At 59.7% G+C, this 53,925-nt stretch carries 59 protein-coding genes and 3 tRNA genes (1 of these 62 cut by a window edge); 37 read left to right on the top strand and 25 right to left on the bottom strand.

The annotated features are described in order from the left end of the window. The 4 genes from K3J57_RS10135 to K3J57_RS10120 all read right to left on the bottom strand — a co-directional run. Window positions 1-295, bottom strand: partial view of an ArsR/SmtB family transcription factor gene (locus tag K3J57_RS10135; RefSeq protein WP_259791432.1) — the 5' portion only. Its footprint begins 32 nt before the window's first position; the window shows 295 of its 327 coding nt (coding positions 1-295); it begins with the start codon at window positions 293-295; the stop codon falls past the left edge of the window. Between the two features lie 354 nt (window positions 296-649). Beyond that, on the bottom strand, window positions 650-850 hold the full coding sequence (locus K3J57_RS10130; protein WP_259795680.1) for a hypothetical protein: 201 nt from the start codon (window positions 848-850) through the stop codon (window positions 650-652). 161 nt (window positions 851-1,011) lie between these two features. Next, window positions 1,012-2,211 carry an FAD-dependent monooxygenase gene (locus K3J57_RS10125; RefSeq protein ID WP_259795678.1) on the bottom strand — a complete coding sequence of 400 codons (1,200 nt, stop codon included), beginning with the start codon at window positions 2,209-2,211 and terminating at the stop codon, window positions 1,012-1,014. A gap of 7 nt (window positions 2,212-2,218) precedes the next feature. Beyond that, entirely contained in the window at window positions 2,219-2,866 is a 648-nt protein-coding gene (locus K3J57_RS10120; protein WP_259791427.1) for a pyrimidine 5'-nucleotidase, read from the bottom strand. Window positions 2,867-3,020: 154 nt separating this feature from the next. Between K3J57_RS10120 and K3J57_RS10115 the strand changes: the two genes are divergently transcribed. Continuing rightward, window positions 3,021-3,659, top strand: coding sequence for a GntR family transcriptional regulator (locus K3J57_RS10115; RefSeq protein ID WP_375542841.1), 639 nt, complete (start codon window positions 3,021-3,023; stop codon window positions 3,657-3,659). Between the two features lie 73 nt (window positions 3,660-3,732). On the opposite strand, the gene K3J57_RS10110 is transcribed toward K3J57_RS10115, so the two are convergent. Both K3J57_RS10110 and carA read right to left on the bottom strand, forming a co-directional pair. Then, window positions 3,733-5,616, bottom strand: a complete 1,884-nt coding sequence (locus K3J57_RS10110) for a glycosyltransferase family 2 protein (RefSeq protein WP_259795674.1) — start codon at window positions 5,614-5,616, stop codon at window positions 3,733-3,735. A gap of 226 nt (window positions 5,617-5,842) precedes the next feature. Beyond that, complete coding sequence (carA, locus tag K3J57_RS10105; protein WP_259795671.1) at window positions 5,843-7,006, bottom strand: glutamine-hydrolyzing carbamoyl-phosphate synthase small subunit; 1,164 nt, start codon at window positions 7,004-7,006, stop codon at window positions 5,843-5,845. Between the two features lie 189 nt (window positions 7,007-7,195). Here carA and K3J57_RS10100 point away from each other — a divergent pair, with 189 nt between their 5' ends. Then, window positions 7,196-7,654, top strand: coding sequence for a GatB/YqeY domain-containing protein (locus K3J57_RS10100; RefSeq protein WP_173485676.1), 459 nt, complete (start codon window positions 7,196-7,198; stop codon window positions 7,652-7,654). Window positions 7,655-7,702: 48 nt separating this feature from the next. Here K3J57_RS10100 and K3J57_RS10095 read toward each other — a convergent pair whose 3' ends face one another. The 4 genes from K3J57_RS10095 to lipB form a co-directional block, all read right to left on the bottom strand. Further along, entirely contained in the window at window positions 7,703-8,206 is a 504-nt protein-coding gene (locus K3J57_RS10095; protein WP_259791407.1) for a DUF2244 domain-containing protein, read from the bottom strand. A gap of 192 nt (window positions 8,207-8,398) precedes the next feature. Beyond that, window positions 8,399-10,072, bottom strand: coding sequence for a cytochrome c oxidase subunit I (locus tag K3J57_RS10090; protein WP_173485674.1), 1,674 nt, complete (start codon window positions 10,070-10,072; stop codon window positions 8,399-8,401). 203 nt (window positions 10,073-10,275) lie between these two features. Further along, complete coding sequence (locus tag K3J57_RS10085; protein WP_259784216.1) at window positions 10,276-10,752, bottom strand: c-type cytochrome; 477 nt, start codon at window positions 10,750-10,752, stop codon at window positions 10,276-10,278. A 460-nt stretch (window positions 10,753-11,212) separates the two neighbouring features. Then, complete coding sequence (gene lipB, locus K3J57_RS10080) at window positions 11,213-11,884, bottom strand: lipoyl(octanoyl) transferase LipB (RefSeq protein ID WP_259795669.1); 672 nt, start codon at window positions 11,882-11,884, stop codon at window positions 11,213-11,215. A 171-nt stretch (window positions 11,885-12,055) separates the two neighbouring features. On the opposite strand from lipB, the gene K3J57_RS10075 reads away from it, so the two are divergent. Then, window positions 12,056-12,142 (top strand) — tRNA-Leu (locus K3J57_RS10075). Window positions 12,143-12,420: 278 nt separating this feature from the next. On the opposite strand, the gene K3J57_RS10070 is transcribed toward K3J57_RS10075, so the two are convergent. Beyond that, a complete protein-coding gene (locus K3J57_RS10070) occupies window positions 12,421-12,942 on the bottom strand; it encodes a CBS domain-containing protein (protein ID WP_259791399.1) in 522 nt (173 codons plus the stop codon). An 80-nt stretch (window positions 12,943-13,022) separates the two neighbouring features. Between K3J57_RS10070 and K3J57_RS10065 the strand changes: the two genes are divergently transcribed. Next, the gene (locus K3J57_RS10065; RefSeq protein ID WP_055189847.1) at window positions 13,023-13,217 is read left to right on the top strand and encodes a hypothetical protein; all 195 of its coding nucleotides are present in this window, start codon (window positions 13,023-13,025) and stop codon (window positions 13,215-13,217) included. A 42-nt stretch (window positions 13,218-13,259) separates the two neighbouring features. On the opposite strand, the gene nqrM is transcribed toward K3J57_RS10065, so the two are convergent. Both nqrM and K3J57_RS10055 read right to left on the bottom strand, forming a co-directional pair. Then, window positions 13,260-13,508, bottom strand: a complete 249-nt coding sequence (gene nqrM, locus K3J57_RS10060; protein WP_055189845.1) for a (Na+)-NQR maturation NqrM — start codon at window positions 13,506-13,508, stop codon at window positions 13,260-13,262. A 106-nt stretch (window positions 13,509-13,614) separates the two neighbouring features. Next, on the bottom strand, window positions 13,615-14,643 hold the full coding sequence (locus K3J57_RS10055) for an FAD:protein FMN transferase (RefSeq protein WP_259795668.1): 1,029 nt from the start codon (window positions 14,641-14,643) through the stop codon (window positions 13,615-13,617). Window positions 14,644-14,817: 174 nt separating this feature from the next. Between K3J57_RS10055 and K3J57_RS10050 the strand changes: the two genes are divergently transcribed. The 10 genes from K3J57_RS10050 (at window position 14,818) to K3J57_RS10005 (ending at window position 23,241) form a co-directional block, all read left to right on the top strand. Then, on the top strand, window positions 14,818-16,170 hold the full coding sequence (locus K3J57_RS10050) for a Na(+)-translocating NADH-quinone reductase subunit A (RefSeq protein WP_259791394.1): 1,353 nt from the start codon (window positions 14,818-14,820) through the stop codon (window positions 16,168-16,170). Window positions 16,171-16,173: 3 nt separating this feature from the next. After that, window positions 16,174-17,373, top strand: coding sequence for an NADH:ubiquinone reductase (Na(+)-transporting) subunit B (locus tag K3J57_RS10045; protein WP_259795666.1), 1,200 nt, complete (start codon window positions 16,174-16,176; stop codon window positions 17,371-17,373). Beyond that, entirely contained in the window at window positions 17,366-18,184 is an 819-nt protein-coding gene (locus tag K3J57_RS10040; protein ID WP_173485669.1) for a Na(+)-translocating NADH-quinone reductase subunit C, read from the top strand. The genes K3J57_RS10045 and K3J57_RS10040 overlap by 8 nt, the downstream gene beginning before the upstream one ends. Then, entirely contained in the window at window positions 18,184-18,837 is a 654-nt protein-coding gene (locus K3J57_RS10035) for an NADH:ubiquinone reductase (Na(+)-transporting) subunit D (protein WP_173485668.1), read from the top strand. The genes K3J57_RS10040 and K3J57_RS10035 overlap by 1 nt, the downstream gene beginning before the upstream one ends. Next, on the top strand, window positions 18,837-19,445 hold the full coding sequence (nqrE, locus tag K3J57_RS10030; RefSeq protein ID WP_259774042.1) for an NADH:ubiquinone reductase (Na(+)-transporting) subunit E: 609 nt from the start codon (window positions 18,837-18,839) through the stop codon (window positions 19,443-19,445). The genes K3J57_RS10035 and nqrE overlap by 1 nt, the downstream gene beginning before the upstream one ends. 10 nt (window positions 19,446-19,455) lie before the next feature. After that, complete coding sequence (gene nqrF, locus K3J57_RS10025) at window positions 19,456-20,679, top strand: NADH:ubiquinone reductase (Na(+)-transporting) subunit F (RefSeq protein WP_259784210.1); 1,224 nt, start codon at window positions 19,456-19,458, stop codon at window positions 20,677-20,679. Window positions 20,680-20,946: 267 nt separating this feature from the next. Then, window positions 20,947-21,702 carry a DUF1538 domain-containing protein gene (locus K3J57_RS10020; RefSeq protein WP_173485664.1) on the top strand — a complete coding sequence of 252 codons (756 nt, stop codon included), beginning with the start codon at window positions 20,947-20,949 and terminating at the stop codon, window positions 21,700-21,702. Beyond that, on the top strand, window positions 21,699-22,481 hold the full coding sequence (locus K3J57_RS10015) for a DUF1538 domain-containing protein (RefSeq protein ID WP_259774045.1): 783 nt from the start codon (window positions 21,699-21,701) through the stop codon (window positions 22,479-22,481). Before K3J57_RS10020 ends, K3J57_RS10015 begins: the two co-directional genes overlap by 4 nt. Further along, window positions 22,478-22,831, top strand: a complete 354-nt coding sequence (locus tag K3J57_RS10010; protein ID WP_259795662.1) for a P-II family nitrogen regulator — start codon at window positions 22,478-22,480, stop codon at window positions 22,829-22,831. Before K3J57_RS10015 ends, K3J57_RS10010 begins: the two co-directional genes overlap by 4 nt. Continuing rightward, complete coding sequence (locus tag K3J57_RS10005) at window positions 22,828-23,241, top strand: CBS domain-containing protein (RefSeq protein WP_259795660.1); 414 nt, start codon at window positions 22,828-22,830, stop codon at window positions 23,239-23,241. Before K3J57_RS10010 ends, K3J57_RS10005 begins: the two co-directional genes overlap by 4 nt. A gap of 44 nt (window positions 23,242-23,285) precedes the next feature. Here the strand turns inward: K3J57_RS10005 and K3J57_RS10000 are convergent, their stop codons facing one another. Both K3J57_RS10000 and K3J57_RS09995 read right to left on the bottom strand, forming a co-directional pair. Next, the gene (locus tag K3J57_RS10000; protein WP_259795656.1) at window positions 23,286-23,852 is read right to left on the bottom strand and encodes a UbiX family flavin prenyltransferase; all 567 of its coding nucleotides are present in this window, start codon (window positions 23,850-23,852) and stop codon (window positions 23,286-23,288) included. Beyond that, on the bottom strand, window positions 23,849-25,354 hold the full coding sequence (locus tag K3J57_RS09995; protein WP_259797761.1) for a UbiD family decarboxylase: 1,506 nt from the start codon (window positions 25,352-25,354) through the stop codon (window positions 23,849-23,851). Before K3J57_RS09995 ends, K3J57_RS10000 begins: the two co-directional genes overlap by 4 nt. Before the next feature lie 143 nt (window positions 25,355-25,497). On the opposite strand from K3J57_RS09995, the gene ubiT reads away from it, so the two are divergent. The 5 genes from ubiT to K3J57_RS09970 all read left to right on the top strand — a co-directional run bounded on the left by ubiT (window position 25,498) and on the right by K3J57_RS09970 (window position 29,805). Continuing rightward, complete coding sequence (ubiT, locus tag K3J57_RS09990; protein WP_259795652.1) at window positions 25,498-26,040, top strand: ubiquinone anaerobic biosynthesis accessory factor UbiT; 543 nt, start codon at window positions 25,498-25,500, stop codon at window positions 26,038-26,040. Beyond that, the gene (ubiU, locus tag K3J57_RS09985) at window positions 26,040-27,017 is read left to right on the top strand and encodes a ubiquinone anaerobic biosynthesis protein UbiU (RefSeq protein WP_173486310.1); all 978 of its coding nucleotides are present in this window, start codon (window positions 26,040-26,042) and stop codon (window positions 27,015-27,017) included. The genes ubiT and ubiU overlap by 1 nt, the downstream gene beginning before the upstream one ends. Before the next feature lie 13 nt (window positions 27,018-27,030). Next, the gene (gene ubiV, locus K3J57_RS09980) at window positions 27,031-27,936 is read left to right on the top strand and encodes a ubiquinone anaerobic biosynthesis protein UbiV (RefSeq protein WP_173485659.1); all 906 of its coding nucleotides are present in this window, start codon (window positions 27,031-27,033) and stop codon (window positions 27,934-27,936) included. Window positions 27,937-27,950: 14 nt separating this feature from the next. Next, the gene (locus tag K3J57_RS09975; RefSeq protein WP_259778030.1) at window positions 27,951-28,472 is read left to right on the top strand and encodes a DUF2478 domain-containing protein; all 522 of its coding nucleotides are present in this window, start codon (window positions 27,951-27,953) and stop codon (window positions 28,470-28,472) included. Window positions 28,473-28,581: 109 nt separating this feature from the next. Continuing rightward, entirely contained in the window at window positions 28,582-29,805 is a 1,224-nt protein-coding gene (locus K3J57_RS09970) for an NnrS family protein (RefSeq protein ID WP_259795648.1), read from the top strand. A gap of 31 nt (window positions 29,806-29,836) precedes the next feature. Here the strand turns inward: K3J57_RS09970 and K3J57_RS09965 are convergent, their stop codons facing one another. Genes K3J57_RS09965 through K3J57_RS09945 form a run of 5 tightly spaced genes read right to left on the bottom strand, consistent with a single transcriptional unit; the run spans window position 29,837 to window position 34,670 of the window. After that, window positions 29,837-31,300 carry an aldehyde dehydrogenase gene (locus tag K3J57_RS09965; protein ID WP_259795646.1) on the bottom strand — a complete coding sequence of 488 codons (1,464 nt, stop codon included), beginning with the start codon at window positions 31,298-31,300 and terminating at the stop codon, window positions 29,837-29,839. Window positions 31,301-31,318: 18 nt separating this feature from the next. Then, on the bottom strand, window positions 31,319-32,356 hold the full coding sequence (locus K3J57_RS09960) for an LLM class flavin-dependent oxidoreductase (RefSeq protein WP_259791373.1): 1,038 nt from the start codon (window positions 32,354-32,356) through the stop codon (window positions 31,319-31,321). Next, complete coding sequence (locus K3J57_RS16050) at window positions 32,353-33,279, bottom strand: flavin reductase family protein (protein ID WP_311196468.1); 927 nt, start codon at window positions 33,277-33,279, stop codon at window positions 32,353-32,355. The genes K3J57_RS09960 and K3J57_RS16050 overlap by 4 nt, the downstream gene beginning before the upstream one ends. Then, window positions 33,272-34,096, bottom strand: a complete 825-nt coding sequence (locus K3J57_RS09950; protein ID WP_259795644.1) for an alpha/beta fold hydrolase — start codon at window positions 34,094-34,096, stop codon at window positions 33,272-33,274. The genes K3J57_RS16050 and K3J57_RS09950 overlap by 8 nt, the downstream gene beginning before the upstream one ends. Then, window positions 34,068-34,670 carry an amino acid synthesis family protein gene (locus K3J57_RS09945; RefSeq protein ID WP_173485652.1) on the bottom strand — a complete coding sequence of 201 codons (603 nt, stop codon included), beginning with the start codon at window positions 34,668-34,670 and terminating at the stop codon, window positions 34,068-34,070. Before K3J57_RS09945 ends, K3J57_RS09950 begins: the two co-directional genes overlap by 29 nt. Before the next feature lie 100 nt (window positions 34,671-34,770). Between K3J57_RS09945 and K3J57_RS09940 the strand changes: the two genes are divergently transcribed. Beyond that, the gene (locus tag K3J57_RS09940) at window positions 34,771-35,469 is read left to right on the top strand and encodes a GntR family transcriptional regulator (protein WP_259791371.1); all 699 of its coding nucleotides are present in this window, start codon (window positions 34,771-34,773) and stop codon (window positions 35,467-35,469) included. 39 nt (window positions 35,470-35,508) lie between these two features. Continuing rightward, on the top strand, window positions 35,509-35,898 hold the full coding sequence (locus K3J57_RS09935; protein WP_259774057.1) for a carboxymuconolactone decarboxylase family protein: 390 nt from the start codon (window positions 35,509-35,511) through the stop codon (window positions 35,896-35,898). A gap of 12 nt (window positions 35,899-35,910) precedes the next feature. Here K3J57_RS09935 and K3J57_RS09930 read toward each other — a convergent pair whose 3' ends face one another. After that, on the bottom strand, window positions 35,911-37,065 hold the full coding sequence (locus K3J57_RS09930) for a THUMP domain-containing class I SAM-dependent RNA methyltransferase (protein ID WP_259795642.1): 1,155 nt from the start codon (window positions 37,063-37,065) through the stop codon (window positions 35,911-35,913). Between the two features lie 235 nt (window positions 37,066-37,300). On the opposite strand from K3J57_RS09930, the gene K3J57_RS09925 reads away from it, so the two are divergent. Both K3J57_RS09925 and K3J57_RS09920 read left to right on the top strand, forming a co-directional pair. Beyond that, window positions 37,301-39,100 carry an ABC transporter transmembrane domain-containing protein gene (locus K3J57_RS09925; protein ID WP_259795639.1) on the top strand — a complete coding sequence of 600 codons (1,800 nt, stop codon included), beginning with the start codon at window positions 37,301-37,303 and terminating at the stop codon, window positions 39,098-39,100. A gap of 208 nt (window positions 39,101-39,308) precedes the next feature. Next, window positions 39,309-41,201 carry an acyl-CoA synthetase gene (locus tag K3J57_RS09920; RefSeq protein ID WP_259795637.1) on the top strand — a complete coding sequence of 631 codons (1,893 nt, stop codon included), beginning with the start codon at window positions 39,309-39,311 and terminating at the stop codon, window positions 41,199-41,201. Between the two features lie 116 nt (window positions 41,202-41,317). Here the strand turns inward: K3J57_RS09920 and K3J57_RS09915 are convergent, their stop codons facing one another. The 4 genes from K3J57_RS09915 to K3J57_RS09900 all read right to left on the bottom strand — a co-directional run bounded on the left by K3J57_RS09915 (window position 41,318) and on the right by K3J57_RS09900 (window position 43,908). Then, a complete protein-coding gene (locus K3J57_RS09915) occupies window positions 41,318-41,899 on the bottom strand; it encodes an outer membrane protein (protein ID WP_259795635.1) in 582 nt (193 codons plus the stop codon). A gap of 419 nt (window positions 41,900-42,318) precedes the next feature. Then, window positions 42,319-42,906 (bottom strand): acyl-homoserine-lactone synthase, encoded by a 588-nt coding sequence (locus tag K3J57_RS09910; protein WP_173485646.1) that lies wholly within the window; start codon window positions 42,904-42,906, stop codon window positions 42,319-42,321. Between the two features lie 76 nt (window positions 42,907-42,982). After that, window positions 42,983-43,594 (bottom strand): autoinducer binding domain-containing protein, encoded by a 612-nt coding sequence (locus tag K3J57_RS09905; protein WP_259775618.1) that lies wholly within the window; start codon window positions 43,592-43,594, stop codon window positions 42,983-42,985. Between the two features lie 239 nt (window positions 43,595-43,833). Continuing rightward, window positions 43,834-43,908 (bottom strand) — tRNA-Thr (locus K3J57_RS09900). A gap of 90 nt (window positions 43,909-43,998) precedes the next feature. Here K3J57_RS09900 and K3J57_RS09895 point away from each other — a divergent pair. The 14 genes from K3J57_RS09895 to K3J57_RS09830 all read left to right on the top strand — a co-directional run bounded on the left by K3J57_RS09895 (window position 43,999) and on the right by K3J57_RS09830 (window position 52,990). Then, complete coding sequence (locus K3J57_RS09895; RefSeq protein WP_055189795.1) at window positions 43,999-44,181, top strand: hypothetical protein; 183 nt, start codon at window positions 43,999-44,001, stop codon at window positions 44,179-44,181. A gap of 15 nt (window positions 44,182-44,196) precedes the next feature. Next, on the top strand, window positions 44,197-45,462 hold the full coding sequence (gene murA / locus K3J57_RS09890; protein WP_259784164.1) for a UDP-N-acetylglucosamine 1-carboxyvinyltransferase: 1,266 nt from the start codon (window positions 44,197-44,199) through the stop codon (window positions 45,460-45,462). A 6-nt stretch (window positions 45,463-45,468) separates the two neighbouring features. Next, complete coding sequence (locus tag K3J57_RS09885; protein ID WP_259784159.1) at window positions 45,469-45,951, top strand: DUF2948 family protein; 483 nt, start codon at window positions 45,469-45,471, stop codon at window positions 45,949-45,951. Window positions 45,952-46,215: 264 nt separating this feature from the next. Further along, complete coding sequence (gene hisD, locus K3J57_RS09880) at window positions 46,216-47,517, top strand: histidinol dehydrogenase (RefSeq protein ID WP_259795632.1); 1,302 nt, start codon at window positions 46,216-46,218, stop codon at window positions 47,515-47,517. A gap of 10 nt (window positions 47,518-47,527) precedes the next feature. After that, a complete protein-coding gene (locus K3J57_RS09875) occupies window positions 47,528-48,010 on the top strand; it encodes a UPF0262 family protein (RefSeq protein ID WP_259795629.1) in 483 nt (160 codons plus the stop codon). 3 nt (window positions 48,011-48,013) lie between these two features. Continuing rightward, on the top strand, window positions 48,014-48,478 hold the full coding sequence (locus K3J57_RS09870) for an arsenate-mycothiol transferase ArsC (protein WP_259774065.1): 465 nt from the start codon (window positions 48,014-48,016) through the stop codon (window positions 48,476-48,478). A gap of 138 nt (window positions 48,479-48,616) precedes the next feature. Next, window positions 48,617-49,012: a ketosteroid isomerase-related protein gene (locus tag K3J57_RS09865; protein WP_055189786.1), complete on the top strand. Its 396-nt coding sequence runs from the start codon at window positions 48,617-48,619 to the stop codon at window positions 49,010-49,012. Further along, complete coding sequence (locus K3J57_RS09860) at window positions 49,009-49,605, top strand: GNAT family N-acetyltransferase (RefSeq protein WP_259791354.1); 597 nt, start codon at window positions 49,009-49,011, stop codon at window positions 49,603-49,605. The genes K3J57_RS09865 and K3J57_RS09860 overlap by 4 nt, the downstream gene beginning before the upstream one ends. A 168-nt stretch (window positions 49,606-49,773) precedes the next feature. Further along, window positions 49,774-50,661, top strand: a complete 888-nt coding sequence (locus K3J57_RS09855) for a carbon-nitrogen hydrolase family protein (RefSeq protein WP_259797760.1) — start codon at window positions 49,774-49,776, stop codon at window positions 50,659-50,661. Window positions 50,662-50,747: 86 nt separating this feature from the next. Next, a complete protein-coding gene (infA, locus tag K3J57_RS09850; RefSeq protein WP_008186030.1) occupies window positions 50,748-50,966 on the top strand; it encodes a translation initiation factor IF-1 in 219 nt (72 codons plus the stop codon). Between the two features lie 16 nt (window positions 50,967-50,982). Continuing rightward, window positions 50,983-51,564, top strand: coding sequence for a Maf family protein (locus K3J57_RS09845; RefSeq protein ID WP_259784155.1), 582 nt, complete (start codon window positions 50,983-50,985; stop codon window positions 51,562-51,564). Between the two features lie 12 nt (window positions 51,565-51,576). Further along, entirely contained in the window at window positions 51,577-52,611 is a 1,035-nt protein-coding gene (locus tag K3J57_RS09840) for a ribonuclease E/G (RefSeq protein WP_259791351.1), read from the top strand. After that, a complete protein-coding gene (locus tag K3J57_RS09835; protein WP_055189778.1) occupies window positions 52,608-52,802 on the top strand; it encodes a DNA gyrase inhibitor YacG in 195 nt (64 codons plus the stop codon). Before K3J57_RS09840 ends, K3J57_RS09835 begins: the two co-directional genes overlap by 4 nt. A 113-nt stretch (window positions 52,803-52,915) precedes the next feature. Beyond that, window positions 52,916-52,990, top strand: a tRNA-Phe gene (locus tag K3J57_RS09830). Window positions 52,991-53,925: the final 935 nt, after the last annotated feature.

Raw genomic sequence — 53,925 nt, 5'->3', positions numbered from 1 at the left:
GATACCTCATGTTGAGAATTTCGAACAGGCAGTCCATCGAACTCATGAGGCTTTCCGGGGTGAGTGAATAATAGGTTTCCTGCCCCTTGCGCTGGCGTGAAAGCAGCCAGGCTTTTTCCATCTCACGCAGGTGGTGCACCAGGGGTGTGGTTCGGATTTTGGTGGCGGCCTGAAGGGTCTGAAAGGACATTTCTGCTTTGGGCTGGGCGGCGAGCAGGCGGAAAATGGCCATGCGCCGCGGGTGCGAGAGAGCGGTCAGGCTGGCGGAAATATCCTCATTTGTGCTGTCGATCATGGTAGACCTTTGTCGTTCAGAGTGCGTTCTTGAAATGTTCTTTCATCATGAAGGTGAATGGTTAATGTGCGGTGAAGCATGCCCACACTGCTTGACTGGACGGAAGGGAAGCGCATTTCGAAGAAAACTAGAAAACTAGAAAACTAGAAAACTAGAAAACTAGAAAACTAGAAAACTAGAAAACTAGAAAACTAGAAAACTAGAAAACTAGAAAACTAGAAAACTAGAAAACTAGAAAACTAGTTTTCTAGTTGTTAGGCGGGCAGATAACGTGATGCTGGCCTGAGGGGGCCTTGGGCAATAAAAAAAGACGCGCCGGGTGAGCGCGCCTTTCTTAATGCCATTTCCGGTCGGTCAGCCTTTGCCACCAGCCATCATGATCAGCAGGACATAGATCACGGCAACCAACCCAAGCGCAACCAGACCCACACCGGGCAGGCCAAGGGTCAGGAAACCCCCTGCAAGCGCAACAATGATCAGGGCGCAGATACCCCAGGCCATTTTTTCTGCCTTGGCATCGGCAGCTTTTTGTTCGGGGGGCAGTTCGGCAGCCATGTGCGTTTCTCCTAGAATTTTGCTTGCCGCCTTATGCTGCAGCTGTTCACGAAAGGGAATGCTGTATTTTCAAATTGTGCCATATGGTCGCATGGCTGGTGGCCAGCCCTTCGGTGCTTCCGTGGGGACGGTTCGACAGGGGGATGTCGAAAACTGGGCTTCTATCTCGGGCCAAGCCCCGCTCTCATAACGGTTTTTCGCATCGGAGCGACATCGTGCACTGCCTTGAGGCCCATCAGGCGAACCGCCTGCATGGTCCCGTCGCCAGAACGGGTGACACGGTTGAACAGGTCAATGGCGCGGGCGCGTCTGGCAATGTCAGCGCTCCGCACCTTGGCATAGGCCGCCATCATTGCGGAATCACCCAGCCCCGTCGGGCGGGCTTGTGCCAGGTCCAGCAGGGCGATGACATCATTCAGCGAAGTATTCAGCCCCTGAGCTCCGATCGGCGGCAATGCATGTGCCGCTTCGGCGATCACCGCAACCCGCCCCGCAGTCAATTGATCAGCGGTCTGTGTAATGATTGGCCAGACAGAGCGGTTCCCCTCAAGCCGCATGCGCCCCAGCAGTCCGGTGGAGCGATGAAACATCACCTCTTCAAACTCCCGCACCGGCATCTGCATCAGTTCGACCGCACGCGGCCCCTTGTTCATCCAGACAATGGCCGAGGCATTGCGCCCGTCTATGTCGGGCAATGGCACAATCGTGAAAGGACCGCCCTCGTTGTAGATTTCGGTTGAGATATTGTCATGTGGCAGCTCATGCGTAACCGTGAAGGCGAGGGATTTCTGACCATAACGTGTGGTGCTGACAGTGATCCCGGCCGCCTCTCGTAGGGGAGAGAATTTGCCATCGGCCGCCACCGCCATCCGGGCGCGCACCCGCGCGCCATTGTCCAGCGTGACAATCGCCTCCTCCGAACGGTTCACGATTGATTTGAACCCGTGACCATAAAGCGCGGTGATATCAGGCTGATCCTGCAGATATCCCCAGATTTCGCGCCGCACGACCCAGTTCATCAGGTTCCATCCGAAAGGGTCGTTGCTCATATCCGCGGACTGAAACACACGGCGGTCCCGAATTTCCGGAGGCCACCCCACCGTGTCGATCACGGCCAGCTGGTCCAGCGGTTTGGCATGCGGCGCAAGCACGTCCCACAGGCCGATCCGGTCAAACAGTCCACGTGCCGGCTGTAAAAACGCGGTGGAGCGCAGGTCGGATTTTTCTTCATCTGCCGTGGTGACCGGCACAAAAGGATCCGCAAGCAGCACTGAAAATCCGGCTGCGGCAAAGGCGCAGGCCGTGACCTGCCCGGCGATCCCCCCGCCGGAAATGAAAAGATCCACGTTGTAATCGGTCATAAGGGCCTCAACTTGTCAGGTGGGATAGAAATCCCGCAAGATCATCGGTGTGATGGTGGATATGCTGGGCGGGGACTGCGTCGGGCGCCACATGCACGGTGCGCATTCCCAGGTCATGTGGCACTGCCAGATTGCGGGGATCATCCTCGAACATAGCCGCCTGTCGAGGTGTGATCCCATCCCGCGCAAACACCGCCTCGAATGCGGCACGGTCCGGCTTTGGATGGAAATCCGCATGCTCCACCCCATAGATTGCGTCAAACAGCCCGGACAGCCCGCGCGCCTCAAGCACCCGTTCTGCGTAAGGGGCTGAACCGTTGGTATAGACAATTCGCCGCCCGGGCAGTGACCTGATCCGGGCCGTCAGCGCCGGGTCCGGCTCCAGCGCGTCGAAGGAGATATCATGCACATCGGTCAGATAGGGGGCCGGGTCCACATCATGCTCTCTCATCAGGCCCGCAAGGGTTGTTCCGTGATCGCGCCAATAGGTCTGCCGTAGGTGGTTGGCCTTGTCCCGGGACACGCCAAGCTCTCGCATGACCCAATCCGTCATCCGCTGCTCGATCTGGTCAAACAGCCGGACCGAAGGGGGGTAGAGCGTGTTGTCGAGGTCGAACACCCACTCCGAGATATGCGCAAACTGATCAGCTACCATGGCGTAAATCTATCCTCTCGGCCCGATGGGGGAAAGGTGGGAAACGCGATCAGGACGCATCTGCGACGAGATGTGACGGCTTGGGGTTTGCTTTGTGGCGCTTCGCTGTGCATAACTTGCGCGAAGATGGATCCGGGAGGAACAGGTGGCAGACGTGAAATCAGGGCACAAAGATGCCTACGAGCTGATCCTTGAGGCAATTGATGTCGGGGTTTACAAACCCGGCGACCGGCTGGTTGAAAGCGAACTGGCCGATCGGTTCGGCGTATCCCGCACCCCCATTCGCGAAGCCTTGCAACGGCTTGAAACACAATCGCTTCTGACCCGTGATGGGCGCAGCCTGATTGTCGCGTCCCTCACGCATAACCAACTTGCCGAACTCTATGTTGTGCGGGCCGAGCTTGAGGGCCTGGCCGCATCACTTGCCGCCCAGCATGCGGCACCGGAAGAAATCCGCGTGTTGCGCGAAATGGTTGAAGAAGATCGGGCGCGTCTGGATGATCCGGCGGCTCTGGCACGCTCCAATCGCCGGTTCCACAAGCGCCTGCACCTCGCGTCCCATAATCGCTATCTCGTGCAACAGCTTGACCTCGTGCATCGCACCATGGCGCTGCTGGCCACCACGTCTCTGGCGGCAGAGGGGCGCAGCGAAGTGGCAATTGCTGAGCATGATGCGATTGTGACCGCAATAGAGGCCCGCGATCGAGAGGCCGCCCGTGCTGCGCTGAAAACCCATATTTCCAAGGCGTTTGAAACCCGACTCAAATTGGATTCCGCGCAAGACGGCGCATGACGGGAGCAGGGCTAACCTGAAGCGCAGCACCGCTTTGAACCTGGTCGTGCAGCTGGAAATGTCCCGCCACGGGTCAAACCCGAACCGGTTTTGCGGAACTTTCTGAAATGGTGGCTGTGGCCGGCGTGTCAAACTTCCCGTGCTGGGTCTTGTCCCAGTAAAACGGGTGGGTGATGATCTCGATAAAACCTTTCAATGCGGCAATGGATGCAAGCGGATAGTAGAAATGCAGGGTGGGCACCCAACCTCGCAACCATTTGTGTTTGGGGCCGCTCACGGCCTGAATGCCGATGGCGATGGTCAAGAGTTCCGCAGCCGCAAAACTGATCCCCAGCAGAGCCAGAAGGGTATCGGGCATCACGTCGCGCAAAGGGTGGGGCAGGCCCAGCGGGAAGGCCCAGAAGGTCCAGAGCAGGGGGGCCAGCAACACCCCGGACAGCGATCCGAGAAAAATCAATTGAAAGCCAATGAACTTCCAAAGCCCGAGATCAGACAGGAGCCGCGCGGGATGGCGCATATGCACCCCATAGGTCATGGCATACCCTTTGATCCAGCGTGAGCGTTGTTTGATCCAGGGCCAGGCCCGGCAATTCGCCTCTTCTTCGGTAACAGTATCAATCAGTTCCGTGCGATATCCATGACGCGCGAGGCGCACGCCCAGATCCGCGTCTTCGGTGACGTTATGGGCATCCCACCCGCCCAGTTCTTCCAGGGCGCGTCTGCGGAAAAATAACGTTGTCCCGCCCAGGGGAATGGCAAAGCCGATTTGCTCGACCCCGGGCAGGACCAATCGCCACCAGCTCGCATACTCTACAGTAAAACAACGACTTAGCCAGTTTGTGCGGGCATTGTAGAAATCCAGCTTTCCCTGCAGGCAGGCCACTTCCGGACCACGATCTGAAAACCGCTGGGCCACTTTCAGCAATTGATCTGCGGCGGGGGCATCCTCGGCGTCATAGACGCCGATGACGGACCCGCGACAGAAATCGAGCGCAAAGTTCAGGGCGCGTGGTTTGGTTTTCACCACGCCGCGCGGCACGATGACCTGACGCATCCAACGCGGCAGATCTGCCTGTGCCAGCGTGTTCTGTGTCAGGGTGTCATCTTCTTCGACAACCAGGCAGATTTCCAACAATTCGCGGGGATAGATGATCCGTTCCAGGCGTTTAACCAACCGTCCGGCGATTTCGCGTTCCTTGTAAAGCGGCACCATGATCGAAATCATCGGCAGGCGATGAGGCCCGGGCAGATCTGCCGATCTGGCAAAATCATCCACCGGGATTTTCTGTCGTCGCCAGTACAAAATGCTGGCGGTCAGTTTCAGCGCCGAATTCATCAGCAGGGTGAACACGGCCCAGCCCACCAGAACCGAAAATCCAACAAGGGTGGAATAAAAGAAAAGGCCACACAGGATGGCCAGAAGGAGGGCTGCATAGCGGATAACGGTGCGGGGGTTCCATCCCCGGCAGCTTTCATGCCCGGCCACGCGGGTTTCGGCGCGCTGGGTCAGGGCGCGATGGCGCATGGCCACAAGGCTGTCGAGGATGTCCTCTTCCGGGGCAATGGCCAGAAAGCTGCGCCCCCAATGCGCGGGAAACTCCTTTTGCAGGGCCTCAAATTCATCGGGTCGTGAACAAATGACGACGGTTCCACCACCAACATTTTTCCACGGCACCACGCGGTTTCGAATGCAGAAATCTGCGCTGAGATCGTCGATAAGTCGCACATCCGGGGGGTGCCTGTGCAGATCGGCGATACCGCACCCATACTGGCGCGCAAGTGCCGCATAGAGGTCAACCCGGCGCACGAAGCCGTGAGCCAACAGAATATCGCCCAGCCGCACATCCTGGGTGCGCTGCAAGGCGGTTGCGATCTCAAGGTTTTCTTTCGAAAGCGCGCCCATATCCAGCAGAACCTGTCCCAATTGCTTGCGCTGCGGGTGCTGAGCATCCGTCATCGCCGGGGCGGGCGGCGATGTGTCATGGTTCTGAATTAGGCGAAGCGGTGTTGCAGACATGGGAACCGGATTTGGAGTTATATCCGGTCACCATGCGTGGAAAATGATTAACGCCCGGTTAACCTTACCCATAATTGGTGAGTTGATCGGGGGTTAACCAAAAAAGCCCGCGCATTGCTGAGCGGGCTTTAGGAATTATAACGTGGCCGTTTACTTAACGGTGGGCTTATTTGCGGTCATCCATCGCCGATGCGAACCGTTCAAACAGATAATAGCTGTCCATTGGGCCGGGGCTGGCCTCGGGGTGGTGCTGCACCGAAAAGACCGGGCGGCCTTCGATCTTGATGCCGCAATTTGACCCGTCAAACAGGGAGACATGGGTTTCCACAACCCCTTCGGGCAGGGTGTCAGCGTTCACCGCAAAACCGTGGTTCATCGAGGTGATCTCTACCTTGCCAGTCTCATGTTCCTTGACCGGGTGGTTGGCACCGTGGTGGCCGTGGTTCATCTTGATGGTCTGTGCGCCCAGTGCCAGTGCAAGCATCTGGTGACCAAGGCAAATTCCGAAAACCGGCAAGTCGGTTTCCAGGATTTCGCGGATCATGGGCACCGCATATTCGCCGGTGGCAGCAGGGTCGCCGGGACCGTTCGACAGGAAGACCCCGTCGGGATTGTGGGCTAGCACCTCTTCGGCGGTTGCGGTTGCCGGCAGCACGGTCACATCGCAGCCCGCTGAGGCAAGGCAGCGCAGAATGTTGCGTTTGGCGCCAAAGTCGAGGGCCACAACCTTGTGGCGCGGGTTTTCCTGCTTGGGAAATCCGTCCGGCCAGGCCCAACGCATTTCGTCCCATTTGTAGCTTTGCGCACAGGTCACATCCTTGGCCAGGTCAAGCCCTTCAAGACCCGAAAAAGCCCGCGCTTCGGCCACAAGGGCTTCGACGTCAAACGTGCCGTTGGGGTCATGGGCGATGGCCACATGCGGTGCGCCCTGCTGACGAATGGCGCGGGTCAGGCGGCGGGTATCCACCCCACCAATGCCAATGCGGCCACGTTTCTCCAGCCACAGGGTCAGCTCTTCAGTGTTGCGCCAGTTCGAAGGATCGGTGGGATCCCACTTCACCACCATGCCAGCGGCAACCGGATCGCCCGTTTCGTCATCTTCGACATTGGTGCCCGTGTTGCCGATATGCGGGAAGGTAAAGGTGACAACCTGGCCTGCATAAGACGGGTCGGTCATGATTTCCTGATACCCGGTCATAGCGGTGTTGAAGCACAGCTCGGCGGTCGTCACGCCGGTGGCCCCGAAGCCCATCCCGTAAAAGATGGTGCCATCGGCAAGGGCAAGACAGGCGGTGGGGGTGGCGGTTTCTGGTTGGGGGGCAGCTGACATTTTCTCGACTCCGGCAGGCCAAATTGGCGCGAACCTAAGGGGAGGAGCCGGATGGGTCAAGGGGGAGATGCCGAGTCTTGAAAAACATATTTTCCCTTATTTCAAAGGCCTGACGCAATATGTTGGGTGTTGCCTGAAAATGCAGTTTTCGATACATTCAGACTTCGGACCAACAACGGACCAAAGGACATGGACATGCGTGCCCGTATCAATGACGCCCTGAAAACGGCGATGAAAGACAAAGACGCCGTGCGGCTGTCGACCCTGCGTTTGATCAATGCTGCGATCAAAGATCGTGATATTGCCCTGCGTGGGGGTGGCGAGGAGGGACAGACCTCGGACGCTGACGTGCTGGCGATTCTCGGCAAGATGGTAAAACAGCGACAGGAAAGCGCGCGCGCCTATGAAGAAGGCGGCCGGCTGGAGCTTGCTGAAAAAGAACGTGGCGAGATCGAAATCATCGAGGATTTCCTGCCAAAACAATTGGATGCAGCGGAAACCGAAGCTGCCGTTGCTGCGGCCATTGCTGCCGTGGGGGCCGAGAGCATCCGCGACATGGGCAAGGTGATGGGCGAACTCAAGGCCAAATACACCGGCCAGATGGATTTCGGTCGGGTCGGCCCCATGGTCAAAGACAAGCTGGGCTGAGCACCTGTTCGGCACCGTTTGAAAACCCCGCATGTCCTGCGGGGTTTTTTATTGCGCAGACTTCACATCCCTCAGGGTCTGAACCAGTTCCTTGTAGAGCTGTGGCCGTTCGCCCTCCGACAAAAACGCGCCAATTTCCACCTCGCGTTCATTGCCTTTCAAGGTGATGTAATTCTTTACCGGCCCCGCCTTGGGGTGCATCTCTATCGTCACCCAATAGGGGTTGGCCTCCCATTCGGCATGGGCGCCACGTGGCCCGTCGCGGGTCAGGGTGATCCGGTCGGGCCAGATCTTCAGCTCCTCCAAAATCTCTCCGTCCCGGTAAGAGCGATCAATGAAGAACCAAAGCCCACCAACCGTGCCCAGCAAAATGGGCAGGAATAACCATAGGCTGGGGTGACCCAGCAGCCCCAATAGCGGGAGCGCAAACCCGAAACAAACGGCAGAGATCACCCAGACGAACCCGCGCCGCGACAGTGACCGGTAAGGCCAGAGATGCAGCTCGGCACGCGGAGCGCCCGCTCCCTTTGGCGTTATCCACTCATATGGCATTTGTGCTCCTCGACATTCATGCCCTTGGAAGGTGTTTCGATGTTCACCGAGGACAGGAGACAGCCCGCCCCCTCCTTATTTTCTGGTGGGAAATATCCCGGGGGAGTCCGAAGGACGGGGGCAGCGCCCCCTTGTTCCCCAGCCCAAAAGAAAAGGCCCGGGACTTGCCCGGGCCTCCCCTTGTTTCTCACCTTAGTGCGAGTGGCCCTTATCCCACTCTTCCTGCTTCGGCAGGATTTCAAAGGTGTGCTCCGGCGGCGGGCTGGGCAGGGTGAATTCCAGCGTATCCGCATATTCGTTCCAGTAGTTCGGGCGCGTTTCGCGACGGCCCGCCAGCAGGGTGTAGAACACGATGCCGATGAAGAACAGGAACGACAGGAATGAGATCATGGCGCCGATCGAGCTGATCTTGTTCCAGTAGGCGAAGGCCTCCGGATAGTCGATATAGCGGCGCGGCATGCCCTGACGACCCAGAAAGTGCTGCGGGAAGAAGGTCAGGTTCACCCCGATGAAGAACAGCCAGAAATGCAGCTTGCCAGCCCATTCCGGGTACTGACGGCCCGACATCTTTGCCATCCAGTAATAGATACCGGCAAAGATACAGAAGGCCGCGCCCATCGACATGGTGTAGTGGAAGTGGGCAACCACGTAATAGGTGTCGTGATACAGACGATCCACACCTGCCTGCGACAGCACCACGCCGGTCACGCCGCCAATGGTGAACAGGAACAGGAAGCCGAAAGCAAACAGCATCGGTGTCTTGAACTCGATCGACCCACCCCACATGGTCGCAATCCACGAGAAGATCTTAACGCCGGTCGGCACAGCGATCACCATCGTGGCCAGCATGAAGTAGCTCTGCTGGGTCAGCGACATGCCGACAGTGTACATGTGGTGCGCCCAGACCACGAACCCGATCACACCAATGGCAATCAGCGCCCAGACCATCGGCAGATAGCCGAAGATCGGTTTGCGGGCGAAGGTGCCGAAGACGTGGCTGATCAGGCCGAAACCGGGCAGGATCACGATATACACTTCCGGGTGACCGAAGAACCACAGGATGTGCTGGTAAAGGATCGGGTCACCGCCGCCCGACGGGTCAAAGAAGGTGCCGCCAAAGTTGCGGTCCACGAGCAGCATGGTGATGGCACCCGCCAGAACCGGCAGCGACAGAAGGATCAGCCAGGCGGTAACAAATACCGACCATGCAAACAGCGGCACTTTGAAAAGCGTCATGCCCGGCGCGCGCATATTGAGGAAGGTGGTGATGATGTTGATTGCGCCAAGGATCGACGAAGCACCCGAGACGTGCACCGCGAAAATGGCCAGATCCATCGAATAACCGCCTTCGGTGGTCGACAGCGGCGGGTACAGAACCCAGCCCACGCCAGACCCCAGCTGGTCATTGCCACCCGGAGCGAGCAGCGAGGCCACACCAAGCGCCACACCGGTCGCGTAAAGCCAGAACGACAGGTTGTTCATCCGCGGGAACGCCATATCCGGCGCGCCGATCTGCAACGGCATGAAATAGTTGCCAAATCCGCCGAAAAGGGCAGGGATCACCACAAAGAACATCATCAGAACGCCGTGATAGGTGATCATCACGTTCCAAAGGTGCCCGTTCGGGGTACATTCGGCGGACGCATCGGCAAAGAAGCGCGCGCCTTCCATACACATGTATTGAACGCCCGGCTCCATCAGTTCCATCCGCATGTAAACGGTGAAGCTGACCGAAATCAGGCCGGTGAGACCTGCCAGAAACAGGTAAAGGATGCCGATATCCTTGTGGTTGGTGGACATGAACCACCGGGTAAAGAACCCACGATCATCGTGGTGGTCATGGCTCGAAATGGCTGCGTCCGCCATAGATACCCTCCCTACGGGTTAGATTTTGACGGGGGAGTCATCCCGTCTGTTTTTTAACGTGTTTAGTATAGGAAGGGGGCTGCGCGCAACAATGTGATGCAGGCGGCAGGGTAAAAAAAACGTCCCGACAGGGGATTAGCCTGCCGGGACGCATATTCTGTGCGGTTGGCGGCGCCAAACAGCGCCCGCCTGAGGGGCCAGCCTTAGTTGGTGGTGGTCGATTCGCCCTCGGCCGCTTCTTCAGCAGCTTCTTCAGCCGGGGCTTCCATCGCCGGGGCCACGCTTGCCAGGTAAGCAATGATGTTTTCCGGCTTTTTCCACTTGAAGGTCATTTTCGACTTGGCTTTGCCATCCCCCAACTGCTCTTTCAGGAAGCCTTTGGGGTCCATAATGTAGGCGGCCAGCAGGTCTTCGGTCCAGACCGCGCCGGTTTCCCCCAGAGCAGCGATTGAAGCGCCGTATTTGAACCCTTCAACCGAGGCGATTTGACGCCCCACGACCCCGTAAAGGTTCGGGCCGGTTTTACCACCTTTGAAGATCACGTCGCCTTCCGGGCTGACCACGGTGTGACAGGCTTTGCATTTCTTGAAGTCTTTTTCGCCTGCGGCCGCATCACCTTCGGCTTGGGCAGCACCGGCCAGAGCGAAGAGAAGGGCGGCGGATGTAAGAGCTTTTTTCATGTTTGTCCTCGTGTTTGACAGAACCACGCTACTGCACGTGACATTATTTCCGCGCAGACCTTGCCGCAAAATCGGGCGAAATGAAAGGGGCAGAGCTGTGACGGATTGTAACGGATTGCAAAAGAGAAGTGCTTAACATGGAAAGAAATTCTCCGATTTTGCGCGGGGAATGCTGCGGGGGGCGTGAGGGCAGGCGGGATGCCCTTGAAATTGCCGGAGAAAACCACTGTTTTCGGGGAAAACACCGGAATATCACCTCCTGACCGGAAAAAGAGGGCACATATAACGACGCTTTCCAGAGGTGATTTCCGCTCCTGTCGATCATCGGATTGTGATCAGATGGCGTGTCCGGGGCGGTTGGATATACGCAAAAAACCGCCGCCCGGCGTCGTGACACCAGCCCGTTTCGCGACACCAGCGTGCGATCAGGCGAATCTCTTGTGGGGAACGGCGGTTGGGGTCAGCCAAACACCTCGTCAAAGCAGCGTCGCAGCGCCACATCCACATCCTCCATCGTGACCGGCAGGCCCAGATCCACCAGGCTGGTCACCCCATGTTCAGAGATTCCGCAGGGCACGATGCCCGAGAAATGCTCCAGATCCGGCTCCACATTGATCGAAATGCCGTGAAAGCTGATCCATTTTCGAAGGCGCACACCGATCGCGGCAATCTTGTCTTCGGGCTTGGTGCCCAAGGCGGTCAGCGGTTTGTCATCGCGCACAACCCAGACGCCGACGCGCCCATCACGTTTCTCTCCGGTCACGTTGAATTCGGCCAGTGTCTTGATCACCCAATCCTCAAGGGCAGCCACAAAAGCGCGCACATCGCGGCCCCGTGCCCCCACATCCAGCATCACATAAGCCACGCGCTGCCCCGGCCCATGATAGGTATACTGCCCGCCGCGCTTTGACGGGTAGACCGGGAACCGGTCTGGCGCGACCAGATCTTTCGGATCGGCCGAGGTGCCCGCGGTATAAAGGGGCGGATGCTCCAACAGCCAGATCATCTCACCGGCCTCACCACGGGCCATTGCGTCGGCATGGGCCTCCATCCGGGCAACGGCCTGTTCATAGTCAACGAGTGTTTCGGCGGTTTCCCAGGTAACGGGCGGCATGTTTTCAGGTGCTTTCATAGGGTTTCATTTGGCAGTGAACAGACGAAATGTCAAAGGCCAGCATGTCGGACCTGACAGGGCGTTCGGAGGCAGGGCGGGGGGCGCGAAAATCTTTTTGCCGATCTGGCGCTTTTCCTCTTCACATCCCCCTCAGCCTTCGCTATATCGCCCCTCACCAAGCCTAGATGTGCGGTCGTGGCGGAATTGGTAGACGCGCAGCGTTGAGGTCGCTGTTCCTTAACAGGAGTGGAAGTTCGAGTCTTCTCGACCGCACCATTTACCCCCCCCGGAAAATACACCCCAGAAGAATTTCTTTTTGGAAGAGTAGGTAAGATCCTGAAATCTATGTGATTTGAGGCTTCACTCTTTCATGCCAAGTTTTCAGGCAGGGGCGCCGTGCAATCCGGTGCGTTTTTTCATTGGCAAGCGGATTTGCCTGATGGTGTTGATCCCAAAGGCTTCGACTATGCAATCCTGACCCGGGCCTTGCGACCCTGTTCTGGATCGCAGCGATCCGATACCGCTGTCGCAGGGCAGAGCAGGGGATCAGGGTCTTACCCGACAATCAGCTGTTTCAGTTGCAAGGCTTCGTGTTCGAGTTCCAGCAGCTTTTGATGAATGAGGTCGCCGATGGAGATCAATCCGACCAGCTGCCCCCCCTCGACCACTGGCATATGCCGGAACCGCCCCTCGGTCATGCGCGTCAGAACGGATTCGCTGCTGTCATCCGGGCTGCAGGTCTGAACATCCGTCGTCATCAGCTCCTGAACCTGTCCCGGCAGGGTGTGATCCGGGCGATCCGCAAGGGCCCGCACGATGTCACGTTCCGACAGGATGCCGGCCAGCTCTCCTTCCGGATCGATCACCACGATGGCGCCTATGCGTTTGTCACGCAGGATTGCGACCACGTCACTGATGCTGGCTGTCGGCGAGGTGGTGATCACCTCATGCCCTTTGTGGTCCAGAATTGTGTGGATGTGGGATTTTTCGACCCGCTGAATGCTGCGCGTGTCCTGACTGTGGGTGTGCGGAGTTTTGTCATCTCCGCGCATCGGTGATTGGTAAGATGTCGGCATGGCGGCCTCTCCTTCCCGAACGGATTGTCATTCTCGTATGGTTTCAGCATAACCCAAATATTGGAAAGCGGAGAAAAAACATGGAAGTTGCGACAGATAGCCTGATGCTGAGCTCGTTCTGGGCGACGATCATCTTTGTTCTGGCTTGCCTGTGCGGCTATCAGTATCGCCGGGTGTGGAAGGCAGAAGGGCCGCGTTGGCAGCTTTGGGTGTTTGGGGGGCTGGCTGCAAGTGCGCTGGCCGTGCTGGCGTTTGTGCCGCTGTCGGCGGGATAACTCAGTCGCTGGTCGCGAATGTTGTGAAGGGCAGGAGGGGTATCAGCCCTTACCGGCAGCCAGCCGTTCGGCCTTTTCGCGGGCCTCACGCTTGCGCGGGCATTCCAGCCGGTCCCGCAGGGGGCTGTCCGGGTCGATTTCCTTGTTGCAGACCAGACAATGATCCGCGCCGCTGATCGCGTTCAGCCCGCCACAGCTTCCCTTGATCGTGCGCCCCATGAGAATCACCCCAAGCGCCATGCCCAGCATCACAATCAGCAAAATGGCGAAAGTCATGAAGAAGGTGGTCATCTCGGTGCGCCTCTTTTTGTCGGGCAGTTCTTGCCGCGTGTCCCTATATCATATCGGGGCTGGCAAGGCGAAGATCAAGCCGGGTCGCGGCTTGATCTCGAAACTGTCAGGCGGTCAGCGCGGTAAAACGCGAGCTGGCCGAGGTTTTGAACCGCAGATCACTTGCCGCTTCGTCGCGGTCGATGAACAGCACGGCGAGGTTGTGGGCTTCTGCGATTTCCAGACCACGCTCGCGGCCCAGGATCAGCATCGCCGTGGCCCAGGCATCTGCCAGCATCGAGTTTTCTGCCAGCACCGTGGCCGAGGCGGTCTTGTGGGTGATCGGGTGGCCGGTTTTCGGGTCGATCACATGCGAATAACGCACACCGTCTTTTTCGTAGTAGTTGCGGTAATCGCCGGAGGATGCGAGGCCCAGACCCGAAACGCCGATCACGTCCTGCATCCCGCCCGAAAGGGCTGCGGGTTTCTCGATCCCGATCTGCCAGGGCAGGCCGGCCTCATTGCGGCCCGAGGCGTAAAGATCGCCGCCGATTTCCACCATGTAATCCGAAATGCCGAGTTTTTCCAGCGACTTGCCAACCATGTCAGCGCCATAGCCTTTGCCGATGGCCGCCAGATAAACCTGTGCGTCAGTGCGGGTTTTCTGCAGCGCATTGGTGCCAACCTGCAGCGTGTTCGCGTGACCTGAACGCGCCTGGGCCTCGGCAATCTGCGTCATGTCGGGCGTGGCCTGTGCCCCCGGAGCGCCAAAGCCCCAAAGCTCGATCAGCGGCCCGATTGTGGTGTCGAAGCGACCATCGCTGGCCACATGCACCTGTTCTGCGGCCTGCATCACATTTGACAGATCGGCAGAGACCTGGACCGGAGCGGTGCCGGTCTGCGCATTGAAGCGCGAGATTTCGGATTTCGGATCCCAGTTCGACATCTGCTGGTTCACTTTGACCAGGGCGCTGTCGATGGCGATCTGAATGTCAGCTTCGTTCACCCCGTTCCCCGGATCATGGGCAACCACGTTGTAGACCGTGCCCATGGTGAGGCCGGTCAGCTTGTAGAAGGCCTGCGATGGTTTGCAGGCTGCAAAAGCCAGAGGCATCAGAAGGAAACTGCGGCGTGAGAATTTGGTCAGGTCAGGCACGTGGAAACCCCTTTTCGGTCACGGATCGGTCGTTTTGCACTACAACAAGGCGCTTTTGTGCGACATTGCGGTTCAATTCAACCAAAAAAGTTTGGGTAAGAGGGGAAATGACCACTTTCACCCAGGGCAATCTCATTGCATAAGCTACCCAGCCAATCTGAAGAGGTGAACACTGTGCAGCGTTTCTTGCTACGCAAGGGATTGAACATCCCTATATCCGGAGCGCCAAGGGCTGACATCGAAAACGGGGCTGAACTGCGTCGTGTCGGTATCCTTGGAGATGACTATCTTGGGTGGAAGCCACGCATCCCCGTGGAGGTGGGTGATGTGGTTGGGGCCGGTGCCCCTGTGCTCGTCAACAAGGACATGCCAGATGTGCAGGTGGTTTCCCCTGTGACCGGCAGGATCTCTGCGATCAATCGGGGCGCGCGGCGCAAGTTGATCAGCATCGAGATCGAGGTGGATGAGAGCGCAGCCGAGCCTGTTGATTTTTCTGCGGTAGGGGATGTGTCCTCACCCGAGGGCGTGGTGGAACGTCTGTGCGCCGCCGGTCTGTGGACATCGTTCCGCACCCGTCCTTATTCCAAGACCCCGGCCCCGGACACGCGTCCTGCCGCGATCTATGTCAATGCGATGGACAGCGAACCGCTGGCTGCGGACCCGGCAATGATCATTGCCGAAGAGGCAGAGGCGTTCACCAGCGGGCTTGAGGCAGTGGCCTCGCTCTCTGAGGGCAAGACCTATCTGTGTCACAGCGATGGAACCTCTCTGCCGGGCGCTGATCTGGCCGGGGTGGAGGCCGCAGCTTTTGCCGGGCCGCATCCGGCGGGGCTTTCCGGCACCCATATGCATTTCCTGGAACCGCCCCGCGCGGATAAGACCGTCTGGACCATCTCCTATCAGGACGTGATCATGATTGGTCGCCTGCTCCTGACCGGTAAATATGATGCGCGTCGGGTGATTTCGCTGGCGGGTCCGGTCTGCAAGGATCCCCGCCTTCTGCGCACGGTGGCTGGTGCGTCGATGGCGGATCTGGCGGCGGGCGACCTGCCTGCGGATCTGCCGGTGCGGATGATTTCCGGGTCTGTCCTAAGCGGTCGTGCGGGCGAAGGCGAAAGCGCCTATCTGGGCCGTTATGCGCGCCAGATCACCTTGATCGAAGAGGATCACAAGCAGATCCCGATGGGCTGGATCCGTCCGATGTTTGCGAAATACGCGGTGCAGCCGGTGCTCGGATCGGCGCTGTCGCGCCTGTCGGGTCGCACCTTCCCGCTGACCTCGAACCTCAATGGCGGCCGTCGCGCAATGGTGCCGACCGGCACGTTCGAGATGCTGATGCCGCAGGATTTCCTGCCAACCCAGCTGCTCCGGGCGCTGTTGGTGATGGACACCGATCAGGCGCAGGCGCTGGGCGCGCTGGAGCTGGACGAAGAAGATCTTGGCCTGATGGGTTTTGCCTGCCCGGCCAAATATGAATACGGTCTGGCGTTGCGCGATGTGCTGACGAAGATCGAGAAGGAGGGGTAAACCTTGGGCTTGCGAAACTTTTTCGATCGGATCGAGCCGCATTTTGAGAAGGGCGGTAAATACCACAAGTATTACTCCATCTACGAGATGGTGGAATCTCTGGTCTATACGCCGAAGACCGTGACCACGGTTGCTCCTCATGCGCGGTCCTACGTGGATATGAAGCGGATCATGACCTATGTGGTCATTGCGACGATCCCCAGCATTTTGATGGCTCTTTATAATACGGGTTATCAGAGCAACCTTGCGATTGCCGAATTTGGCCCCTCGGGCTGGCGTGCGGGCATTATTGAGGCGCTGGGCATTGGCTTTAATGCCGCCAACCCGGTGGCCAATATGCTGCATGGTCTGCTTTACTTCCTGCCAATCTATATCGTCACCCTCGTGGCGGGCGGCATTTTCGAAGTGATCTTTGCCACCGTGCGCAAACACGAGGTGAACGAGGGCTTCCTTGTTTCCTCGATGCTGTATGCGCTGATCCTGCCCGCCACCACGCCGCTGTGGCAGGTGGCCTTGGGGATCATCTTTGGCGTGGTGATCGGTAAAGAGGTTTTTGGCGGCACCGGCAAGAACTTCCTCAACCCTGCGCTGACCGGCCGGGCGTTCCTTTACTTTGCCTATCCCGCCCAACTGTCGGGCGACAGTGTTTGGGTGCCGGTGGATGGGTTCACCGGGGCAACCGCGCTGGCCGTTTCTGCCGCTGATGGTTTCCAGGAACTCGCCGCGCGTGGCGTGACATGGTGGGACAGCTTCCTTGGGTTCATTCCTGGCTCGATGGGGGAAACATCGACCCTGGCGGCGCTGATAGGACTTGTTTTCCTGCTGGCTACCCGCATTGCCAACTACCGTCTGGTGCTGGGCTGCCTGATTGGGATGATCGGGTTTTCGACGCTCTTGAACTGGATCGGGTCGGACACCAACCCGATGTTTGCCATGCCGTGGTACTGGCATCTGGTTGTTGGCGGTTATGCCTTTGGCCTGGTGTTCATGGTCACCGAGCCTGTGTCGGCCTCTCAAACCAATATGGGCCGTTATTTCTATGGCGCCCTGATCGGTTTCATGGTGGTGATGATCCGCGTTGTGAACCCGGCCTTCCCGGAGGGCATGATGCTTGCCATCCTGTTCGGCAATGTCTTTGCGCCGTTGATCGACTACTTCGTTGTTCAGGCCAATATCAAACGTAGGGCGAAGCGAAATGCCTAACGATCTTCAAAACGACACCGCGCCGAAGGGCGCGATCCGCCGGTTCCTGGATCTGCCCGCAGATTCCGTTGCCAAAACCGTTTTCGTGGCTGTGACCCTCTGCCTTGTGGCCTCAATGGTCGTGTCCGCCGCGGCCGTGGCCCTGCGCCCGTTGCAGGCGGTGAATGCGCTGAAAGACAAGCAGATCAACATTCTGCAGGTTGCCGGGATTTATGACCCGAACGCCGATGTGCTGGAAAGCTTTGCCGCGTTTGAACCGCAGGTGCTGGAGCTGAAAACCGGGGCCTTCACCGACGCCTTTGATCCGGCCAGCTTTGATGACCGCAAGGCCGCCGATGACCCCGCGACCTCGGTTGCGCTGGAGGACGACCCCGCAGGGATTGGCCGTCAGGGGCAGTTCGTGACCGTTTATCTGCTGCGCGACGAGGCTGGCGCCATCGACAAGGTGATCTTGCCGCTGCACGGCTATGGCCTGTGGTCGACGCTTTACGGCTTTATCGCCCTCGAAGAGAACGGCAATGACATCTTTGGCCTGCAGTTTTACGAACATGCAGAAACGCCGGGCCTTGGGGCCGAGGTGGACAACCCGCGCTGGAAAGCGCTGTGGAAGGGCAAGAAGCTGGCGGATGCGAGCGGAGACCTGAAGATCAGCGTAACCAAAGCGATGCCGGCCGCCGGGGCGGAGTATCATGTGGATGCGCTGGCCGGGGCCACTCTGACCACGGCAGGGGTGCATAACCTTGTCAATTTCTGGATGGGTGAAGCGGGCTACAAGCCGTTTCTGGAAAATCTGAAAGCGGGGAACATCTGATGGCGCATAAACGCAAAGACATGTTGACCGACCCCCTGGTCGACAACAACCCGATCACACTTCAGGTTCTGGGGATCTGTTCGGCGCTTGCGGTGACCTCGTCCCTGCAGGTGGCTTTCGTAATGGCGATTGCCGTGACCTTTGTGACGGCGTTCTCCTCGATGTTCATCTCGATGATCCGCAACCATATTCCGGGCTCGATCCGCATTATCGTGCAGATGGTGATCATCGCGTCCCTCGTGATCCTGGTGGACCAGCTTCTGAAGGCCTACGCCTTTGAGATTTCTAAAACCCTGTCGGTTTTTGTTGGCCTGATCATCACCAACTGTATCGTGATGGGCCGGGCCGAGGCATTTGCCATGAAGAACCCGCCGATCGACAGTTTCATCGACGGGATCGGCAATGGCTTGGGCTATGGGCTGATCCTGATGCTGGTTGGTGTTGTGCGTGAGCTGTTTGGCTCGGGCAGCCTGTTTGGCGTGACCATCCTGGAAACCGTGAACAACGGTGGCTGGTATGTGCCGAACGGCCTCTTGCTGCTGCCGCCATCGGCATTCTTCATCATCGGTCTGATCATCTGGGCCTTCCGCACCTGGAAGCCTGCGCAGGTCGAGGAACGTGAATATAAAATTCAGAACGTTGGGGGGCACTGATGGAAGGGCTCATCTCACTTGCCGTCAAGGCGATCTTTGTTGAAAACCTTGCGCTCAGCTTTTTCCTTGGCATGTGTACCTTCATCGCCGTGTCGAAAAAGATCTCAACCGCAATCGGTCTGGGGGTGTCGGTGATGATCGTGCAGGCGATCACCGTGCCGGCCAACAATCTGATCCTGACCTATCTTCTCGCCCCCGGCGCGTTGGCCTGGGCGGGGTTCCCGGATGTGGACCTGACTTTCCTCGGTCTGATCTCCTACATTGGTGTCATCGCGGCGCTGGTGCAGATCCTCGAGATGGTCTTGGATAAATATTTCCCGCCGCTTTACAACGCGTTGGGTGTGTTCCTGCCGCTGATCACCGTGAACTGCGCCATCCTTGGCGGGTCGCTGTTCATGGTTGAGCGTGGCTATGACTTTGCCGAGGCTGCGACCTACGGTCTGTCGTCGGGCTTTGGCTGGGCGCTGGCGATCACGGCAATGGCCGGGGTGCGCGAAAAGCTGAAGTATTCGGACATCCCCGATGGCCTGCAAGGGCTGGGGATCACCTTCATCACCGCGGGGCTGATGGCAATGGCCTTCATGTCCTTCTCTGGCGTGAAACTCTGAGGGGGAAGACATGGAAACTTTCAGCCTAGGTATCATCCTCTTCACCCTGATCGTGCTGGCGCTGGTGGCAATCATCCTCGCCGCGCGGTCGAAACTGGTCTCGACCGGCAATGTGAACATCACCGTGAACGGCGAGAAAACCATCTCGGTCCCTGCTGGTGGCAAACTGTTGCAGACGCTGGCGGAACAGAAGCTCTTTGTCCCTTCGGCCTGTGGCGGCGGTGGCACCTGTGCCCAATGCCGGGTGAAGGTGCATTCCGGCGGCGGCTCGATCCTGCCGACCGAGGAAAGCCACATCACCAAGCGTGAAGCGGCCTGTGGCGACCGCCTGTCGTGCCAGGTGGCCGTGAAGCAGGATATGGACATCGAAGTCCCCGAAGAAGTGTTCGGCGTGAAAAAGTGGGAATGCACCGTGCGTTCCAATGAAAACGTCGCCACTTTCATCAAGGCGCTGGTGCTGGATCTGCCCGAAGGCGAGGATGTGAATTTCCGCGCCGGGGGCTATATCCAGATCGAGGCGCCCGCGCATAAGCTGAGCTATACTGAATTCGATATCGAAGACGAGTATCGCGAAGACTGGGACAAGTTCAATCTGTGGCAATATGAAAGCGTCGTGGATGAGCCGGTCGAGCGCGCCTATTCGATGGCCAACTACCCGGATGAAAAGGGCATGATCATGCTCAATGTCCGTGTTGCCTCTCCGCCCCCGGGGGCCGAGGGTATCCCGCCGGGCAAGATGTCGTCTTACATCTTCAACCTCAAACCCGGTGACAAGGTCACCATTTCCGGCCCCTATGGTGAGTTCTTCGCCCGTGAGACCGACAAGGAAATGGTGTTCATCGGTGGCGGGGCCGGTATGGCGCCGATGCGTTCGCATATCTTTGACCAATTGAAGCGCCTCAAGAACAAGGATCGCAAGATCACCTTCTGGTATGGGGCACGCTCCAAGCGCGAGATGTTCTTTGTCGAAGATTTCGACGAACTGGCCAAGGAGTTCCCGAACTTCACCTGGCATGTGGCCCTGTCGGACGCGCTGCCCGAGGATGAATGGACCGGCTATACCGGCTTCATCCACAATGTGCTGCATGATGAATACCTCAAGGACCACCCGGCGCCGGAGGATTGTGAGTTCTACATGTGTGGCCCGCCCATCATGAACTCGTCGGTGATCAACATGCTGCTGGAACTGGGGGTAGATCGCGAAGACATCATGCTGGATGATTTCGGCGGCTGACACGTGCGACCGGACCGCACTGCATTGAGCGGGTCGGAAAAGACAACAAGGGCTGTGCGCATTGTGCGGACAGCCCTTTTTTCTTCCGGCAAGTTTTTCCAGTAAGGAGGGCGCAGCTGGCGTATCAAATCCGCAACCTCGGCGCAGTTTTCGCGCACAGTTTTCTTTCCCCCCCGGCACAAATCTTTTACCTTGATCTGACACATGTTCATTAGCGGGCCTGACCGCTAGATTATTTAATAAGACGCCGAGGCTGAGCACCCGCCCATGATCGCTGAATTCAAGGCTCTTTCCCGCCTGACGCTGGACACGGCGCGCGACCTTGCGCCCATTGTCGGCGTGGTGGCGGTGTTTCAGTTTCTGGTGCTGAAGCAGCCGATTGATGACATTTCGACCAAGCTGATCGGGCTTTTATTCGTGATGATCGGACTGGCCGTGTTTATCCGCGGGCTGGAGCTTGCCCTGTTTCCACTGGGGGAAAGCCTTGCAGATGCCTTTGCCAACAAGGGAAACCTGTTCTGGCTGTTGCTTTTTTCCTTTGCGCTGGGGTTCGGCACCACCGTGGCGGAACCCGCGCTGATTGCCGTCACCGGAGAAGCCGCACGCACCATGAGCATGATCGGCGCCGTGGCGGATGCGCCTGCCGCGCAGAACGCCTATGCAGATGCGCTGCGCTATACGGTGGCGGTCGCGGTGGGGGCTTCGCTGGTGATTGGCGTGCTGCGTATCCTGTTGGGCTGGCCCATTCAGTATCTGATCATCGGCGGCTATGTGATTGTGGTGATCATGACCTGGTTTGCACCGCCTGAAATCATCGGCATTGCCTATGACAGCGGGGGCGTGACCACCTCAACCGTAACCGTGCCGCTGACCACCGCGCTGGGGGTGGGGCTGGCCTCTGTGATCAAGGGGCGCAACCCGATGATTGACGGGTTCGGGCTGGTGGCCTTTGCCTCTCTTCTGCCGATCATTTTCGTGTTGGGCTTTGGCATCGTGGCCGTTGCCGGAGGAGAGACGGGATGATTGCAGACCTCATTCGAACCATCCTGTCCACGGTGCTGGACATTCTGCCGATCGCGGTGATTTTGGCGTTTTTCCAGGTGGTGGTGCTGCGCAAACCGGTGCCGCATCTGCGGCAGGTCCTGCTTGGATCGGTTTACGTGGTGCTGGGCCTTGGATTGTTCCTGTTTGGCCTTGAACATGCGCTGTTCCCGATTGGCGAAAGCATGGCGCGGCAGCTGACGGATCCGTCTTTTATCGGCAATCCGGCTGATTGGAGCGCCCATGGCTGGACCTATCTTTTTGCCTTTGCCATCGGGTTTTCCACCACCATTGCCGAACCCTCGCTGATCGCCGTTGCGTTAAAGGCGCGCGATGTTTCGGGTGGGGCGGTCAGTGCCTGGGGGTTGCGGATCGCTGTGGCGGTTGGCGTCGCGCTGAGCCTGGCGGTCGGCACCTACCGAATTGTCACAGGGACGCCACTCTATCTTTACATGATCGTCGGCTACGTGATTGTTATTGCCCAGACCATGACAGCGCCGCGGATGATCGTGCCGCTGGCCTATGACAGCGGGGGGGTGACCACCTCTACCGTGACCGTGCCGCTGGTGGCGGCGCTTGGGCTTGGGCTGGCCTCAACCGTGCCGGGGCGCAGCCCGGTGCTGGACGGGTTCGGGTTGGTGGCGCTGGCCAGCCTCTTCCCGATGATCACGGTGATGGGCTATGCGCAGCTTGTGGAATGGAACGCGCGACGGAATGGTATAAAACAAGTCATCGAAGGCGACAGAGAGGATGCGCCATGAAATTCAAACTGATCATTGCCCTGGTTGAGGATTCCAAGACCGACACGGTGCTGGATGCAGCTCGCGCCGCCGGGGCCACCGGGGCCAGCGTGATCACCTCTGTGCGTGGTGAAGGGCTGAAACAGAAAAAGACCTTTCTGGGTCTGACCGTCGCCGGTCAGCGCGATATGACCCTGTTTTTGGTCGAAGAGCACAAGGCGGCCTCGATCATGGAGGCGGTTGCCAGTGCTGGCGCTTTTTGTGAGGAGCCGGGCAGCGGCGTGGTGTTCCAGATTGATATCGAAGATGCGATCGGGCTGGAGACCCAGGTGGCGGCCCTGCGTGATGCGCTGAAGGAGGATGAGCTATGAGCCAACCGGAAGTGACCCGTGTGCGCAATGCCATGCAGCCGGATCCGCGTGTGGTGGACGGGCTGTCTTCGACCCGCAAGGCGCTGGAAATCATGGAAGAAACCGGTGTGGACGCACTGGTGATCGGCAAGCGGGATGACGCGGATGAATATGGGTTGATCACCATCGGCATGATTGGCCGGGATGTGATCTCGCGTAATCGTAATCCAAACCGCGTCAGCATTTACGAGATCATGGAAAAACCCACCCTGGCCGTGTCCGCCGCGATGCAGGCGCGCTATGCGATCCGCCTGTTGACCCGGCTTGAGGCGACCCATGCGCTTGTGACCGAGATGGATCTGGTGGTGGGCTATGTGACCCTGCGCGACCTGACCCTGGCCGAGTTCCGCGACCAGTTTCCAAAAGAGTAACGTGCAGGGGGGCTGCGGCCACGCGCCCCGGTGCCGGACCGAAGTTACGTTTCCGACCAGGCCTGTGCCTGCGCAGACCCCAGCCGGAGCAGGTCAATCGCACGGGCGGCAATCTGCGTCACGATGTCATCCACGCTGCTTGGCTTGAGGTAAAAGGCGGGAACGGGCGGCAGGATAATGGCCCCCATCTCGGTGGCTGCGGTCATATTGCGCAGATGGGCCAGTGTCAGCGGGGCCTCGCGCGCCAGAAGCACCAGTTTGCGCCGCTCCTTGAGCTGCACCCCGGCCGCACGGGTCAGCAGGTTATCGTCCAGACCATTGGCAATCGCCGCGAGGCTGCGCATGGAGCAGGGGGCAACAATCATCCCGGCCACGGGCACGGATCCCGAGGCGATGCTGGCGCCAATATTGCGCACATCGTAATGGACCGCGGCAAGCGTGCGTAGTTCGTCAAGAGCCCCTGCGCCGCATTCCTCCGCCAGGGTGCGCTCTGCCGCCGGGCTGACCACAAGGTCGATTATCGTCTCCATTTGTGCAAGCTGTCGTGCAACCGACAGGCCGAGGGCGGCGCCCGAGGCGCCTGATAGACCCAATATCACCCGTTGTTTCATGATGTCATCTCCGGCATCACCCGTGCCAGCAGGTCGGTGGCAAAGGCGGCGTCTTCGGGGGCGGTCTGCATGACGGTGCCCCATTCGCGGCGGGTTTCTGCCCCCAGCTTATTTGTGGCATCTATCCCCATTTTCCCCGCAAGCCCCGGCTCGGGAGAGGCAAAATCCAGATAATCCATCGGTGTGTTTTCCACCATCATCACATCGCGGGACGGATCCATCCGCGTGGCCAGTGCCCAGGAGATGTCATCCCAGTTGCGCGGGTCGATATCCTCGTCCACGACGATGATCATCTTGGTGTAGCTGAACTGTGCCAGCATCCCCCAAAGCGCCATCATCACCCGGCGCGCCTGCCCGGGATAACGTTTGCGGATTGAAATCACCGCCATCCGGTAGGAACAGGCCGCTGGTGGCAGCCAGAGGTCGTGGATCTCGGGGATCTGTGCCTGAATGGTGGGCAATGCCAGTTGATTGAAAACCTCACCAATAATGGCCGGTTCATCGGGGGGACGACCGGTATAGGTGGAGAGATACAGCGGATCCTTGCGGTTGGTGATTGCGGTCACGGTCAGAACCGGGAAATCCTCGGCATTGTTGTAATAGCCGGTGTGGTCGCCAAACGGCCCTTCCGGGGCCATCTCCGTGGGGGAGACATACCCCTCGATCACGATCTCGGCTTCGGCGGGCACCATCATCGGAATGGTCCGGGCAGGCACCAGCCGGGGACGGTGGCCGTTCAATGCGCCGGAAAATGTCAGCTCGGACACGTTTTCAGGCAGGGGGAGGGCCGCTGACAAAAGCATTGCGGGATCTGCACCAAGCACAATTGCAACGGGGGTTTTCTCGCCCGCCCGGACCCAGCTTGCGTGATGATGTGCGCCGCCCCGATGGGCCAGCCAGCGCATGATGATTTTATCGCGGCCAATCACCTGCGCCCGATAGACGCCAGCGTTGTAGCGCGCCACATCCTCGGCAGAGCTGTCCTGGGGGCGGGTCAGAACAATGGGCCATGTGATCAGCGGGCCCGCATCGCCGGGCCAGTGGGTGCAGACGGGGATCGAGGCCAGATCGACCGCGTCGCCTTCGCAGACAACCTCCTGCACGGCGGCTTTGCGCACCGTTTTGGGGCGGGTTGCCAGGGCCGCTTTCAGCATCGGCCAGCGTGACAGCGCATCACGCATGCCTTCGGGTGGGGTGGGCGCGCGCAGTGCCGCCAGAAACGCGCCAAGCTCGGGCAATTGCTCCAGCCCGATGCCCAGCCCGGCGGCCACGCGGGCGGTTGTGCCGAACAGGTTTGTCACCACAGGCATGAGTGGTCCAGCCCCCTCCGCCACCGGATGATCAAACTGCAAGACCGGCCCGCCGTGTTCCAGCACCTGACGATGCACGGCGGTCAGTTGGTGGCGGATCGAAACCGGATCGGAAATGCTCTGAAACTGGCCGCTCTCGCGGCACCAGTCGAGGTAATGGCGCAGGCTGGGAAAGGACGGGTGGGCACGCACGGCTGGGATCTCCTGCATCAGGTCCTTCGGGTCCTAGCAGCAAAAATCTGCCCCTGAATTGACAATGATCAATTTGTCGCAGGGGGCAGGGGCGTAGCAATTGACCAGAACCAGGTTCAACTCGGGTGGGAAAGGAGCTCCATTTGACCCAGCCAACATTGACGATCCCGCATGTCCCGCAGCTTGCCGCGCGGGCCCTGCGGGGCTTGCCCTTGATGCCACTGTCCTTTTCGCTCACTGCATATGCCCGCAAGATTGCGGTGCAGCATCCGGGGTTGTTTCGCCGGTTGGGAGAGCATGGCCACACGCCGTTTGTGCTCGACCCGACCGATCTGCCCTTTGTGATTGAGCTGCAGCCGGGAGGGGGCAAGCCGAAGATTCGCGTGGTGCGGGGCACGGGCCGCGGCGAGGCGCGGATCGCCGGGCCGCTGGCCGCCCTTTTAGGGCTTGTGCACGGGGCTTATGATGGGGATGCGCTGTTTTTCTCACGCGATCTGGTGATCGAGGGGGACACCTCCGCCGCGCTGGCCCTGCGCAATGCGGTGGATGATGCGGAACTGGACCTGAGCGAGGAGGTGGCGCGGATCTCTGGCCCGCTTGGGGCTTATGTGCAAAAGGCGCTGGCCTTTGCCGAAGCACGCACCGGGGTTGTGCTCAGCCGGCAAGAGGAGCTGGGCGCATGGTGATGGAAATTGTCTGTCCCGCCGGCACCCCCGCCGCCCTGCGCGCTGCCGTCAAGGCGGGCGCCCACACGATCTATTGCGGCTTTGCCGACGAAACCAATGCCCGCAATTTTCCGGGGCTGAATTTTGACCGGGAGGAGATGCGCGAAGGCATCCGTTTTGCCCACCAGCATGGCTCGAAAGTGCTGATTGCAATCAATACGTTCCCCTGTGCCGGGCGAGAGGAAATCTGGCATCGGGCCGTGGCTGATGCCGAGACTTGCGGCGCGGATGCGGTGATCCTCGCGGATGTTGGTCTCCTGGATTATGCCGCACGCAACCACCCGAACCTGCGCCGTCACCTCTCGGTGCAGGCGGCGGCCGCGAATGCGGATGTGATCAACTTTTATGCCCGGGAGTTCGGCGTGAAACGCGTGGTTCTGCCGCGGGTGCTGTCGGTGCCGGAAATTGCCGCGATCAATGCGGAAACCGAGGTCGAGACCGAAGTGTTCGTGTTTGGTGGCCTGTGCGTGATGGCGGAGGGGCGCTGTTCGCTTTCCTCCTATGCCACCGGGCGCTCGCCCAATATGAACGGGGTCTGTTCGCCTGCAAGCCATGTGGAATATCACGATGAAGGTGGGGTGCTGGATGCAAAGCTGGGCGGATACACGATCCACCGTGTCGGCAAAGATGAAAACGCCCCTTATCCCACGTTGTGCAAGGGGTGTTTTACCGCTGGTGGCAAAGACGGGCACCTGTTTGAGGACCCGGTGAGCCTGAACGCCGAGAAGCTGATCCCGCAATTGCAAAAGGCCGGCGTGACCGCCCTCAAGATCGAGGGCCGGCAGCGGTCGCGGTCTTATGTGGCGCAGGTGGTGCGCAATTTCCGGGCGGCGGTGGACGCGCTTGAGGCCGGGTTGCCGATGCCGGAAGGCATGCTTGCCCGCCTGTCCGAAGGGGGCGCGATGACCACGGGTGCTTACAAGAAAACATGGCGGTGAAGGAAAGATGACCATGGAACTGACCGTTGGACCGAACCAGTTTTTCTGGACTGCCGATCGCTGGTCCGAGCTTTATTCGGACCTTGCCAAAGCGCCGGTGGACCGGGTGTCGCTGGGGGAACTTGTGTGTTCAAAACGCCTGCCCTTCTATCACGACCGCATTCCCGAGGCCGTCGCCACCTTGCAGGAGGCGGGCAAGGCTGTGGCCCTGACATCGCTTGCGCTGGTGACCCTGAAACGGGAACGCAAACTGACCGCAGAGCTGGCAGAGATGGGGGTTGAGGTCGAAATCAATGACCTGACCGCGATCAGCTATCTGCCTGAAGGAACGGCGTTTTCCGTGGGGCCGCTGGTGAATGTCTATAATGAAGGCACGCTCGACTGGCTGGCCCGCCGGGGGGCAACCCGGATCTGCCTGCCGCCTGAATTGCCGCTTGCGTCGGTGCAGGCGCTGGGCGCCAAAGGGGCAGAGCTGGGGCTGGTGATCGAGGCCTGGGGCCACGGGCGCCTGCCACTGGCCATTTCCGGGCGCTGTTATCACGCCCGTCGTCATGGGCGCACCAAGGACAATTGCCAGTTTGCCTGCGAAGAGGATCTGGATGGGCTTGACGTGCGAACGATGGAAGACAAACCCTTCCTGACCATGAACGGGGTTCAGACCCTGTCTGACAGCTATGCCTGCACGGTGCACCAGATTGACATATTGCGGGATGCGGGCGTCACCGCGCTGCGCCTGTCGCCGCAATCCAATGGCTTCCTGCGACTATGTGCGATCTATGCGCAGGTCCTGGCAGGGGAGATGATGCCGGACATGGCGGCACAGGAAATTTCTGAACTGGACGCCAATACCCGCCTGTCGGATGGCTTTCTGACCGGTGCGCGTGGGGTGGATTGGTCCGGGGATGGTGCTCTGGCGTAAAAGGAAAATGTGACATGAGAATTGCACGGATCAGTTCCACGGAACGTGGCAAGGTGGATCAACTGCTCAGCGAGGTGGCTGAATTGTTGCAGTCGCAGGGACGACAGCTGGCCGGTATCGTCAAGGATCACAGCCATGACAGCCAGTTCGACAATGGATGTGACATGAAAGTGCGCGTGTTGCCCGGTGGACCGGTGATCCAGATCACCCAGAACCTGGGGGCGGGATCAGATGCCTGCCGCCTGGATCCCGGCGCCATTGCCAACGCGGTATCCGCGGTGGAGGGCGGGGATTTGTCCGGCGCGGACCTGTTTGTGCTGAACAAGTTTGGCCCGGAAGAACTGAATGGGCGTGGTTTTGTCTCGGCGATCGGCAAGGCGGTCACTCGGGACGTGCCGGTTCTGGTTGGCGTGGGGGTGAACAGTCGCGCTGATTTCGACGCGTTTGCCGGGGGCGAAGCGGTTGAACTTGCCCCGGAGAAAGAGGCGATCCTGAACTGGTGTCGCTCTGTCCTCGGTGACGTTCCCCAAACCTGAGGCACCCAGAACTTTGACATCTTCTGTGGCGGTTTGGCCTTTCCCAGCCACGGGCCCCGCCACGGGGTGAACCCGAAACGCTTTTCCCTTCGCATTCAGAGGCAAACCCATGGCCGACCCGCATCCCTCCAACACCCGAAACAGCTCGGCGCGGGTGCGCCGCTGGACCGGTCCCGCGCTTTTGAGCTTTGGCTACCGACCGCTGTTTTTGGGGGCTGGCCTCTGGGCGGTGCTGGCCATGGTGCTGTGGCTGGTCGAGCTGACCGGGACACGGGTGCTGGCCACCCACCTTGATCCAATCGGCTGGCATGCCCATGAAATGCTGTTTGGCTATCTTGGTGCGGCGCTGGCTGGCTTCATGCTGACTGCCGTGCCAAACTGGACCGGGCGCCTGCCAATTCTGGGCTGGCCGCTGGCGGTCCTGACCGGCCTTTGGGCGGTGGGGCGCGCGGTGATGCTGATCTCGGCACTTGTTCCGGGCCCGCTTGTCATGGCGCTGGATCTGGCCTTCCCGCTTGCGCTTCTGGCAATGTCCCTGCGCGAAGTCCTCGCCGGTCGGAACTGGAAAAACCTGCCGCTGCTCGCGCTGTTTTCGCTCTACATTCTCGGCAATGCGCTGTTTCACATCGAGGGGCTGAACGGAGGATTTCCTGCCCGTGGTCCCGGCCTGCGCCTTGGCCTGTCGGCAGCCCTGTTGCTGATCACCCTTGTTGGCGGGCGGGTGATCCCCAGCTTTACCCGCAACTGGTTGGTCAAACAGGGGCAGGAGGGGCGCCCGGCTGCTCTTGGTCCATTTGACCTTATCGTTTTTGCCGCATCCGTGCTGGTGTTGCTTGGCTGGAGCGTATCGCCCACCCAAACCGCACTTGCCCCCGTGATGCTGCTGGTGGGGGGCGGGCATTTGCTGCGGCTGCTGCGCTGGAAAGGATGGCTGACACGTGGAGAAGCCCTGCTTTGGGTGCTCCATATGGGCTATCTCTTTGTGCCGCTTGGCTTTGTTGCCATGGGCCTGTCCATTCTGGACCCGGTGGCGCTGCCTTATGCGGGGGCGCTTCACCTTTGGATGGCGGGGGGGATTGGTGTGATGACCCTGGCCATCATGTCGCGGGCGAGCCTTGCTCATGCCGGGTTGCCGCTCCATGCCGGTGGGCGGCTGACGCTTGTCTATCACCTGATCATCGGGTCGGTTCTGTTGCGTTTTGGCGGGGCCTATCCGGGGGCGGATGGCTGGGCAAACCACCTCTCAGCCCTGCTATGGCTTGCAGGTTTTGCGCTTTTCACCGTTCATTACGGGCCGGTCTGGTGCACAAAACCGGTGCCCAAGCGTTTCTGATCACCAACGTGGCCACCACCGCGTCATGCTGTCACCGCATTACAAATGGATCCGGGATCGGGTCATCTGAGGTCCGCAGCCAGACCGATTTGACCTTGGTATACTCCATCGCCGCCTCGATCCCCCCTTCGCGCCCATGACCAGACAGCCCGTGCCCTCCGAACGGGGCAATCGGGCTGACCGCCCGATAGGTGTTGACCCAGACAATGCCTGACCGGATGGCGCGGATCATCCGATGCGCGCGCGTCAGGTCCCGGGTGAACAGGCCAGAGGCCAAGCCGAACTTTGTCTCATTGGCGATGCGTATGGCGTCTTCCTCGTTGCGAAAGGACACGACGGACAGCACCGGGCCAAAGAATTCGTGGGTCAGGCTGTCCGCGTCGGGCGCCGCGTCGCAATCCAGAATGGTTGGCGGGAAATAGAACCCTTCGCGGTCAACGGGTTGCCCGCCGGTGATAAGCTTTGCCCCCTGGGCCACCGACCGTTCGATCAGGTCCAGCGCCAGATCGCGCTGGCGCCTTGTGCAAAGGGGCCCGACCTCGGTCGCCATGTCATCCGGTGCGCCGATCACCACCGCTTCGGCCTTTTCCTTGAGCCGGGCGAGAAAGGCTGCCTTGATGTCTTCATGCACAACAAGGCGTGACCCCGCCACGCAGCTTTGCCCGGTCGCCGCAAAAATCCCGGAAACCTGAGCATTGACGGCACTTTCCAAATCCGCGTCGTCGAACACGATGAAGGGGGATTTGCCGCCCAGTTCCAATGAGGTCGAGGCAAGGTTTTCTGCCGAGTTTCGCACGATATGGCGCGCGGTCTCCGGTCCGCCGGTAAAGGCCACATGGGCAATTTTTTCGTGGCGGGTGAGGGCCGCGCCCACCTCTGACCCGCCCGTGATCACGTTCAATACGCCCTTGGGAAAGCCGGCCTGATCAAAGATCCGGGCAAATTCCAGCATCGGTGCCGGCCCGTCTTCTGAGGCTTTCAGCACCATGGTGCAGCCCGCCGCCAGCGCAGGGCCGATCTTGACCGCAGACAGGAACAGTTGCGAATTCCACGGCACCACTGCGGCCACGACCCCCAGGGGCTCACGCCGCAGCCAGACCTCCATATCCGGTTTGTCGATCGGCAGATGCGCGCCCTGGATTTTGTCGGCCAGCCCGGCGTAATAGTGGAAATATTCTGCCACATAGGCGATCTGCGCCGAGGTTTCGCGGATGATCTTGCCAGTGTCGCGGGTTTCCAGCTCTGCCAGCCGCGGTGCATTTTCCGCGATCAGATCCGCCAGTCGCATCAGCAGCTTGCCGCGGGAGGTTGCGGTCATCCCCGCCCATTCAGATGAGAAAAACGCCGTTTCAGCCGCCTCCACCGCCCGGTTCACATCCTCGGGCGAGGCATTGGGCATCTTTGCCCAGACCTGCCCGCAGGCGGGGTCAAGACTGTCGAACTGTGCGGTCCCATCTTCGAAGGCGCCGCCAATATACTGCTGAAATCTCTGCATTTTACTGTCCCTTAACCGCTATTGGAATGCGGGCATCACATCCTTGATAAACCGCTCCAGCGACGCTTTCTTGCGCTCAAAACTCATCGAACTGTCGATCCAGAAGGAATATTCATCATATCCCAGCGCCTCATACCCCTTGAGGCGCGCAATCACCTCGTCCGGGGTGCCAATCACCAGGTCCCGTTTCATGGCCTGTGCAGAGTAGAACGGATGGTTTGCAATGTCCTCCTCTGTCAGCGGTTCGATCAATCCCTGCGTGATCTCGCGCTTGTTCATGAACCAGGCGCCGAAATAGCAATAGAACCGATTGAGCTCCTCCGCCCCCAACTCGGTGTCGGCTGCATCTTCGGCCACATAGGTATGTTGCAGGAGCATGACCTTCGGGCGCGGCTGGTCCGAATGCTTCTCACAGGCGGCGTTGAACTTGCCCATCAGATCGGCAACCTCTTCGTCGCCTTTCCACAGCGGCGTGACCTGCACGTTGCAGCCATTGGCCACGGCAAATTCATGGCTGTTCGGATCGCGTGCGGCGATCCAGACCGGCGGGCCGCCTGCCTGCACCGGCTGCGGGGCCGAGGTGGTTTTGGGGAACTGGTGGAACTCGCCGTCATGGGCGTAATCGCCCTTCCACAGCGCCTTGACCGCCGGCACCAGCTCACGCAGCCGCTGGCCCGCTTCCCAGGCGTCCATGCCGGGCATAAGGCGCTCATATTCAAACTCATAAGCGCCGCGTGCGATGCCCAGCTCCAGACGCCCTTCGGTGATGATGTCGGTCATCGCCGCTTCACCGGCCAGCCGGATCGGATGCCAGAACGGCGCAATCACCGTGCCCGTGCCAAGGCGTACATTTTCGGTGTGGCGCGCCACGTCGATCAGGTTCAGCATCGGGTTCGGCGCAATGGTGAAGTTCATCCCGTGATGCTCGCCGGTCCAGATCGCGTGCATCCCGCCCTGATCGGCGATTTTGCACAGGGTGATGAACTCGTCATAAAGCTGCTTTTGGTCCTGATCGGGCGAGATGCGCTCCATATGGGCAAAAAGTGAAAACTTCATTTGGACGAACTCCCTTGCGACAACGGGCGCACATGGCCGCTGTTTCGATTGCCATAATACACCCCAAAATTCCCCATCCGGCTTTCGGCCGCGAACCGTTCCAGCATGGTGCACATGGCCGGGTCGGCGATGTCTTTCAGGGCAGCAGGGGACAGGTCGGAAAAACTGCCCTGCGCGGGGGTGCCCTCCGCCGCCTGACAGAGGAACGAGATATGCTGATGTCCGCGCGTTTCATCTTCGTAGACCGAGTAAATGAAGCCTGGATCGACACAGATGCCAAGACCGTCGATCAGTCGGGTCAGGGCCGCAGATGCCCCGTCTTTCTTAACCTTGGTTTCCGGCAGGGTAAGTTTTCCGTCTTGCGTGTCGACCAGCAGCACCTTGCTGTTATGCTCAATCAGGGCCGAGATGATCAGGTCGGCCTGATTGGACAGGGCTTCGACTTCGGCCGCGGGGGTGACATAGGCGCCACGGGCATAGCCCAGACCGGGGGCGGTGCCGTTCTCGAACGCCTCGACCCGGCCGATCAAAATCAGGTGGTCCCCGGCCTCGATCGTGTTGAACATGGAACAATCAAACCAGGCGGAGGTGCCGGAAAAAATCGGGCTGCCCTTCGGCCCCGCCTGCCAGTCCACCGCTGCAAAGCGATCGGAAACCGGGCGGGCAAAGGTGTTTGACACATCGATCTGCCCTTCGGAGAGGATGTTCACCGCAAAGCCATCGGCCTGGGCAAAGGTGTTGTAATTGCTTGATGTATTGGCAAGGCAGACCAACACCAGCGGCGGATCGAGGGACACCGAGGAGAAAGAGTTTGCGGTGAACCCAACCGGGTGCCCCTCCGCATCATGGGTGGTCACCACGCAGACCCCGGTCAGGAAGGCACCAAAGGCGTTGCGAAGGGCACGGGGATCAATCTCACGCATGATATTGCTCCTTTGTTGAGGATGTGAGCCAGATTGCCAGGGCGGCGTTGACCGCTTCCGGGGCCGTCAGGTTTACCATGTGACGGTGGCCTTCAATGATGACAGCATGTCCGTCTGGGGTCTCGGCCGCCATGGCCTGCGCCATGGCAGGTGTTGAGTTCAGGTCGCCGTCTCCGGTAAGGGCAAGGAGCGGGCATTGGATCTGTTTGATCTGATCCGCATAGGTCTGGTCCCCGCGCGCAAAAGCAGTATAGGCCGTTGCGTAGCCGTCGATATTAACTTCGGTTAACCAGCCTGACACCTGACTGCGGGCTTGAATTTCTGCCGGGGTCGATCCGAACCAGCGCTCCAGCGGTGTCTCCAGATCAAACGCGCCGGACCGGATCGTTTCTGCGCGGGACAGGACCGCCGCGCGGGCGGTTGGGCTGCGGCGAAAGACACCGTTCAAAAGCGCAACACGCTCAACCCGCTCGGGGTGGGTAACGGCGTATCCTGCGGCGATCAGCGCGCCCATGGAATGGCCGATCAGGCTGACTGCGCCCAACTCCAAGGCATCCAGAGCCCCGCCCAGCCAGACCACAAAATCTGCCAGTTGTGCCTGTGCGGAAAGGGGGGAGCTGCCGCCATGACCGGGCATGTCCAGCGCGATCACCCGATATGAGCGGGCCAGAGTGGCAATTTGCGGTGCCCAGGCGGCAGATTGCATGCCAACCCCGTGGATCAGAACCACGGTCTGGCCAAGCCCCGCTTCGCGATAGGCCAGCGTGCCCCCCGGAAGGGGGCAGGATTTATACGGCGGCAGGATTGTCGAGGTCATGCCCCAATTCCTTCAGATCCTGATAGCGATCACCGATGCGGTGGTGCGGGCGCCCGCCGATCGAGGCCCCAAGCGCCACAACAATTTCATCGGCTCCGGGCGCATCTGCCACTTGCAAGGCAATGGTCAGGTAATGGCTGCGCCGGCCGCCATCGTTTTTGTCCATCAGTGGAATTTGCAGCGGAGCGTTGGCCGGGCCGCGGGTGTTGGTAAAGGCCAGATAGGATTTTGCCCCGACGGCTTCGCGATAGTGGTTGCCGAAACGAAGGGTGTGGATCAGCGCAGAGGCATGTTCGACCTCTCCATTCATGCCGACAATGGCGGCCTTGCCATAACCCTCGACCTTGTCGCCACCCCCTGCCGCGTCCAGCACCATATCTGTCAGGAGCTTGCCCAGCCCTGGCGCACAGTCATGGATTGCGGGGCGCAAATCCTCGGTAAACCCTTGCCCGGCCCAGGGGTTTTTGATCACGGCAATGGCGGCAATCATCCTGAGAGGGGTCTCGGCGGGTTTGCCCCCTTCGATCAGCGTGTCTTCAATATGGAGCAGTGTTTTGCGGATTTCTGCGGGCATGGGGGGCCTTTCTCGATTCGATGCCAGTATCATGGTATACCATAATGCAGTCAGTCAATATGCTCTTGCCTGAAATGCGTGTCGCTGCTAAGGGAGACCCATGACCAAACCGATACTTTCACCGATAGAACAGCCCCCCCAAACCCTGCGTGACATGGTGCAGGAGCGGGTGCGGGATGCGATCATCGAGGGGCATTTCAAGCCGGGTGAGCGCCTGGTCGAGCGCCCGTTATGTGATCAGCTTGGGGTCAGCCGAACCGTCATTCGTGAAACAATTCGGTATCTTGAGGCAGAAGGACTGGTGGAGATCCTGCCCGGACGCGGCCCGATTGTGGCCAGGATGAGCCGCGATGATGCGCGCCAGATCTATGACATCCGCCGAATGCTGGAAACAGCTGCCGCCGAGAGTTGCGCGCGTCGGATCACGCCGGAGCGGGCCAAGTCCCTCTGTGCTGCTTTGGTGCGGTTGCAGCGGGAGCGGGGGGGCGAGCCGGGCGATCTGTTTCGGGCCTCAGCAGATTTCTACTCCGAGATTTTCCAGGGGGCCGGGCATCATATTGCGTGGGAAATCGTGCAGCGGCTGAATGGTAGGATCTCCCGGTTGCGGATGATGACATTGTCCTCAACCGACCGGGTGCGGTCGGGCGCGGAGCATATGCAGGCGATTTGTGATGCCATCACCTCGGGGGATCCGCAGGCGGCGCGCAGGGCCGTCAATCAACATCTGGATGACACCACCGAAATTGCCGAACGGCTCTTGGCGGAAACGGAACAGGGGGCTGAGGCGGGGCTGGAATGAGCGCCACTGCGGTTTCCAAACTTCCTGAAAGGACCAACAATGGATGATCTGTTCAAGGCCGGGATGGCCAAGCGAAAAGCGACCTTAGGTGCTGAATATGTTGAGAAAAATCTGGCAGCAGCGGATGAGTTCTCTCGTCCGTTCCAGGAGGCGATGACCGCCTGGTGCTGGGGCTTTGGCTGGGGGGATGAGGCGATTGACGCAAAAACGCGCTCGCTCATGAACCTGTCGATGATTGGCGCGCTGGGCAAGATGCACGAATGGGAACTGCATCTGAATGGCGCGATCAATAATGGCGTCAGCTTCGAAGAAATCCGTGCCGCAATCCATGTGATTGCGATCTATTGCGGCGTGCCGCAGGGGGTGGAGTGTTTTCGCATTGCGCGCAAGGTGTTGGAAGAACGGGATCTTTTGCCGAAGGACGCGTGAGTCCCGATCAGATCAGGGCAGCGGATCCGTCTGGTAAAGCTTGACCCGCAGGCCGCCGTGATCCACGGGCGGGCCGGGGGGCAGGAGCGGCAGTTTGGTGGCTTTTGCCAGCCCCCCATCCGAGGTAATCAGGCCCACACGCCAGCCGGAAAACCGCTCTTGCAGCACCTGACCCAGTCGGCCATGCAGCGCAAAGAGTTGTTTTTTATCGCCAATTCGTTCGCCATAGGGCGGGTTCACGATCACGATGCCCGGATCACAGTCGGGGCGGGTAAGGTCGCTGATCGCGGCGTGGGTGAACTGGGTGAGCGCCGCCACCCCCGCGCTGTCTGCGTTCTTGCGACTGTTCTCAACCGCACCCGCGTTGCGGTCCGAGCCAAAGAACTGCGGCGGGGAAACTTTAAAGTTTATAAGGGCGCGCGCAGGGCGTTCTTTCAACTTTTGGTAGGTCTCAAAGTCGAAAGTTGTAAGCCTTTCGAAGGCAAAACTGCGGCTGCGCCCCGGCAGCAGCCCCGCCGCCCACTCTGCGGCCTCGATCACAAATGTGCCGGAGCCGCACATCGGGTCCAGCACGGGCTGATTGCCGTCAAACCCCATCTCACGCAGAAACAGCGCGGCGAGGGTTTCGCGCATCGGCGCCTTGCCGGTGGCGGTTTTGTGGCCACGCTTGTGCAGGCTTTCGCCTGAGCTGTCGAGGCTGATGGTGCAGAGGTCCTTTTCAATCCGCACCTTCACCGTGATCTCGGCCTCTTCGGCGCGGTCAGGCAGGTGTGCCCCGATCACATCAACCAGCGCCTTTTCAATGCGTTCACTGGCCGCGCGGTCATGATAGATTTTCGACTTCCGGCAGGTGGTTTCGACCCGAACCGGGATCCCTCGCGGCAAAACGGCGGCCCAATCCACCTGGTGGGCGCGCTTGTCGAGCTGCGACAGGTGGGTCACGGGAAACTGGTCGATGCGCACCAGAACACGGGTTGCGCCGCGCAAGGTCAGGTTCGCGCGCCAGACTTCTTGCCAGCGCCCCTGAAACTGCACCCCGCCGGGCACGCATTTGGGGGCGGAAAACCCGGCAGAAAGTGCCTCCCCCCGCAGGGCCTGTTCAAGGCCGGGCGGGGCGACAAGGAAGATGTCGAGGCGGGTGTTTTTCGCGGGGTGCTGCTGTGTCATGGCGCTGGTGTAGCCCGCGGGGCCACAAAGGGAAAGCGGTCATGTCCTGTGCCAAACCCCGCAGTGCAACCGATGGATCCGGTTTTGCGGCATGGCAGTCGTGGGATCAGGGGAAAGGGGGCTGGGGAAGGGTGTTTCCGGCGTCAATTCCGGCCCGGCCTCTTGTTCCCGCGCGGCAGGGTCGTTATTCCTCGCCAGAGCCGGGGGCATTTCCGCCCCGATGAGGGAGAGCCGCATGGCAAGACGACAGAACGCCGGGATGGATATCGACGAGCGGGAGAAATCCAAGCGGATTGGCGCGTTGAGTGGGCTGTGGCCCTTCATGGCGCCGCATAAGCTGTGGATCCTCGGGGCGTTTGCCGCGCTGGTGTTCACGGCGGGGATTTCGCTGATCCTGCCGATTGCGGTGCGTCGGGTGGTGGATGGCTTTGGCGCTGACGGGGCCACGGCACATCTGCTGGACAAGTATTTTGTTGCCGCCCTTGCGGTGGCGGGGTTGCTCGCGCTGGGCACCGGGCTGCGCTATTATCTGGTGACGCGTCTGGGCGAACGGGTTGTTGCGGATATTCGCAAGGCGGTGTTTGACCGCGTGGTGGGCATGAGCCCGGCCTTTTACGAACGCATCATGACCGGGGAGGTTCTGAGCCGGATCACCACCGACACCACGCTGATCCTGTCGGTGATCGGATCGTCGGTTTCGGTGGCCCTGCGCAATGTGTTCATTTTCCTGGGTGGTCTGATCCTGATGCTGTTCACCTCGGCCAAGCTGACGGGGCTTGTGCTGCTTTTGGTGCCGATTGTGGTGGTGCCGATCATCATCCTCGGGCGGCGCCTGCGCAATCTGGGGCGTGAGAACCAGGAATGGATCGCCAAAAGTTCAGGCAATGCGTCGGAATCGCTTTTGTCGGTGCAGACCGTGCAGGCCTTTACCCATGAGGATCTGAGCCGCCGTGAATTTGCCGACCTGACCGAGGAAAGTTTCGACAGCGCGCGGATCCGTATCACGACGCGGGCCATCATGACGGTGATCGTGATCACGCTGATCTTCTCGGGCGTGGTGGGGATCCTGTGGATCGGGATGCATGATGTGACCGCTGGCGGTATGTCGATCGGCGCGCTGGTCCAGTTTGTGATCTATTCGATCATGGTGGCGGGCGCGGTGGGCGCCCTGTCCGAGATCTGGTCGGAGCTGCAGCGGGCAGCGGGGGCGACCGAGCGGCTGGTGGAGCTCTTGAATGCCGAGGACAAGGTGCAGGACCCGGCTGAACCCAAGCTGATCTCGGCCCGTCCCGAAGGGGCGATTTCGTTCAAGGATGTGACCTTCCACTATCCGTCGCGACCGCATTTTGCAGCCCTTGAGGGGATCACGCTGGAGGTGAAACCCGGTGAGACCGTGGCTCTTGTCGGGCCGTCCGGGGCCGGGAAGTCAACCATTATCCAGCTGCTGGAACGGTTTTATGATCCGGCCTCCGGCTCGGTGGAACTGGATGGCGTGGATCTGCGCGACATGCGCCGTGACGATTTCCGCAAATATATCGCCATGGTGCCGCAGGATGCGGTGGTGTTTGCCACGTCAGCACGCGAGAACATTCGCTTTGGTCGCCCCGATGCAAGTGATGCCGAGGTGGAGGCAGCGGCCCGGGCGGCAGCGGCCCATGAGTTTCTGACCAGCCTGCCGGACGGATATGACACCTATGTGGGAGAGCGTGGGGTGATGCTGTCAGGCGGGCAGAAGCAGCGCATCGCCATTGCCCGTGCAATCCTGCGCGACGCGCCGGTTCTGCTGCTGGATGAGGCGACCTCGGCACTGGATGCCGAAAGTGAGCGTCTGGTCCAGGCTGCAGTGGATGAGCTGGCGCAGGGGCGCACCACGCTGATCGTGGCACACCGCCTGGCAACGGTGAAAAAGGCGGACCGGATTGTGGTGTTCGAAGAGGGGCGGATTGTGGCCCAGGGCACCCATGATGAGCTGGTCGAGGGGGGCGGACTTTATGCGCGCCTGGCCAAGCTGCAATTCACGGAAGGCGGGGCCTGAGGATCTAACCTAAGGTAAACTATTGCAAACACGTTAAGAAACGGATCGACCCTCCGGGATCGGTCCGTTTTTCGTTTTTTCCGTTGTTTTTATGAAGTGACGCAACTGCACTTTACTCGCGCGTCAGGTTCCCCTTGCCCGGCCTCGCTTTTGCGACCATTCTTTTCGGATCAGACGACCCACATAAAAGGGCGCGGGAGGAAGAAGAATGTATGATTTTGGCTCGATGATTGACCGGAACGCGGTTGAGGCCGAAATGACATGGGAGGAACGCGACACGCCAAAGTCGCTTTACCAGATGCTGGAACGCACGGCGAAGAAATTCCCGAACCGTCCGGCCGTGTCGTTTCAGCTGACATCCGGGGCGGCGGATCCGAAGGAGACCGTGACCTGGCGTGAGATGCTGGAGCGGTCCTGTCAGGCGGCAAACCTGTTTCGGTCGCTGGGAATTGGTGAAAACGATGTGATCGCCTATTTGCTGCCCAACTCGAACGAGACGATGTATACGCTGATGGGGGGCGGGATCGCGGGGATCGTGAACCCGATCAACCCGCTTTTGGATGCCGAACAGGTGGCGGGCATCCTGCGTGAAACCAATGCCAAGGTGCTGGTCACACTACGGGCCTTTCCCAAGGCCGAGGTTGCCCAGCTTGCCAATGAAGCCGTGGCGATGGCGCCCAATGTGAAAACGGTGCTGGAGATTGACCTCAACCGCTATCTCAAGCCGCCGAAAAGCTGGATCGTGCCACTCATCCGCCCGAAAGTGCCGGTGAAACACAATGCCCGCGTGCTGAATTTCAATGCCGAGATGGCCAAGCAGAACAAGGTTCTGGACTTTTCCGATAGCGGCGAGGATCGCGTGGCGGCCTATTTCCATACCGGCGGCACCACCGGCACGCCGAAAGTGGCGCAGCATAAAAACTCGGGCATGGTCTATAATGGCTGGCTGGGGGCCAATCTTCTGTTCAATGAAGAAGATGTGATCATGTGCCCGCTGCCGCTGTTTCATGTTTTTGCGGTGCATGTGATCTGGATGTCCTGCCTGATGTCGGGGGCGCATTTTGTGCATCCGACCCCGGCGGGTTATCGCGGGGATGGCGTGTTTGACAATTTCTGGAAGCTGATCGAGCGTTACAAGGTCAGTTTCATGATCACCGTGCCCACCGCCATTTCAGCCCTGATGCAGCGCCCGGTGGATGCGGATGTGTCAACGCTGAAGACGGCGTTTTCGGGATCTGCCCCGTTGCCGATCGAGCTTTACAACCGCTTTGTTGACGCGACTGGTGTGAACATCGTCGAAGGGTATGGTCTGACCGAAGCCACCTGTCTGGTGTCGTGCAACCCGCCGACCGGGGCCAAGAAGGTGGGGTCGGTCGGGGTGCCGTTCCCCTATACCGACATCAAGATCCTCAGCTGTGATGAAAGCGGCACGATCCTGAAGGAACATGGTGTGGATGAGGTGGGCGAGATCTGCCTGACCAACCCCGGTGTGTTCACCGGCAATACCTATACCGAGGCCGAAAAGAATGCCGGCATGTTCGCGGACGGCACCTATATGCGCACCGGCGACCTCGGGCGTCTGGACGAAGATGGCTATCTGTGGATCACCGGCCGCGCCAAGGATCTGATCATTCGCGGTGGTCACAATATCGACCCGGCCGAGATCGAGGAATGTCTGGCCGGGCATGAGGCCATTGCCATGGTGGGCGCCATTGGCCAGCCTGACAGCTATGCGGGTGAGCTGCCCTGCGCCTATGTGGAACTGGTTGCGGGGGGCTCGACCACCCCGGAAGAGCTGCGCGCCTATGCCAAGACCCATATCCATGAAAAGGCCGCCCTGCCGAAATATATCGAGATCCTGGACGAGCTGCCGAAAACCGCCGTGGGCAAGGTGTTCAAGCCGGATCTGCGTAAAAAGGCAATTGCCCGGATCTATGATCAGGCCCTTTCTGACGCTGGGCATGAGGCGTTCGTGGCTGAGGTGATCGACGATAAGAAACGCGGTCTGGTCGCCCGCCTCAAAGCCCGCGGTGAGGTGGATTACGAAGCGATTTCCCATGTGCTGGGGGAGTTCACCCGGCCCTATGAATGGATGGAATGACGCGCAGTCCACAAAGAAAGTCTTTGCAAACGCCCGGGACCTATCCCGGGCGTTTGGCGTTTAAAACGCCGCGCCATCAGGTGTCAGGCGCGTGACCCCGAAACGCTTTGACCGGATCAGAACCGATAGCTGGCGCGCAGCTGGATGGTGGTGGCATCCACATCCACGCCGGATCCGTCAAAATCCGAGAATTCGTGATACAGAAGCTCCGCCCCGACGCTGAAATTGTCGGTCATGCGGTGTTCATATCCAAGGCCGATGAAATATCCGCTGTCGTCCCGATCCTCAACGGATGTGTGGGCATAGCCGCCGGTGAGATAGGCCAGCCCCCGTCCCAGCTTGGGTCCGCCACGGGCCTTGAGGCGCAGGACGTGCTCCAGATTGGCCTCGCCGCCGATATCGATATCGGTGACGTCATAATCAATGCCAAGCCCGGCCACCCAGGTGCCAAAATCGTAGTCATACCCGGCGATGATCCCGCCGATCAGCCCGTCCCCATTTGCGCCGGGAATATTTGTGCCAACATCGCCATAACCAATCTCCGCGCCGATATACGCGCCGGTCCAGTCGACCGAGGGGGGTGGGGCCGGGGCCACGTAAACCGGTTGGGGCGCAGGGGCGGGGCTGGGGTTGCCCGCATGGGCGCTGCCGCCAGCCATAAGTGCTACAATTGAAAAACAGGAAATCGTTTTGAACATGGTCTGATCCTTTCCTAAAGCGGATCGGCCTTTCCCTGAGGGGTTGAACGGCCGAGACGCGGCAAGAGATGTCAATTTTTTGGGCGCTTCGGGAAAAATAATGGTCACAGGAAACGTCACTGGAAAGATAGGACACCCACATGTCCCGAAACGTTATTTTGCCAGACCCCTATGGGCCTGATCGGAATGCCTGCCCCCGGATCCGCTGCATATGAAGGGGTGTTCATGGCAGCTGCAACACCGTCTGAACACGGATCATCATTGCGCGGGCGGGGGCGCCTTAAGGCGTATCCCTGGTGCGAAAATGCTCTGAAAGACTAGCTAAAATAATATTGTTCCGCCAGAGCGGGGAGAAAATCGGTCAAAACCGGCAAGAAAGGGCGCAGGGGTGCGCCCTTCTTGCCCTGCAGTCGGCAGGGTCAGTGCAGTTTCTTGGTCAGGTTGATCTTCACCACCTGATTGTCGACACCGTCGAGATGCATGATGCGCCCGGCGGCCTCGATATCCAGTTTCAGCCGTTTGGCAAAGCGGGGCCAGGCCGCGGGAATGAGACCCAGAACCTGGGTTGCCCCCAGATCGCGGGCAGTTTTGGTCATCTGGCTGATCAGCATCCCATGCACCACGTTGCGAATGCGCTGTGGCGTGTCATGTGCCACGAAAACGCGGCTCGATTCCCAGATATTGTCGGCCACCGGGGCCTCGTCATAAAGCAGATCCTGCGGAATCGACTCCAGCAGGCCCAGCTGAGCGTCACGGATCATGTAGCTGTAGATGCCGCAGCGCGTGGTGGTCGGGGTCAGCCGAATCCCGGCAAGGATCTGCCCAAATTCATGCACCGCAACCCAACGGCTGGCCGGGGTGTCATACTGGTCATATTCCATCCCCAGCGCCTCGGGCAGGTCCCAGTTGTTTTGAACGATGAAACTCTGCCGTCTTGCGCGAAGCAGATTTGCGAAAAGCTCGCCATGGTTGTGCAGATTTTCGAACGAAAGAGTGGTGGTTTGCATGACTTCCCTCCAGGTAAGATTGAGCAAAAGTGGAGGACACCGCCAGTGGCAGTGGTCGATGTCCCGGGGTCGCCGCCTAGATCAGGCGGTAATCTTTGGCGCGCTGGATGGCCTCGGCCGAGGTGCGCGCAAACAGTTTCTTGCGCGCCGAGCTCAGTCGGGCTTTCAGCGCGCTTTCCGAAATGCCAAGCAGGGCAGCGCCATTGGCATATCTTTCCCCTGCCGCCAGAATGCGCAGGGCTTCGATTTCGGCATTGGTCAGGCTGTCAGGGGGCTGGGTTTCATGATGCAATCTCAGGACGATGCCCGTAATCGTGGCAATCTCTTCGTCGGTGAATTCGCGATCACTGCGCGCCACGCTTGCAACCGTGCGAGAGGTCACAGGCCCACAAGAGACGCAGACCCCGTAGGCCAGTCCGAAGGTCTTGGCCTCGTCCATAATGCCAAAGGGATCCGGCAGGGTGATTGCACTCCAGCGGATGGCGCCAGTATGGGAAATCCCGGTTGCGATCAGCGGATCGCGCAGGGCGTAGGCATTTTGGGTATAGTGATCGGTCCAGGCCTGCGGGAAGGTCTGAAATGTCATCAGCGGCGAGGCAAACCGGATGTGCAAACCGATGAAATACCCCGCTTCCGCCAAGGGGGTCAGTTCTGACAACAAAGAATCGATACTCTGGTTACGTCCCATGGGCAAATTCTGTTTACCTTAACGGGGCTTTACAACCCAAAATTGCGCATTACCTTAAGGTAATCCGCCATAGCGCGCGCTGCGCCACACTCCTTTGCGCCACGCCCGGTGCGCAAAGCTCTTTTTTCTTTGGGGATCCGTGGAAAAAACACCGAAAAAGCCAGCTCTTCCCATGCGGTAGGATGTCACAGAAGACCCGCGAGGATTGTATTTTACTGTGTATTCTGATTTGGGGGGGATGGTGCTGTGAGGGAGGATTGAACTCCCGACCTCACCCTTACCAAGGGTGCGCTCTACCACTGAGCTACCACAGCATCGTTGTGTGAGGCGGGGAATACTCATATTCGCTCAGGGGTGCAAGCCCCTTCTGGACCCTTTTTTTGGTCTGGGGTAAATAATTTTCCATGGAACAGAAAAACTCCCCTGCAAAGCCCGCAAAAAAAGGGCTATCCCGTGAAGACCGATTGAAGGCTGCGCTGAAGGCCAATATGGGGCGGCGCAAGGCCCAGGCCCGTGCGCGGGCGGATCAGGCTGAAAATCAGGCATATCAGGCGGGTGAACAGCCCGGACCAGAGCAGAAAGAGTAAAGAGAGGCGGTTCAGATGGATTCGATTATTGTAACAGGCGGCGGTGCGCTGAACGGGCAAATCCCGATTGCAGGGGCCAAAAACGCCTGCCTGACCCTGATGCCCGCGACGCTTTTAAGCGAAGAGCCGCTGACCCTGACCAACGCGCCGCGCCTGTCTGATATCAAGACCATGACCGAGCTTCTGGAAAGCCTTGGGGCCGAAGCCGCGTCGATGCAGGAGGGACAGGTCCTGACCATGTCCAGCCATGACATCAACAACCACGTGGCAGAATATGACATCGTGCGCAAAATGCGCGCATCGAACCTTGTGCTGGGGCCGATGCTGGCGCGTCTGGGCCACGCGGTTGTGTCGCTTCCCGGTGGCTGCGCGATTGGCGCCCGCCCGATGGACCTGCATATCTTTGGTCTCGAAAAACTGGGCGCCGAGATTGAGCTCAAGGAAGGGTATCTGCACGCCAAGGCGCCGCGCGGTCTGAAAGGGGCCGAGATTGAGCTCAGCTTTGCCTCGGTGGGGGCGACCGAGAACATCATGATGGCCGCCACGCTGGCAAAGGGCACAACGGTGCTGAAAAATGCCGCCCGCGAGCCCGAGATCGTCGACCTCGCGGATTGCCTGCGCAAGATGGGGGCGCAGATCGACGGGGACGGCACGTCCGAGATCATCATTCAGGGGGTTGATCGCCTGCATGGCGCCACCCATCCGGTTGTCACCGACCGGATCGAACTGGGCACCTATATGCTGGCCCCGGCGATTGCCGGGGGGGAGGTGGAATGCCTCGGCGGGCGCATTTCGCTGGTTGAGAGCTTTTGCGAAAAGCTCGACGCGGCAGGCATCCATGTGGAAGAGACCGAAAAGGGGCTGAAAGTGGCCCGCCGCAACGGGCGTGTCTCGGCGGTGGATGTGACCACCGAACCGTTCCCCGGCTTCCCGACCGATCTTCAGGCGCAGATGATGGCGATGCTCTGCACCGCCGAAGGCACGTCGACCCTGCATGAAACGATCTTTGAAAACCGGTTCATGCATGCGCCGGAACTGATGCGGATGGGGGCCAATATCGAGGTGCATGGGGGCACGGCCACTGTGCATGGGGTTGAGAAGCTGAAGGGCGCTCCGGTGATGGCCACCGATCTGCGCGCCTCGGTCTCGTTGATCCTGGCGGCCATGGCGGCCGAGGGGGAAACCATTGTCAGCCGGGTCTATCACCTTGATCGCGGCTATGAGAAAGTGGTGCGCAAACTGTCGTCGATCGGGGCGAAGATCGAACGGATCAAGGAGTAAGCCCACATGACACACGAGATCGCGGATGCCCGGTTCGAAGATGGCGGCGAAGAGGCGCTGCGCCTTCTGGCCTATGACACGGAAGATCTGCAGGTTCTGTCAACGCTGACGCAAGATGCGGTGTTTCCGGCGTCCGAGATGTCGTGGCAGGCAGGGAAACGCCGGTTTTCCCTGCTCCTGAACCGGTTCCGCTGGGAAGACCTGGAGGCGGCAAAGCTGCGGGGACGCGAGGTGGAGCGGGTGCAGGCGGTGCTGTCGGTATCAGATGTGATGAAGGTGAAAAGCCAGGGAGTGTCGCGAGATGCGGACACGATCCTGTCCCTGTTGTCGCTGTCATTTTCCGCCGGAGAGGATGGCACCGGCGTGGTTGAACTGACACTGGCGGGCGATGGCGCGATCCAGCTGGAGGTCGAGACGCTGGATGTCACGCTTCAGGACGTGACCCGACCCTATATTGCGCCCTCGAAACATACGCCCGAGCATCCCTGAAGCGTTTCTACGTAGTGTTGGATCACGGGAATAAATGGACACCCGGTAAGAGACGCCAATGTCATGGGCGTTTCGGAATAACCATGTGTCAGAGGTTGCTCCCGAAACGCTCGGGTAAACAGGGGCTTTGCCCCTCTTGGCTGCGCCAATTCACCCCAGGATATTTCAAACCAGAAAATAAGGGCGGAAAAATGTGCCCAAGTGGCGGGTGCGGGCTTGAGGGCAGGGGGGCGGGCCGTTAGAGGTTGGTCAAAGGAGATCACCATGCCCCAGTTTCTGAACAGTCAGGACGCCGATTTCGAAGCGCGCTTTGCCGGGCTTTTGTCGATGAAGCGCGAGGACAGCCCGGAGGTGGATGATATCGTGGCGGGCATCATTGCGGATGTGCGTGCGCGTGGGGATGCGGCGGTTCTGGAGCTGACGGCGAAGTTTGACCGTCTGGAGCTGACGGCAGATCGTCTGCGTTTTAGCGAAAGCGAAATTGCGACGGAATGCGCGAAGGTGGCAGAGGCGGACCGGGAGGCGCTGGAACTCGCGGCCGCGCGGATCCGGGCCTATCACGAGAAACAACTGCCTGCGGACGCCATGTGGACCGATGACAGCGGTGCTGATCTGGGCTGGCGCTGGACGCCGGTCTCGGCGGCGGGGCTTTATGTGCCCGGCGGGTTGGCGACCTATCCGTCCTCGGTTTTGATGAACGCAATTCCGGCCAAGGTGGCGGGGGTTGAGCGTCTGGCGATCACCGTGCCCACGCCGGATGGACAGGTCAATCCGCTTGTGCTGCTTGCTGCGAAAATTGCAGGAGTGGATGAGATTTACCGGGTTGGCGGGGCGCAGGCGGTTGCGGCGCTGGCTTATGGAACAGAGAGCATTCAACCGGTCGACAAGATCACCGGGCCGGGCAACGCATTTGTGGCGGCTGCCAAGCGCCGGGTGTTTGGCAAGGTGGGCATCGACATGATTGCGGGCCCGTCGGAAATCCTTGTGATTGCGGATGCGGATAACAACCCGGACTGGCTGGCGCTGGATCTGATGAGCCAGGCCGAACATGATGAGAGCGCGCAATCTCTCCTGATCACCACCGATGAGGAATTTGGGCGCGCAGTGGCTGATGCCGTTGATGCCCGGTTGCAGACGCTGGAACGGCGCGCGATTGCCGGGGCGAGCTGGCGTGATTTTGGCGCGGTGATCACCGTGCGCGATCTGGATGAGGCGGCGGCGTTGTCGAACCGCATTGCGCCGGAACATCTGGAGCTTTGCGTCGCGGACCCGGATGCGCTGGGTCAGAAATGCACCCATGCCGGGGCGATTTTCCTTGGCCAGTTCACGCCGGAAGCCATTGGCGACTACGTTGGGGGGCCGAACCATGTGCTGCCCACCGCGCGCTCGGCCCGCTTTTCGTCGGGTCTGTCGGTGATGGATTTCATCAAGCGCACCACCCTGGCGCGGATGACCCCGGCCGCATTGGCCGCGATCGGACCGGCGGCTGAAACCCTTGCCATTTCCGAAAGCCTTGAGGCGCATGGCCTGTCCGTGCGTGCGCGGCTTGACGCCCTGAACGAGTAGACCTGAGACCATGAGCACAAACCGTATCACCCATATCGACATTGACGAGACCGGACTGGCCGCCCCCACCCCTGCGATTGAGCAGGAACGGAAGGTGGCGGTGTTTGACCTGCTGGAAGACAACAGCTTTGCCCTCGAGGCACGGGGCGACCAGATCGTGCCGGAAGGCCCCTATCATCTGCGTCTGGCCATTCAGGAAAAACGTCTGGTGATGGAGGCCCAGACCGAAGAGGGCACGCCTGCGGGTCTGGTTCTTCTGTCGCTTGGGCCATTTCGTCAGGTGGTGAAGGATTACTTTGCGATCTGTGAAAGCTATTTCGATGCGGTCAAGACCCTGCCGCCCAGCCAGATCGAAGCCATCGACATGGCGCGGCGCGGGATTCATAACGAAGGGGCGCGGGTGCTGCAGGAGCGGCTTGAGGGCAAAGCGGAAATTGATCTTGACACCGCGCGCCGCCTGTTCACTCTGATCTGTGTATTGCACTGGGGATAATACATGGTTGATCGGCCGCAGTCGGTTCTTTTTTGTTGTGATCATAATTCGGTGCGCTCACCGATGGCCGAAGGGCTGATGAAGGCACTTTACGGGCAGGACATATATGTCCAGTCAGCGGGGGTGCATTCCGAACTGGAAATCGACGGCTTTGCCGTGGCGGTCTGTTCCGAACTTGGGGTCGAACTGTCGGCGCATAAGGTGCGCAGTTTTGACCAGATGGAGGAATGGGGGGATGACCTGTCCAGTTTCGATCTGGTGATTGCGCTGTCGCCCGCCAGTCAGGCCCGTGCTGAGGAACTGACCCGGCGCTGTCATCTTGAGGTGATCTACTGGCCCATTATTGATCCCACCGCGATTGGAACGCGGCGCGAGGAAAAGCTTGACGCTTACCGTCAGGCCCGCGACCAGATCCGTGCAAAACTGCAGGCGCATTTCGGTCTGCCCGAAGGGGTGCCTCCGCTTTAATCCTCCGGGTGCTTTTGCCGGGCGGGAACCGGACGCTTGCGGTGGGAATACGGCGTGAAGCGTCGCATTCCGGCTTGTGCCGCCGGTGCCATGGCGGCAGTTTGGCAAAAAGTCCATGAGATCAGCTGAGGAAACCGGATGAGCCGCGACACTATTCAACGCTACTATGCCGCATTCAATGCGGGGGACATCGCGGGCATGGTGGCCTGCCTGTCGGATGAGTTCGTGCATGACGTGAATGAAGGGGCACGGCGCGTGGGCAAAGACGCGTTTGGTGAATTTTGTGCCCATATGAATGAAACCTATAGCGAGCAGCTCACCGATATGGTGGTGATGGTCAGCGCGGATGGCACCCGTGGCGCGGCCGAATTTACCGTGAATGGCACCTATCTGAAAACCGATCCGGGACTGCCAGAGGCGCATGGCCAGACCTATGTGCTGCCCGCCGGGGCATTCTTCTCTCTCAAGGACGGGCTGATCACGCGGGTGACCACCTATTACAACCTCAACGACTGGATCCGGCAGGTCTCATGACGTCCGCGGGGATTGATGTTCGCCCCCTGACGGGTGCGGATCTGGAGGATCATCTGGAAGATGTGGCCCGACTGCGCATGCAGGTGTTTCGCGACTGGCCTTATCTCTACGATGGGACATTCGAATATGAACACCGCTACCTGCAGAGCTATCGCAAATCCGAAGGGGCGGTGCTGGTTGGGGCCTTTGAGGATGATAGGCTGGTCGGGGCGGCAACCGGCACGCCGATGGAAGATCATGCCGATGATTTCGCCGCGGCTTTTGCAAAGAGCGGATATGAGCTTGGCGACATCTTTTATCATGCGGAAAGCGTGCTGTTGCCGAGCTTTCGTGGGCGCGGTATCGGGCATCGCTTTTTTGACATCCGCGAAGCACATGCCCGCACCCTCGGGCGCCGATACGCCGCGTTTTGCAGCGTGATCCGCCCATTGGATCACCCGGCCAGACCCGCCAACTATCGCCCGTTGGATGAGTTTTGGCGAAAACGGGGATATGAAAAGATTGATGGGGTTCTTGCGTCTTTTTCCTGGAAAGATGTTGGAAAAGTGAAAGAAGATGTAAAGCAACTCCAATTCTGGATCCGCGCCCTGTGAGGGAAGCAGGGGCTTTGCCCCTCGGACTTTGTCCTCACCCCAGGATATTTCTGACCAGAAAATGACCGGGACGGGAGCCTCTATTTTCTGGTTGAAAATATCCCGGGGTGAGCCTCGAAGAGGCGAGGGGCAGCGCCCCTGAACGATAAGAGGAAGATCATGAGCAAACTGCGTATTGCGGCGGCGGCCTATCCGATTGACTGGCATGAGGACTGGGCCAGCGTTGAAGACAAGCTCGCGCGCTGGGTCGGGGCGGCGGCGGAGCAGAAGGCAGAGCTTTTGGTTTTCCCCGAATATGGTGCAATGGAGCTCGCGTCGCTGGCGGGGCGCGATATTGCGGCTGATGTGCAGGCGTCGATGCGGGTGGTTGCGGATCGGATGGACGAGATGAACGCGGTTCTCGCGGGGCTTGCGGCGGCGCAGGGTGTCCACATCCTTGGCCCCTCCGGCCCGTGTTTCGACCCGGATTTCCCGCGCCCTGTGAACCGCGCCACATTTTTCACCCCGGACGGGGCGCAGGTCATTCATGACAAGCAGATCATGACCCGGTGGGAGCGGGACCCGATGCAGGTGCAGGGCGGGCGGCCGCTTGTTGTGATGGACACTGCGCTGTGCAAGATCGGTGTTCTGATCTGTTATGACAGCGAGTTTCCCCTGTTGGGGCGGGCGCTGATCGACGCGGGGGCCGAGATCATTCTGGTGCCCTCTGCCACGGAAGGGTTGGAGGGCTATACCCGCGTGCGGGTGGGGGCCATGGCGCGGGCATTGGAAGGACAATGCATCACCGTTCACGCCCCGACGCAGGGACGGGCAGATTGGAACGAGGTGGTGGATGTCAACACGGGGGCTGCGGCCATTTATGGCCCGCCCGACAAGGGGTTCCCCGCCAATGGCATCCTTGCACAGGGCAGTTTCGACACGCCGGGATGGACCTTGGCCGAGGTCGATTTGCAGGCGATCCGAGAGGTGCGGCGCGATGGCAATGTGCTGACCAAAACCCATTGGGATGAACAGGAAAACCGCGTTTTCCCCGTCACAAATGTCACTTTGTTCTGAAACGGCCGAATTTCCCTTGAAAACCCTCCCGTTTGGGACCATTTAAAGGGCGCCCGTGATGGACGGGTGTTTTAACAGGAGTGAACATGGCCAAGGAAGAACTGCTCGAATTCCCCGGTGTCGTGAAGGAACTCCTGCCGAACGCGACATTTCTGGTCGAGCTGGAAAACGGCCATACGATCATCGCGCATACGGCAGGCAAGATGCGGAAAAACCGCATCCGTGTTCTGGCTGGCGACAAGGTGCAGGTCGAGATGACCCCCTATGATCTGACCAAGGGTCGGATCAATTACCGCTTCAAGTAATCGGGATCACAGGCGCATGACGCGTCCCAAGTTGATTCTCGGGTCTGGAAGCCCCCGAAGGGCCGAGCTGTTGGGTCAGCTCGGCCTTCGTGCTGATGCGGTGCGCCCACCGGATGTGGATGAAACCCCGCTGAAGGGCGAGCTTCCGTTGAATTATTGCCGCCGCATTGCCGGTGCCAAGGCGGATGCGATGGACGTGGCCTCCGATGAGGTGGTGCTGTGCGCAGATACCACCGTCGCGCTTGGGCGTCGGATCATGGGAAAACCCCGTGACGAAGCCGAGGCCGCCGCGTTCCTGCGCGCGCTAGAGGGGCGGCGTCACAAGGTGATCACCTCGGTTGTGGTCCGGACTGCGACAGGCCGCTGGGCGCGGGATGTCGTGACCGCGGTCAAAATGAAACGCCTGTCAGATCAGGAGCTTGCAGCCTATCTGGCCTCGGGTGACTGGCAGGGCAAGGCGGGTGGATATGCCATTCAGGGTCCGGCGGGCGCTTTTGTCAGCTGGATCGAGGGGAGCTATACCTCGGTGGTGGGGTTGCCGGTGCATGAGACCGCCAACCTGCTGATCGCCGCGGGCTTCCCACTTTACGATATATAAGGAACGAAGATCATGAAGGGCAGTATTGTCGCGCTTGATACCTATCGGGGCCGCCTTGCAGCTGCGCGCATTGTCGATGGGCAACTGGATGACCTTCTGATCGAACCGCCTGAACAATACGCTCTGCCCGGAGCCATTTACCGGGCGATCTGTGATCGTCCGTTGAAGGGGCAGGGGGGCATGATGCTGCGCCTGCCGGATGGGGAAACAGCGTTTCTGCGTCAGGGCAAGGGGCTTTCGCCCGGCCAGGCGATCCTGGTGCAGGTGATCGGATTTGCCGAAGCAGGCAAGGCGGTGCCGGTCACGCAAAAAGTGCTCTTTAAAAGCCGCTACGCCATTGTCACCCCCGGCGCGCCCGGTCTGAATGTCAGCCGCGCCATTCGGGATGAAGAGGAACGCGAGCGCCTGTTGGAAATTGCCCATGACGTGATGGGGGAGGCCGACGAGGGGCTGATTCTGCGGTCGGTCTCGGTCAGCGGGTCCGATGCGGATGTGGCGGATGATATCGTGGCGATGCTGGATCTGTCCCGCGCGGTCATGGCCGATGCTGAGGGGAGCCGTCCGGAGCTTTTGGTGGAAGGGGCCGATGTTCACGCGCTTGCCTGGCGTGAATGGGACCTGCCCGACCAGCTTGATGATGCCGAGGGGGCATTTGAACGCCACGGTGTCGAGGATCTGATTGATGAGGCCCTTGGGGCGCGGGTGCGTCTTCCGGGCGGGGCGTATGCCTTTGTTGAAGCCACGCGTGCATTGGTTGCGGTGGATGTGAATACCGGCCCGGATGCCAGCCCCGCGGCGGGTCTTAAGGCCAATATCGCCCTGGCAAAGGCGTTGCCGCGTGCGTTGCGGGTGCGGGGGCTCGGCGGGCAGATTGTTGTCGATTTTGCCCCCAGCCCCAAGAAAGAACGTCGCCAGATCGAAACGGCTTTGCGCAATGCCTTCAGGGCGGATGGGGTTGAGACCTCTCTGGCGGGCTGGACCGTGCTGGGCAATTTCGAATTGCAGCGTAAAAGAGAGCGGATCGCGCTCAAGGAAAGCCTGTCATGAGCTGTCCGATCTGCGCCAAGGATACCGATCCGAAATACCGCCCGTTCTGTTCGCGGCGCTGCGCAGATGTGGACCTGGGACGCTGGCTGAACGGCTCCTACGCCGTTCCGGCTGACGCACCGGAGGATGCGGATGAAGCGATGGAGGAGATCGCAAAGGCGCTTTCGGAAAAAACTTTGCGCCCGCAGTGAAAAAGTCGATTTTTCCTCTGGACACCCCCGTCGCCCAAGACTAGAACCCCGCTACCCGAACGATGCAACGTCCAACACACAGTAGCGTGTCAGACGTAAATCGCTTCTCCCGTGCCCGGGTAGCTCAGGGGTAGAGCAGTGGATTGAAAATCCTCGTGTCGGTGGTTCGATTCCGCCCCCGGGCACCATTTAACCCTATATTCTAAACGGATAATGCAGTTTGTGACTATTGGTCCTTGCAGGCATTCAAGCGTGTGGGTGTTGTGTGGGGGCTGTCGAGATATCGATTTTGGCAGAAACTCAGCAAATCAAGTCAAGCCAGCCTCGCCGGGATCGGGTCAGCTTGGTGGCTCGCGATCTCGTCATCGAGTGAGATCAAATTGTATGCGGGATTATCAAGCCCCTCTTTGTTGCATGTTTCTTCTGACGGGTCGCGATGAAGGCCTGGTTTGGTCCGTGCTGAGCTGGGTCGACCCTTGGCGCATTCTCTTCAGGTTTACAGCAAGGGGCCTCTCTGCTTTTGCGTGTGGCTGTTTGGGCAAGACGTCAGCAATGCTGTGGCGCCCGGATGATGGGAATGGAATGGGGTAGGGGAGCTGGGTTGAGTGTTCGACCCCCTTGTTAAAGTTCTACGCCGCTCCCAGACATCGCGGCGCATTCCTTCGATGACAGTATCATGTTCACTTGAAGATGACTCGCGTGGCTTTCGGGGGAGGGCGGCCATGTTTGTTGGCATTCGATTCCGGACTGGGTGGGATTTTCACGAAATTTCGATGTTACGGGGTGGTGAAGCACGAGGGCCTGCGGCGAGTCGCGCCCGGATTTGTGGGAGTCGCAGCGATTCACCGGGCTTTTACGGAAGGTCGGGGCCTCGGGCAGGGGGAGAGGCTGGGATAACTTGCTCTGAGAAGGGGCCGGCGGTAATAAAGTTGCTGCAACAGGGGGGCTGTCTTTGTGAAGATTGTGTTAATGCGTTGTTTTCATAGAGAAAATGAGAAAATTTGGAAAAAATGGGATTTCGGTCAAAAAAGGGGTTGCGGGTGTTTGGTTTAAGACTTAGAACCCCCTTCACCGGCGGCGCTGAGGCGCACGGCGGGACGCGAGACGGAGCGGACGAGATGAT

It is taken from the genome of Aliiroseovarius crassostreae (assembly GCF_025137635.1).
Taxonomy (GTDB): Bacteria; Pseudomonadota; Alphaproteobacteria; order Rhodobacterales; family Rhodobacteraceae; genus Aliiroseovarius; species Aliiroseovarius crassostreae.
Note: the sequence above shows the minus strand (reverse complement) of the source record. Positions and strands in the feature narration are given on the sequence as shown.

Coding starts and splice junctions, on each gene's coding strand:
- murA (WP_259784164.1), top strand. CDS start 44,197: ATGGATTCGATTATTGTAACAGGCGGCGGTGCGCTGAACGGGCAAATC.
- ubiU (WP_173486310.1), top strand. CDS start 26,040: ATGGAAATTGTCTGTCCCGCCGGCACCCCCGCCGCCCTGCGCGCTGCC.
- K3J57_RS10010 (WP_259795662.1), top strand. CDS start 22,478: ATGAAATTCAAACTGATCATTGCCCTGGTTGAGGATTCCAAGACCGAC.
- K3J57_RS09970 (WP_259795648.1), top strand. CDS start 28,582: ATGGCCGACCCGCATCCCTCCAACACCCGAAACAGCTCGGCGCGGGTG.
- K3J57_RS09845 (WP_259784155.1), top strand. CDS start 50,983: ATGACGCGTCCCAAGTTGATTCTCGGGTCTGGAAGCCCCCGAAGGGCC.
- K3J57_RS10020 (WP_173485664.1), top strand. CDS start 20,947: ATGATCGCTGAATTCAAGGCTCTTTCCCGCCTGACGCTGGACACGGCG.
- nqrE (WP_259774042.1), top strand. CDS start 18,837: ATGGAAGGGCTCATCTCACTTGCCGTCAAGGCGATCTTTGTTGAAAAC.
- K3J57_RS10035 (WP_173485668.1), top strand. CDS start 18,184: ATGGCGCATAAACGCAAAGACATGTTGACCGACCCCCTGGTCGACAAC.
- hisD (WP_259795632.1), top strand. CDS start 46,216: ATGCCCCAGTTTCTGAACAGTCAGGACGCCGATTTCGAAGCGCGCTTT.
- nqrM (WP_055189845.1), bottom strand. CDS start 13,508: ATGACCACCTTCTTCATGACTTTCGCCATTTTGCTGATTGTGATGCTG.
- K3J57_RS09860 (WP_259791354.1), top strand. CDS start 49,009: ATGACGTCCGCGGGGATTGATGTTCGCCCCCTGACGGGTGCGGATCTG.
- K3J57_RS09940 (WP_259791371.1), top strand. CDS start 34,771: ATGACCAAACCGATACTTTCACCGATAGAACAGCCCCCCCAAACCCTG.
- K3J57_RS09910 (WP_173485646.1), bottom strand. CDS start 42,906: ATGCAAACCACCACTCTTTCGTTCGAAAATCTGCACAACCATGGCGAG.
- infA (WP_008186030.1), top strand. CDS start 50,748: ATGGCCAAGGAAGAACTGCTCGAATTCCCCGGTGTCGTGAAGGAACTC.
- K3J57_RS09840 (WP_259791351.1), top strand. CDS start 51,577: ATGAAGGGCAGTATTGTCGCGCTTGATACCTATCGGGGCCGCCTTGCA.
- K3J57_RS09950 (WP_259795644.1), bottom strand. CDS start 34,096: ATGACCTCGACAATCCTGCCGCCGTATAAATCCTGCCCCCTTCCGGGG.
- K3J57_RS09935 (WP_259774057.1), top strand. CDS start 35,509: ATGGATGATCTGTTCAAGGCCGGGATGGCCAAGCGAAAAGCGACCTTA.
- K3J57_RS09865 (WP_055189786.1), top strand. CDS start 48,617: ATGAGCCGCGACACTATTCAACGCTACTATGCCGCATTCAATGCGGGG.
- K3J57_RS10040 (WP_173485669.1), top strand. CDS start 17,366: ATGCCTAACGATCTTCAAAACGACACCGCGCCGAAGGGCGCGATCCGC.
- K3J57_RS10070 (WP_259791399.1), bottom strand. CDS start 12,942: ATGCCGACATCTTACCAATCACCGATGCGCGGAGATGACAAAACTCCG.
- K3J57_RS09905 (WP_259775618.1), bottom strand. CDS start 43,594: ATGGGACGTAACCAGAGTATCGATTCTTTGTTGTCAGAACTGACCCCC.
- K3J57_RS09965 (WP_259795646.1), bottom strand. CDS start 31,300: ATGCAGAGATTTCAGCAGTATATTGGCGGCGCCTTCGAAGATGGGACC.
- K3J57_RS10130 (WP_259795680.1), bottom strand. CDS start 850: ATGGCTGCCGAACTGCCCCCCGAACAAAAAGCTGCCGATGCCAAGGCA.
- K3J57_RS10125 (WP_259795678.1), bottom strand. CDS start 2,211: ATGACCGATTACAACGTGGATCTTTTCATTTCCGGCGGGGGGATCGCC.
- K3J57_RS10100 (WP_173485676.1), top strand. CDS start 7,196: ATGGACATGCGTGCCCGTATCAATGACGCCCTGAAAACGGCGATGAAA.
- K3J57_RS09875 (WP_259795629.1), top strand. CDS start 47,528: ATGAGCACAAACCGTATCACCCATATCGACATTGACGAGACCGGACTG.
- K3J57_RS10095 (WP_259791407.1), bottom strand. CDS start 8,206: ATGCCATATGAGTGGATAACGCCAAAGGGAGCGGGCGCTCCGCGTGCC.
- K3J57_RS10015 (WP_259774045.1), top strand. CDS start 21,699: ATGATTGCAGACCTCATTCGAACCATCCTGTCCACGGTGCTGGACATT.
- K3J57_RS09925 (WP_259795639.1), top strand. CDS start 37,301: ATGGCAAGACGACAGAACGCCGGGATGGATATCGACGAGCGGGAGAAA.
- K3J57_RS10090 (WP_173485674.1), bottom strand. CDS start 10,072: ATGGCGGACGCAGCCATTTCGAGCCATGACCACCACGATGATCGTGGG.
- lipB (WP_259795669.1), bottom strand. CDS start 11,884: ATGAAAGCACCTGAAAACATGCCGCCCGTTACCTGGGAAACCGCCGAA.
- K3J57_RS09930 (WP_259795642.1), bottom strand. CDS start 37,065: ATGACACAGCAGCACCCCGCGAAAAACACCCGCCTCGACATCTTCCTT.
- K3J57_RS09915 (WP_259795635.1), bottom strand. CDS start 41,899: ATGTTCAAAACGATTTCCTGTTTTTCAATTGTAGCACTTATGGCTGGC.
- K3J57_RS09895 (WP_055189795.1), top strand. CDS start 43,999: ATGGAACAGAAAAACTCCCCTGCAAAGCCCGCAAAAAAAGGGCTATCC.
- K3J57_RS10110 (WP_259795674.1), bottom strand. CDS start 5,616: ATGACGGATGCTCAGCACCCGCAGCGCAAGCAATTGGGACAGGTTCTG.
- K3J57_RS09920 (WP_259795637.1), top strand. CDS start 39,309: ATGTATGATTTTGGCTCGATGATTGACCGGAACGCGGTTGAGGCCGAA.
- K3J57_RS09885 (WP_259784159.1), top strand. CDS start 45,469: ATGACACACGAGATCGCGGATGCCCGGTTCGAAGATGGCGGCGAAGAG.
- K3J57_RS09945 (WP_173485652.1), bottom strand. CDS start 34,670: ATGCCCGCAGAAATCCGCAAAACACTGCTCCATATTGAAGACACGCTG.
- K3J57_RS10005 (WP_259795660.1), top strand. CDS start 22,828: ATGAGCCAACCGGAAGTGACCCGTGTGCGCAATGCCATGCAGCCGGAT.
- K3J57_RS10120 (WP_259791427.1), bottom strand. CDS start 2,866: ATGGTAGCTGATCAGTTTGCGCATATCTCGGAGTGGGTGTTCGACCTC.
- K3J57_RS09975 (WP_259778030.1), top strand. CDS start 27,951: ATGAGAATTGCACGGATCAGTTCCACGGAACGTGGCAAGGTGGATCAA.
- K3J57_RS10085 (WP_259784216.1), bottom strand. CDS start 10,752: ATGAAAAAAGCTCTTACATCCGCCGCCCTTCTCTTCGCTCTGGCCGGT.
- K3J57_RS09870 (WP_259774065.1), top strand. CDS start 48,014: ATGGTTGATCGGCCGCAGTCGGTTCTTTTTTGTTGTGATCATAATTCG.
- K3J57_RS16050 (WP_311196468.1), bottom strand. CDS start 33,279: ATGCGTGAGATTGATCCCCGTGCCCTTCGCAACGCCTTTGGTGCCTTC.
- K3J57_RS10000 (WP_259795656.1), bottom strand. CDS start 23,852: ATGAAACAACGGGTGATATTGGGTCTATCAGGCGCCTCGGGCGCCGCC.
- K3J57_RS09835 (WP_055189778.1), top strand. CDS start 52,608: ATGAGCTGTCCGATCTGCGCCAAGGATACCGATCCGAAATACCGCCCG.
- nqrF (WP_259784210.1), top strand. CDS start 19,456: ATGGAAACTTTCAGCCTAGGTATCATCCTCTTCACCCTGATCGTGCTG.
- carA (WP_259795671.1), bottom strand. CDS start 7,006: ATGTCAGCTGCCCCCCAACCAGAAACCGCCACCCCCACCGCCTGTCTT.
- ubiV (WP_173485659.1), top strand. CDS start 27,031: ATGGAACTGACCGTTGGACCGAACCAGTTTTTCTGGACTGCCGATCGC.
- K3J57_RS09960 (WP_259791373.1), bottom strand. CDS start 32,356: ATGAAGTTTTCACTTTTTGCCCATATGGAGCGCATCTCGCCCGATCAG.
- K3J57_RS10065 (WP_055189847.1), top strand. CDS start 13,023: ATGGAAGTTGCGACAGATAGCCTGATGCTGAGCTCGTTCTGGGCGACG.